This is a genomic window from Streptomyces ochraceiscleroticus (assembly GCF_000720485.1).
GTDB classification, from domain to species: domain Bacteria; phylum Actinomycetota; class Actinomycetes; order Streptomycetales; family Streptomycetaceae; genus Streptomyces; species Streptomyces ochraceiscleroticus.
Window position 1 is genome coordinate 227,841 of record NZ_JOAX01000013.1, and the last position, 55,088, is coordinate 282,928.

General features: G+C 69.3%; 56 protein-coding genes and 2 pseudogenes (1 of these 58 only partly in view). 33 read left to right on the forward strand and 25 right to left on the reverse strand.

What is annotated here, in order from left to right:
* Positions 1-90: 90 nt before the first annotated feature.
* From IG84_RS0118285 to IG84_RS0118295, 3 genes are all read left to right on the forward strand, one after another.
* The gene (locus IG84_RS0118285) at positions 91-1,002 is read left to right on the forward strand and encodes a LysR family transcriptional regulator (protein WP_031058155.1); all 912 of its coding nucleotides are present in this window, start codon (positions 91-93) and stop codon (positions 1,000-1,002) included.
* A 122-nt stretch (positions 1,003-1,124) separates the two neighbouring features.
* Positions 1,125-2,486 carry a histidinol dehydrogenase gene (gene hisD, locus IG84_RS0118290; protein ID WP_031058158.1) on the forward strand — a complete coding sequence of 454 codons (1,362 nt, stop codon included), beginning with the start codon at positions 1,125-1,127 and terminating at the stop codon, positions 2,484-2,486.
* A 64-nt stretch (positions 2,487-2,550) separates the two neighbouring features.
* A complete protein-coding gene (locus IG84_RS0118295) occupies positions 2,551-3,966 on the forward strand; it encodes an amino acid permease (protein WP_051861930.1) in 1,416 nt (471 codons plus the stop codon).
* Here IG84_RS0118295 and IG84_RS0118300 read toward each other — a convergent pair.
* Positions 3,959-4,957 carry a LacI family DNA-binding transcriptional regulator gene (locus tag IG84_RS0118300; RefSeq protein ID WP_031058162.1) on the reverse strand — a complete coding sequence of 333 codons (999 nt, stop codon included), beginning with the start codon at positions 4,955-4,957 and terminating at the stop codon, positions 3,959-3,961. The genes IG84_RS0118295 and IG84_RS0118300 overlap by 8 nt on opposite strands.
* Before the next feature lie 265 nt (positions 4,958-5,222).
* Between IG84_RS0118300 and IG84_RS0118305 the strand changes: the two genes are divergently transcribed.
* The 7 genes from IG84_RS0118305 (at position 5,223) to IG84_RS0118335 (ending at position 12,581) form a co-directional block, all read left to right on the forward strand.
* Positions 5,223-6,359, forward strand: a complete 1,137-nt coding sequence (locus IG84_RS0118305) for a cupin domain-containing protein (RefSeq protein WP_031058164.1) — start codon at positions 5,223-5,225, stop codon at positions 6,357-6,359.
* A gap of 68 nt (positions 6,360-6,427) precedes the next feature.
* Positions 6,428-7,105, forward strand: coding sequence for an alpha/beta fold hydrolase (locus IG84_RS0118310; protein ID WP_031058166.1), 678 nt, complete (start codon positions 6,428-6,430; stop codon positions 7,103-7,105).
* A 41-nt stretch (positions 7,106-7,146) separates the two neighbouring features.
* Positions 7,147-8,457 (forward strand): histidinol dehydrogenase, encoded by a 1,311-nt coding sequence (gene hisD / locus IG84_RS0118315; protein WP_031058168.1) that lies wholly within the window; start codon positions 7,147-7,149, stop codon positions 8,455-8,457.
* The gene (locus IG84_RS0118320) at positions 8,454-9,251 is read left to right on the forward strand and encodes an SDR family NAD(P)-dependent oxidoreductase (RefSeq protein WP_051861932.1); all 798 of its coding nucleotides are present in this window, start codon (positions 8,454-8,456) and stop codon (positions 9,249-9,251) included. Before hisD (IG84_RS0118315) ends, IG84_RS0118320 begins: the two co-directional genes overlap by 4 nt.
* The gene (locus IG84_RS0118325; RefSeq protein ID WP_051861934.1) at positions 9,248-10,018 is read left to right on the forward strand and encodes an HpcH/HpaI aldolase family protein; all 771 of its coding nucleotides are present in this window, start codon (positions 9,248-9,250) and stop codon (positions 10,016-10,018) included. Before IG84_RS0118320 ends, IG84_RS0118325 begins: the two co-directional genes overlap by 4 nt.
* A 124-nt stretch (positions 10,019-10,142) precedes the next feature.
* Complete coding sequence (locus tag IG84_RS0118330) at positions 10,143-11,489, forward strand: MFS transporter (RefSeq protein ID WP_031058179.1); 1,347 nt, start codon at positions 10,143-10,145, stop codon at positions 11,487-11,489.
* A 93-nt stretch (positions 11,490-11,582) separates the two neighbouring features.
* The gene (locus IG84_RS0118335; RefSeq protein ID WP_031058181.1) at positions 11,583-12,581 is read left to right on the forward strand and encodes a nuclear transport factor 2 family protein; all 999 of its coding nucleotides are present in this window, start codon (positions 11,583-11,585) and stop codon (positions 12,579-12,581) included.
* A gap of 177 nt (positions 12,582-12,758) precedes the next feature.
* Here the strand turns inward: IG84_RS0118335 and IG84_RS0118340 are convergent, their stop codons facing one another.
* From IG84_RS0118340 to IG84_RS0118360, 5 genes are all read right to left on the reverse strand, one after another.
* Entirely contained in the window at positions 12,759-13,202 is a 444-nt protein-coding gene (locus IG84_RS0118340; protein ID WP_031058184.1) for a PaaI family thioesterase, read from the reverse strand.
* A 47-nt stretch (positions 13,203-13,249) separates the two neighbouring features.
* On the reverse strand, positions 13,250-15,493 hold the full coding sequence (locus IG84_RS0118345; RefSeq protein ID WP_031058187.1) for a molybdopterin-dependent oxidoreductase: 2,244 nt from the start codon (positions 15,491-15,493) through the stop codon (positions 13,250-13,252).
* A gap of 95 nt (positions 15,494-15,588) precedes the next feature.
* On the reverse strand, positions 15,589-16,260 hold the full coding sequence (locus tag IG84_RS0118350) for an enoyl-CoA hydratase-related protein (protein ID WP_031058190.1): 672 nt from the start codon (positions 16,258-16,260) through the stop codon (positions 15,589-15,591).
* A gap of 45 nt (positions 16,261-16,305) precedes the next feature.
* A complete protein-coding gene (locus IG84_RS0118355) occupies positions 16,306-16,917 on the reverse strand; it encodes a TetR/AcrR family transcriptional regulator (RefSeq protein ID WP_245659396.1) in 612 nt (203 codons plus the stop codon).
* 104 nt (positions 16,918-17,021) lie between these two features.
* Complete coding sequence (locus tag IG84_RS0118360) at positions 17,022-17,714, reverse strand: ANTAR domain-containing protein (protein ID WP_051861935.1); 693 nt, start codon at positions 17,712-17,714, stop codon at positions 17,022-17,024.
* A gap of 493 nt (positions 17,715-18,207) precedes the next feature.
* Here IG84_RS0118360 and IG84_RS38045 point away from each other — a divergent pair, with 493 nt between their 5' ends.
* The gene (locus IG84_RS38045; protein ID WP_051861936.1) at positions 18,208-18,939 is read left to right on the forward strand and encodes a GAF and ANTAR domain-containing protein; all 732 of its coding nucleotides are present in this window, start codon (positions 18,208-18,210) and stop codon (positions 18,937-18,939) included.
* Between the two features lie 84 nt (positions 18,940-19,023).
* Here IG84_RS38045 and IG84_RS0118370 read toward each other — a convergent pair whose 3' ends face one another.
* The 5 genes and pseudogenes from IG84_RS0118370 to IG84_RS42275 form a co-directional block, all read right to left on the reverse strand.
* Positions 19,024-19,767, reverse strand: a complete 744-nt coding sequence (locus IG84_RS0118370) for a class I SAM-dependent methyltransferase (RefSeq protein WP_031058201.1) — start codon at positions 19,765-19,767, stop codon at positions 19,024-19,026.
* A 478-nt stretch (positions 19,768-20,245) separates the two neighbouring features.
* On the reverse strand, positions 20,246-20,635 hold the full coding sequence (locus IG84_RS0118380) for an STAS domain-containing protein (RefSeq protein WP_051861938.1): 390 nt from the start codon (positions 20,633-20,635) through the stop codon (positions 20,246-20,248).
* A gap of 171 nt (positions 20,636-20,806) precedes the next feature.
* A complete protein-coding gene (locus IG84_RS0118385) occupies positions 20,807-21,868 on the reverse strand; it encodes a fatty acid desaturase family protein (protein ID WP_031058209.1) in 1,062 nt (353 codons plus the stop codon).
* Positions 21,869-21,999: 131 nt separating this feature from the next.
* On the reverse strand, positions 22,000-23,142 hold the full coding sequence (locus tag IG84_RS0118390; protein WP_031058212.1) for a ferredoxin reductase: 1,143 nt from the start codon (positions 23,140-23,142) through the stop codon (positions 22,000-22,002).
* A 379-nt stretch (positions 23,143-23,521) separates the two neighbouring features.
* Positions 23,522-23,626, reverse strand: a pseudogene (locus IG84_RS42275) (DUF6355 family natural product biosynthesis protein); the annotation flags it as partial.
* A 900-nt stretch (positions 23,627-24,526) separates the two neighbouring features.
* On the opposite strand from IG84_RS42275, the gene IG84_RS0118400 reads away from it, so the two are divergent.
* The 3 genes from IG84_RS0118400 (at position 24,527) to IG84_RS0118410 (ending at position 26,623) form a co-directional block, all read left to right on the forward strand.
* A complete protein-coding gene (locus IG84_RS0118400) occupies positions 24,527-25,105 on the forward strand; it encodes an RNA polymerase sigma factor (RefSeq protein WP_031058215.1) in 579 nt (192 codons plus the stop codon).
* On the forward strand, positions 25,102-25,896 hold the full coding sequence (locus IG84_RS38950; protein ID WP_051861939.1) for a hypothetical protein: 795 nt from the start codon (positions 25,102-25,104) through the stop codon (positions 25,894-25,896). Before IG84_RS0118400 ends, IG84_RS38950 begins: the two co-directional genes overlap by 4 nt.
* Before the next feature lie 463 nt (positions 25,897-26,359).
* Positions 26,360-26,623 (forward strand): MerR family transcriptional regulator, encoded by a 264-nt coding sequence (locus IG84_RS0118410; protein ID WP_107053909.1) that lies wholly within the window; start codon positions 26,360-26,362, stop codon positions 26,621-26,623.
* A gap of 164 nt (positions 26,624-26,787) precedes the next feature.
* Here the strand turns inward: IG84_RS0118410 and IG84_RS38050 are convergent, their stop codons facing one another.
* On the reverse strand, positions 26,788-27,228 hold the full coding sequence (locus tag IG84_RS38050) for an FhaA domain-containing protein (protein ID WP_157848903.1): 441 nt from the start codon (positions 27,226-27,228) through the stop codon (positions 26,788-26,790).
* Between the two features lie 86 nt (positions 27,229-27,314).
* Positions 27,315-27,971 (reverse strand): hypothetical protein, encoded by a 657-nt coding sequence (locus tag IG84_RS0118420; RefSeq protein WP_031058224.1) that lies wholly within the window; start codon positions 27,969-27,971, stop codon positions 27,315-27,317.
* Between the two features lie 135 nt (positions 27,972-28,106).
* On the opposite strand from IG84_RS0118420, the gene IG84_RS0118425 reads away from it, so the two are divergent.
* The 3 genes from IG84_RS0118425 to IG84_RS0118435 all read left to right on the forward strand — a co-directional run bounded on the left by IG84_RS0118425 (position 28,107) and on the right by IG84_RS0118435 (position 29,761).
* Complete coding sequence (locus IG84_RS0118425; RefSeq protein ID WP_031058226.1) at positions 28,107-28,547, forward strand: Hsp20/alpha crystallin family protein; 441 nt, start codon at positions 28,107-28,109, stop codon at positions 28,545-28,547.
* A 271-nt stretch (positions 28,548-28,818) separates the two neighbouring features.
* Positions 28,819-29,238 carry a DUF2267 domain-containing protein gene (locus tag IG84_RS0118430; RefSeq protein ID WP_211266477.1) on the forward strand — a complete coding sequence of 140 codons (420 nt, stop codon included), beginning with the start codon at positions 28,819-28,821 and terminating at the stop codon, positions 29,236-29,238.
* An 88-nt stretch (positions 29,239-29,326) separates the two neighbouring features.
* Complete coding sequence (locus IG84_RS0118435) at positions 29,327-29,761, forward strand: DUF2267 domain-containing protein (RefSeq protein WP_031058228.1); 435 nt, start codon at positions 29,327-29,329, stop codon at positions 29,759-29,761.
* Positions 29,762-30,348: 587 nt separating this feature from the next.
* Here IG84_RS0118435 and IG84_RS0118440 read toward each other — a convergent pair.
* Both IG84_RS0118440 and IG84_RS0118445 read right to left on the reverse strand, forming a co-directional pair.
* On the reverse strand, positions 30,349-30,570 hold the full coding sequence (locus IG84_RS0118440) for a hypothetical protein (RefSeq protein WP_031058229.1): 222 nt from the start codon (positions 30,568-30,570) through the stop codon (positions 30,349-30,351).
* Positions 30,571-30,716: 146 nt separating this feature from the next.
* Positions 30,717-31,169, reverse strand: a complete 453-nt coding sequence (locus tag IG84_RS0118445) for a winged helix-turn-helix transcriptional regulator (protein ID WP_031058233.1) — start codon at positions 31,167-31,169, stop codon at positions 30,717-30,719.
* A 102-nt stretch (positions 31,170-31,271) separates the two neighbouring features.
* Here IG84_RS0118445 and IG84_RS0118450 point away from each other — a divergent pair, with 102 nt between their 5' ends.
* Positions 31,272-32,552 carry an MFS transporter gene (locus IG84_RS0118450; RefSeq protein WP_382467398.1) on the forward strand — a complete coding sequence of 427 codons (1,281 nt, stop codon included), beginning with the start codon at positions 31,272-31,274 and terminating at the stop codon, positions 32,550-32,552.
* A 116-nt stretch (positions 32,553-32,668) separates the two neighbouring features.
* Here the strand turns inward: IG84_RS0118450 and IG84_RS0118455 are convergent, their stop codons facing one another.
* Entirely contained in the window at positions 32,669-33,709 is a 1,041-nt protein-coding gene (locus tag IG84_RS0118455) for a vWA domain-containing protein (protein WP_031058239.1), read from the reverse strand.
* 393 nt (positions 33,710-34,102) lie between these two features.
* On the opposite strand from IG84_RS0118455, the gene IG84_RS0118460 reads away from it, so the two are divergent.
* Positions 34,103-34,429 carry a hypothetical protein gene (locus IG84_RS0118460; RefSeq protein ID WP_031058244.1) on the forward strand — a complete coding sequence of 109 codons (327 nt, stop codon included), beginning with the start codon at positions 34,103-34,105 and terminating at the stop codon, positions 34,427-34,429.
* Positions 34,430-35,304: 875 nt separating this feature from the next.
* On the opposite strand, the gene IG84_RS0118465 is transcribed toward IG84_RS0118460, so the two are convergent.
* Positions 35,305-35,691 carry a nuclear transport factor 2 family protein gene (locus tag IG84_RS0118465; RefSeq protein ID WP_031058245.1) on the reverse strand — a complete coding sequence of 129 codons (387 nt, stop codon included), beginning with the start codon at positions 35,689-35,691 and terminating at the stop codon, positions 35,305-35,307.
* Positions 35,692-35,788: 97 nt separating this feature from the next.
* On the opposite strand from IG84_RS0118465, the gene IG84_RS0118470 reads away from it, so the two are divergent.
* The 3 genes and pseudogenes from IG84_RS0118470 to IG84_RS39910 all read left to right on the forward strand — a co-directional run.
* Complete coding sequence (locus tag IG84_RS0118470; RefSeq protein ID WP_031058247.1) at positions 35,789-36,367, forward strand: TetR/AcrR family transcriptional regulator; 579 nt, start codon at positions 35,789-35,791, stop codon at positions 36,365-36,367.
* Positions 36,368-36,815: 448 nt separating this feature from the next.
* Positions 36,816-37,265 carry a putative immunity protein gene (locus tag IG84_RS42805; protein WP_342668446.1) on the forward strand — a complete coding sequence of 150 codons (450 nt, stop codon included), beginning with the start codon at positions 36,816-36,818 and terminating at the stop codon, positions 37,263-37,265.
* Positions 37,266-37,414: 149 nt separating this feature from the next.
* A pseudogene (locus IG84_RS39910) lies at positions 37,415-37,903 on the forward strand (IS5 family transposase); the annotation flags it as partial.
* Positions 37,904-37,917: 14 nt separating this feature from the next.
* On the opposite strand, the gene IG84_RS0118480 reads toward IG84_RS39910, so the two are convergent.
* The gene (locus IG84_RS0118480; RefSeq protein ID WP_063761813.1) at positions 37,918-38,604 is read right to left on the reverse strand and encodes an ANTAR domain-containing protein; all 687 of its coding nucleotides are present in this window, start codon (positions 38,602-38,604) and stop codon (positions 37,918-37,920) included.
* Positions 38,605-38,859: 255 nt separating this feature from the next.
* Between IG84_RS0118480 and IG84_RS0118485 the strand changes: the two genes are divergently transcribed.
* Entirely contained in the window at positions 38,860-39,216 is a 357-nt protein-coding gene (locus tag IG84_RS0118485; RefSeq protein ID WP_031058254.1) for a helix-turn-helix transcriptional regulator, read from the forward strand.
* Between the two features lie 162 nt (positions 39,217-39,378).
* Here IG84_RS0118485 and IG84_RS0118490 read toward each other — a convergent pair whose 3' ends face one another.
* A complete protein-coding gene (locus tag IG84_RS0118490) occupies positions 39,379-39,855 on the reverse strand; it encodes an SRPBCC domain-containing protein (RefSeq protein WP_245659398.1) in 477 nt (158 codons plus the stop codon).
* A gap of 236 nt (positions 39,856-40,091) precedes the next feature.
* On the opposite strand from IG84_RS0118490, the gene IG84_RS0118495 reads away from it, so the two are divergent.
* Positions 40,092-40,565: a hypothetical protein gene (locus IG84_RS0118495; protein WP_031058260.1), complete on the forward strand. Its 474-nt coding sequence runs from the start codon at positions 40,092-40,094 to the stop codon at positions 40,563-40,565.
* A 176-nt stretch (positions 40,566-40,741) separates the two neighbouring features.
* On the opposite strand, the gene IG84_RS0118500 is transcribed toward IG84_RS0118495, so the two are convergent.
* The 3 genes from IG84_RS0118500 to IG84_RS0118510 are packed head-to-tail and all read right to left on the reverse strand — an operon-like array spanning position 40,742 to position 44,191.
* Entirely contained in the window at positions 40,742-41,647 is a 906-nt protein-coding gene (locus tag IG84_RS0118500) for a polysaccharide deacetylase family protein (protein ID WP_031058262.1), read from the reverse strand.
* A gap of 22 nt (positions 41,648-41,669) precedes the next feature.
* On the reverse strand, positions 41,670-42,836 hold the full coding sequence (locus tag IG84_RS0118505) for a maleate cis-trans isomerase family protein (protein WP_031058264.1): 1,167 nt from the start codon (positions 42,834-42,836) through the stop codon (positions 41,670-41,672).
* Positions 42,837-42,862: 26 nt separating this feature from the next.
* Positions 42,863-44,191 carry an MFS transporter gene (locus IG84_RS0118510; RefSeq protein WP_031058267.1) on the reverse strand — a complete coding sequence of 443 codons (1,329 nt, stop codon included), beginning with the start codon at positions 44,189-44,191 and terminating at the stop codon, positions 42,863-42,865.
* A 161-nt stretch (positions 44,192-44,352) separates the two neighbouring features.
* On the opposite strand from IG84_RS0118510, the gene IG84_RS0118515 reads away from it, so the two are divergent.
* A complete protein-coding gene (locus IG84_RS0118515) occupies positions 44,353-45,021 on the forward strand; it encodes a GntR family transcriptional regulator (protein WP_031058271.1) in 669 nt (222 codons plus the stop codon).
* Positions 45,022-45,156: 135 nt separating this feature from the next.
* On the opposite strand, the gene IG84_RS0118520 is transcribed toward IG84_RS0118515, so the two are convergent.
* On the reverse strand, positions 45,157-46,608 hold the full coding sequence (locus IG84_RS0118520) for a lipase family protein (protein WP_031058273.1): 1,452 nt from the start codon (positions 46,606-46,608) through the stop codon (positions 45,157-45,159).
* Between the two features lie 275 nt (positions 46,609-46,883).
* The gene (locus tag IG84_RS0118525; RefSeq protein WP_031058276.1) at positions 46,884-47,729 is read right to left on the reverse strand and encodes an oxidoreductase; all 846 of its coding nucleotides are present in this window, start codon (positions 47,727-47,729) and stop codon (positions 46,884-46,886) included.
* A gap of 108 nt (positions 47,730-47,837) precedes the next feature.
* Here IG84_RS0118525 and IG84_RS0118530 point away from each other — a divergent pair, with 108 nt between their 5' ends.
* The 3 genes from IG84_RS0118530 to IG84_RS0118540 all read left to right on the forward strand — a co-directional run bounded on the left by IG84_RS0118530 (position 47,838) and on the right by IG84_RS0118540 (position 52,054).
* The gene (locus tag IG84_RS0118530) at positions 47,838-48,749 is read left to right on the forward strand and encodes a LysR family transcriptional regulator (RefSeq protein ID WP_031058280.1); all 912 of its coding nucleotides are present in this window, start codon (positions 47,838-47,840) and stop codon (positions 48,747-48,749) included.
* A 1,253-nt stretch (positions 48,750-50,002) separates the two neighbouring features.
* A complete protein-coding gene (locus IG84_RS0118535; RefSeq protein ID WP_031058283.1) occupies positions 50,003-50,206 on the forward strand; it encodes a cold-shock protein in 204 nt (67 codons plus the stop codon).
* Between the two features lie 360 nt (positions 50,207-50,566).
* Positions 50,567-52,054 carry a DEAD/DEAH box helicase gene (locus IG84_RS0118540; RefSeq protein ID WP_031058285.1) on the forward strand — a complete coding sequence of 496 codons (1,488 nt, stop codon included), beginning with the start codon at positions 50,567-50,569 and terminating at the stop codon, positions 52,052-52,054.
* Between the two features lie 342 nt (positions 52,055-52,396).
* Here IG84_RS0118540 and IG84_RS41195 read toward each other — a convergent pair whose 3' ends face one another.
* On the reverse strand, positions 52,397-52,807 hold the full coding sequence (locus IG84_RS41195) for a hypothetical protein (RefSeq protein WP_157848904.1): 411 nt from the start codon (positions 52,805-52,807) through the stop codon (positions 52,397-52,399).
* 404 nt (positions 52,808-53,211) lie between these two features.
* On the opposite strand from IG84_RS41195, the gene IG84_RS0118550 reads away from it, so the two are divergent.
* The 5 genes from IG84_RS0118550 to IG84_RS42810 form a co-directional block, all read left to right on the forward strand.
* The gene (locus tag IG84_RS0118550) at positions 53,212-53,484 is read left to right on the forward strand and encodes a hypothetical protein (RefSeq protein ID WP_051861947.1); all 273 of its coding nucleotides are present in this window, start codon (positions 53,212-53,214) and stop codon (positions 53,482-53,484) included.
* A gap of 5 nt (positions 53,485-53,489) precedes the next feature.
* The gene (locus IG84_RS0118555; RefSeq protein WP_245659400.1) at positions 53,490-53,666 is read left to right on the forward strand and encodes a hypothetical protein; all 177 of its coding nucleotides are present in this window, start codon (positions 53,490-53,492) and stop codon (positions 53,664-53,666) included.
* Positions 53,663-53,929, forward strand: a complete 267-nt coding sequence (locus IG84_RS0118560; protein WP_157848905.1) for a hypothetical protein — start codon at positions 53,663-53,665, stop codon at positions 53,927-53,929. Before IG84_RS0118555 ends, IG84_RS0118560 begins: the two co-directional genes overlap by 4 nt.
* Before the next feature lie 147 nt (positions 53,930-54,076).
* Positions 54,077-54,766 (forward strand): response regulator transcription factor, encoded by a 690-nt coding sequence (locus IG84_RS0118565; RefSeq protein ID WP_031058299.1) that lies wholly within the window; start codon positions 54,077-54,079, stop codon positions 54,764-54,766.
* 247 nt (positions 54,767-55,013) lie between these two features.
* Positions 55,014-55,088 carry the beginning of a hypothetical protein gene (locus IG84_RS42810; RefSeq protein ID WP_342668447.1) on the forward strand. 114 nt of this gene lie beyond the right edge of the window, so the window shows 75 of its 189 coding nt (coding positions 1-75); its start codon is at positions 55,014-55,016; its stop codon lies off the right edge, out of view.

Consider the following 55,088-nt stretch of genomic DNA (forward strand, 5'->3'; position numbering starts at 1 on the left):
GCCTCTGCGGCGTTGTCCTATAGTGCCGCGCATGCTCAGAACCCACCCCCACCGCACTGCCGTCCGCCCAGGTACCGGGCGGGTCACGCCATGACGTTGAATCAGCTCAAGGCATTCGTCGAGGCCGAGCGGCTCGGTTCGTTCACTGCCGCAGCTACCGCCATGGAGATCGCGCAGGCTTCCGTGTCGGAGTTGGTACGGCGGCTGGAAGAGGAACTGGACGCCGTACTGTTCGTCCGTGGCAGCCGCCGGCTCACCCTCACCGCGGCCGGGCGCGAACTGTTGCCGTATGCGCAGGAGACGTTGCGGGCGGCTGACGGCGGTGTGAAGGCGGTGCGGTCCCTCGGGTCACTGGGCGGCGGCACGGCAACGTTGGGTGTGCTGCGCAATGCCGACTACTACCTGCTCGCCAACCTCGCGCAGACCTTCCACGCCCGGTACCCCGCCGTGCGCGTACGCCTCGTGGGCCAGAACTCCGCCGAGACGGCCCACGCCGTCGCCGCCGGAAAGATCGAGGCCGGGCTGGTGGTACTGCCGATCGACGACGAGGGACTGGTGGTGCGGCCGCTCATGCGGGACGAGGTCTTCTACGTCACCGCGGACCCGGAACGCGCCGCGGCCCCCGTGACCATCGAAGCCTTCGCGGCGGCGCCGCTCGTGCTGTACGACGCCCACTACGGCTGGCAGGACCCGACCAGGCGGCAGATCGCCGAGCGCGCCCAGCTCGCCGGTGTGCGCGTGGAACCGCTGATGGAGCTGGAGTGGGTCGAGGCCGCGCTGAAGCTCACGGCCGCGGGGGTGGGCGACACGATCGCCAGCCGCGCGGTGATCGACAGCCCGAACTTTCCGGCAGGGCTGCACACGGCGCCCTTCGCCGAGCCGTTGTACGACACCATCGCCCTGGTCCGGCGCCAGGGCCATCCGCTGTCCCGGGCCACCCGGGAGCTCGCCCGTCTCGCCGAGGACACGATCCGCGAGCTGAACGCCGAAGTCCACGGCTGAGCCACAGGGCAACGAGACACAGGGCAACGCCACACAGGACAACAAGGCATAGGGCAACCCTGTGGGAGCTCCAGGAATCACTCACCTAGTCCTGTGGGTCGAGCGCGTCTACGGTCCCTGACATGCAGATCACGCAGCACGAAGCAGAAGCCCTCGCCCCGTTCCAGTGGCTCAAGAAGCCGGCCGTCGACGGTCCTCCCGCGCAGCGCGACCCCAAGGTCGTCGAGCGCGTCTCGGAGATGCTCTCCACCGTCGAGCGCAAGGGCCTCGACGCCGTCCGCGCGTACGCCGAAGAGCTCGACGGCTGGTCCGGCGACCTGGAGATCGGCGCCGAGGAGCTGAAGAAGTCCGGCGACGCCCTGCCGCCCGACGTCCGCACCGCCCTCGAAATGGGCTACGAGCGGACGCACCGCTTCGCCTCCGCCCAGCGCGAGCACCTCACCGACTTCGAGATCGAGCTCGCCCCCGGGGTGAAGGGCGGCCAGCGCTACGTCCCGGTCACCCGCGTCGGCGCCTACCTCCCGGCCGGCCGCTTCCCCCTGCTGGCCAGCGCTTTCATGACCGTCGGCGTCGCCAAGGCGGCAGGTGTGCCCACGGTCCTGGCGTGCACGCCGCCGTCCGGTGAGCACGGTGCCCACCCGGCCGTGCTGTACGGCGCGTACCTCTCACAGGCCGACCGGGTCTTCGCGGTCGGCGGCGTGCAGGCCCTGGGCGCGCTGGCCTTCGGGCTGTTGGGCGAGGCCCCCGTCGACATGCTCGTCGGCGCCGGCAACGCCTTCGTCACCGAGGCCAAGCGGCAGCTCTTCGGCCGCGTGGGCATCGACCTGCTGGCCGGTCCGTCCGAGGTGGCCGTCATCGCCGACGACACCGCCGACCCGGCCTGGGTCGCCGCGGACCTGCTCGGCCAGGCCGAGCACGGACCCAACTCCCCGGCCGCCCTGATCACCACCTCCGAGGAGCTGGGCCACAAGGTCATCGCCGAGGTCGACCGACAGCTCGAAACGCTCACGACCCGGGAGATCGCCGGTGCCGCCTGGCGCGACTACGGCTCCGTCATCGTCGTACGCAACGCCGATGAGGCCGTGGCGGTGGCGGACGTCATCGGCCCCGAGCACCTGGAGATCCAGACCGAGGACGACGACTTCTACCTCCAGAACCTGACCAACTACGGCTCGCTGTTCATCGGCCCCTGGAGCACCGTGGCGTACTCCGACAAGGGCATCGCCGGTACCAACCACGTACTGCCGACGGGCAAGACCTCCCGATACAACGCGGGGCTCTCGGTCTCCCGCTTCCTCAAGCCCCTGACCTACCAGCGCGCCGCAAAGGAGGGCACGGCCGCGCTGGCGCCCGCCGTCGAGCGGATCTCCGCCTTCGAGGGCCTGGCAGCGCACGGCGCCACCGCCACCCTGCGCATTGACAGGATCGGCCGGCGCTCGGAAGCTTTCGACTCCGTCCCTGCCGCCCTGCGCGACCAGCTCTGACCTCGCCGCCCCGCCTCCACGGCAGCCGCGGAGGCGGGGCCCGCACAACTCCCGAGGATCACCCATGCCACACGAGTCACCCGTTCCCCCATCGTCCGGCGGTCCTGGCAGAGGTCTCACCCAGGGGCTCAAAGGCCGCCAGATCACGATGATCTCCATCGGCGGAGTGATCGGAGCCGGACTGTTCGTCGGTTCGTCCACCGCCGTCGCCACCGCGGGCCCGGCCGTACTCATCTCGTTCCTGGCCGCCGCCGCCCTGGTGGTCCTGGTCATGCAGATGCTCGGCGAGATGGCCGTCGCCAACCCCGACACCGGCTCCTTCTCCACCTACGCCGACCGGGCCCTGGGACGCTGGGCCGGATTCTCCATCGGCTGGCTCTACTGGTGGTTCTACGTCCTCGTCATTCCGATCGAAGCCATCGCCGCGGGCGAGGTCCTCGGTGGGATGACCGGAATGCCGAGCTGGATCCCCACCTTCGCGGTCATCGCCGTCCTGGCGGGCACCAATCTGCTCGCCGTCCGCAATTACGGCGAGTTCGAGTACTGGTTTGCCCTCCTGAAGGTCATCGCGATCGTGGGCTTCCTCGTCCTCGGCGTCCTCGCGATACTCGGCCTGCTGCCCGGCTCCGGTACCAGCGGGGTGTCGAACCTCTGGAGCAACGGCGGCTTCGCGCCCAAAGGCGGGATCGCCGTCCTCGCCGCCCTGCTCACCGCGATGTTCAGCTTCCAGGGCAGCGAGATCGTCACCATCGCCGCCGCGGAGTCGGAGGACCCGAAGAAGAACATCAAGAAGGCCATCAGAGCCGTCGTCTGGCGCCTCGGCCTCTTCTACATCGGTTCGATCCTCATCGTGGTCAGCCTCGTGCCGTGGAACGCCGACGGTCTGGCCGCCGGCTCGTACCAGGCCGTCCTGGAGCGCATGAACATCCCGGGCGCGCGCCAGATCATGGACGTGGTCGTCGTCATCGCGGTCTGCAGCTGCCTGAACTCGGCCGTCTACACCGCCTCCCGGATGGCGTTCTCCCTGGCCCGGCGCGGGGACGCCCCGGCGGCCTTTGCCGTCGTCTCGCGCGGCGGCGTGCCCCGCAACGCGGTCGCCGCGTCCACCGTCGTCGGCATCGTCGCGGTGATCGCCAACTATCTCCTGCCGAAGATCTTCACGTATCTGCTGGCGTCCAGCGGAGCAATCGCCCTGATGATGTACCTGGTCATCGCGGTCACGCAGTACGCCACCCGGCGCCGGCAGCACGGGCCGACCGAGGTGCGGATGTGGCTGTTCCCCTACCTCACCGTGGCGACGATCGTCTTCATCGCGGCAGTGCTCATCCTCATGGCGGTCCTTCCCGGCCACCGCCTCGAACTGTGGCTCTCGTTCGGCCTCGCCGCGGTCCTGGTCACCGTGGGCTTCCGGCTGCAGCGCAAACAGGGGAGTGGGCGGGAGCGCGAGGAATGTGCGACTGCGCTTCCCGCGGTCAAGTAAGGCGTGCGTGCGTGGCCCGCGGGACGAATTCCGTCGGCAGGATGAGGCGTTCCCCGGCGGGGTCGGCCTCGCCGGTGATCCGGCGCACCAGCAGCCGCGCCGCCTGGCGGGCCAGTTCCCGCAGGTCATGGCGGACCGTGGTCAGCCGGAACACCTCCCAGTCCGCCATCGGAAGGTCGTCGAAGCCGATCACCGTCAGGTCGTCCGGTACCCGCAGCCCGGCCGTGATGGCCGCGTTCAGCACGCCGATGGCGACCACGTCATTGCCGCAGAACACCGCCGTGGGCGGCTCGTCGGCGGCCAGCAGCCGGGGGAGTGCCTCGTACCCCGTGTCGTACTCGAATGCACCGCGGACGACCCGGCTGTCCGGCAGGCCGATCCCCGCCTCGGCCAGCGCCAGCCGGAAGCCGAGCTCGCGGTCCCGGCCGGTGGTCGTATTGGGCGAGCCGAAGATGCCCGCGATGCGGCGGTGTCCCAGCTCGGCGAGGACGCCGGCCACCAGCCGGCCACCGCCTTCGTTGTCCACGACGGACGCGTAGTCGCCCGGCTGTCCGGTGTCGCGGTTGAGAAATACATACGGGACGCCGCGGCGGTCCAGTTGGGCCGGCAGCCGTGACTCGGTGGTCGCGGTGGCCAGGACCACCCCGTCCAGGGACTGGTCCAGGAGGTTCTCGCCCGCCACCGCCTCGTCGGACCGCTCCGTGATCAGCATCATCCGGTAGCCGAGGGCCTGGAGCTCGTCGTGCAGCGGGGCGACGACGTGCGGATAGAACGGGTTCGTGAGATCGGTGACGATCACGCCGATGCGGCGCGTCGAGCGGGTGGACAGGGTCCGCCCGGCCTCGCTGGGAACGTAGTTCAGCGCCTGCGCGGCGCGCCGCACCTTCTCCCGGGTGGCCGCCGACACCCGGTGGTCGTCACGGAGTGCGCGGGACACCGTGGCCTGCGATACGCCCGCCAGTCTCGCCACGTCGTGACTCGTGATCGTCATCGGTCGCCCTCATCCCCTCGCCCGGATTCGCCGCACTGGCCCGCACGATCGTGAGTATACGTATGTACTGGTTCGGGCGGGCGGCCCCGTAGTCGTCTCCTCGAAGCATACGTCTGCAATACATCCCGACCGACCTCTTGACAGTGCCGGAGTCGTGGCTGTCAGATCAATGCATACGTATTCCAAACGCGTATCCAGCGTGGCCCCCACGCTTCCCAATGCATCCCCCACGCATTCCCCACGCACTTCGAGCGAAGGAGCGACCATGTCCGATGTCGTCGTGTCCACCGCGGAACTGGATCGCCGAACGATCCGCCGCAGCGATTTCGTCTCCTGCAACCAGGCGTTCATTGACTGCCGTACGCCGGGCTCGGACCGGAAGGAGAACTACGCGATGATCGGCCCCGGCGTCTCGCAGTCCTCCGGTCAGCACGTCAACCTCCGCCTGCCGCACGGCTTCCAGATCGGTGCGGCGGCCATGCCGCACGGCATCACGAACAACCTCCACCTGCACTACACGGCCGAGGTGTTCGTCTGCACCGAGGGCGAGTACCTGCTGCGCTGGGGCGCCGACGGCACCGAGGGCGAACTGGCCCTCAAGGCGGGCGACATCGCGTCCGTCCCCACCTGGATCTTCCGCGGCTTCACCAACACCGGCCCGGACGACGGGTGGATGTTCACCGTGCTCGGCATGGACAACACCGGCGGCATCATCTGGGGCCCCTCGGTGCTGCGTGAGGCGGAGGGCCACGGCCTGTACCTCACGGCCGACAACAAGCTCATCGACACGGTCGCCGGCGACGAGATCCCCGAGGGCACCGAGCTGACCGAGCCGATGGCGCAGGAGTACATCGACCGGCTGCGCCGCTACACCCCCGAGCAGATGAAGCGGCGCATCGCCGCGGCGGACGAACTGGTCTGGTCCGACCGGCCCTTCCTCGACAGCACACTGCCGGGCGGCGGGGCGCGCCTGAGCTGCGTCATCGGGTACGGCATGACCGAGGACCCGCACCAGGAGCCCCGGATCTTCAACCCGCACGGACACAACGCCGCCTGGCTGCGCGCCGAGCCCGGCCAGGGCGTCTCGCTGCACCGCCAGCGCGAGACCCAGACGCTGATCGTCAAGGACGGGCTCTGGGAAGTCACACTGAACCGCACCGACCCGGTCACCGTCCGCCTGGGCCCGCGCGACATCCTCTCCGTCCCCCAGGACGCCTGGCGCACCCTGCGGAACGTGGGTGACGCCGAGGCCGACCTCCTGATCGTCAACGGTGGCGACGGCCGGGTACGCCTGGACTGGGACGAGGAGGTGGTCAAGGCCGCGGCCGACGCCGGGCTCGGGATCGACCACAACGGCTACCTCGCCCCGTACGCACTGCTGCCCCGCTCCGCGCGACGCTGATGTCCGCCGCGCTCCCTGACGGTGCGTCCGGTAGGCCCGGGCCCCTGCCGCTCGTCGTGGTCCCCGGCATGCTGTGCGACCACGGCCTCTGGACCGACGTGGCGTTCCCCGAACATCACGAGGTACACCACGTCGCACTGACGGAACCGGACATCGGCCGCCTGGCCGACGAGGTACTGTCCGCCGTCCCCGGCCCCTTCGTCCTGGTCGGGCTCAGCCTCGGGGCGATCGTCGGCTTCGAAGTACTGCGCCGGGCGCCCGAACGGGTCGCGGGATTCTGCGCGATGTCGACCAACGCGGGGGCCCCGCGACCGGAGCAGTACGCCGCCTGGCGCACCATGGACGCGCTGATCGCCGAGGGCCGGTTCGAGGAGGTCATCGAGCAGACCCTGCCGGGCATGTTCGATGTGACCCAGCCGCCCGGTGACTTCGCGGACCGCTACCGGAGCATGGCCCACCGGGTCGGCCCGGACGCCGCCCGCGCCCAGCTCGCCGCCCAGGCGACGCGCTCGGACGCACACGAAACACTGCGCTCCGCCCGCTGTCCCATGACCGTCCTGTACGGCATGCGGGACGCGCTGTGCCCGCCGGACTTCCACCGTGCGATCGCCGAAGCCGCGCCGGACGCCCGGCTGCGCGCGGTCCCCGGGGCCGGGCACCTGCTGCCGATCCAGCAGCCGGGATCCGTCTCCGCCGCGGTACGTGACCTGCTTGTGGCAGCGAAACGCACGCAGCCCGCCTTCTGAAAGTTCTCACCGCATCCCACACACTCCGAGGAGAGCCAGCCATGCCCCGCCATCTGAAGTCCCCCATACCCGCCGGTGAGGTGCGCGCGGCGCGCGCAGACGTCGCCGAGCGCGTCGCCGCCATCCTCGACGACATCCGCGAACGGGGTGACGCCGCGGTCCGCCAGTACTCCGAGAAGTTCGACAACTGGAGCCCGGAGTCCTTCCGGCTCGGTCCGGACGAGATCCGGAAGATCGTCTCCGGGGTGCCGGACACGGTGCTGGAGGACATCCGCTTCGTACAGCAGCAGGTGCGCACCTTCGCCCAGGCGCAGCGCGACTCGATGCAGGACATCGAGATCGAAACACTGCCCGGCGTGCACCTCGGCCACAAGCACGTGCCGGTCGCCGGCGCGGGGGCGTACGTACCCGGTGGCCGCTACCCGCTGACCGCGTCCGCGCACATGACGATCGTGACCGCGAAGGTCGCGGGCGTGCCCCGGGTCGCCGCCTGCACCCCGCCGATCCGCGGTGAGATCCCCGCGGCCACGGTCGCCGCCATGCATCTGGCCGGAGCCGACGAGATCTACCTGCTCGGCGGTGTCCAGGCGGTCGCGGCCCTGGCGATCGGCACCGAAACCATCGGCCGGGTGCCGCTGATCGCCGGTCCGGGCAACGCGTACGTCGCCGAGGCCAAGCGGCAGTTGTTCGGCGAGGTCGGCATCGACCTGTTCGCCGGGCCCACCGAGATCCTGGTCGTCGCCGACGAGCAGGCCGACCCGTTCGTGGTCGCCGTGGACCTGCTCTCGCAGGCCGAGCACGGCCCGGACTCGCCCGCCGTCCTCGTCACCACTTCCGAGGAGCTGGGCCGCGAGGTCGAGCGGCACATCGACCGGCTGCTGCCGGGCATGCCGACCAAGGACTTCGCCGAGCCGGCCTGGCGGGACCACGGCGAGATCGTCGTCGCCGACTCCCTCGACGAGGCATTCGAGATCGCCGACTCCTACGCCAGTGAACACGTCGAGATCCTCACCGAGAACCCGCGCCAGGCCCTGGACCGGATGCGCGACTACGGCGCGCTCTTCCTCGGCGAGGGCACCTGCGTCTCGTACGGCGACAAGGTCATCGGCACCAACCACGTCCTGCCCACCCGCGGCGCAGCCCGCTACACCGGCGGCCTGTGGGTGGGGAAGTACCTCAAGACGGTGACGTACCAGGAGGTCACGGACCCCGCCTCCTCGGCGCGGCTCGGCGAGGTGTGCGGACGTGCCGCACGCGTCGAACTCTTCGAGGGGCACGCCCGCTCCGGCGACGTACGGGCGGCCAAGTACGGCGACGCCACGCTGCCGTGGAACACCGGGGGAGAAGCATGACGACCGATGCGACAGGCAGTGTGACGGGCGGCGCTGCACCACTGGAAGGACGTACCGCACTCGTCACCGGCGGCGGCAGCGGGCTCGGGGCCGCCATCACGCGTGCGCTGCTGTCCGACGGCGCACGAGTGGTCATCACCGGCCGCAACGAACGCGCCCTCAAGGAGACCGCAACGCGACTCGGCCCCGACGTCACCCACCGGGTCTGCGACGTGTCCGACCCCTCCGACGTGGCGGCGCTCGCCGAAAGCCTCGCCGACGAGGAGATCTCGATCCTCGTCAACAATGCCGGGATCGCCGGGCCGGTGGCCCCACTGACCGACATCTCGGCGGACGACTGGGACGAGGTCTTCGGCATCAACGTCCGCGGTGTGTTCCTGATGTGCCGTGCCTTCCTGCCCGCCATGACCGCGCGGGGCGCCGGCGACGTCATCAACATCGCCTCGGTGTCGGGGAAGCGGCCACTGCTGCGGCGCACCCCCTACTGCGCGTCGAAAATGGCGGTCATCGGCCTCACCGCCACACTGGCAGGTGAAGTGGGCCCGCTGGGCGTCACGGTCAACTCCCTGTCGCCCGGCCCGGTTTCGGGCCCGCGGATGGAGCGCAACTTCCGCCTGGAGGCGGAGCGGACCGGCAGCAGTTACCAGGAGGCGGAAGCGGCCTTCGTGTCACGCTCGGCCCTCGGCCGGATGGTCACCGAGGACGAGGTGGGCGCGGCCGTGACGGCGATGCTGCGGATGCCGGGCCTGTGCGGGGCCGACATCGACCTGTCCGCGGGGATGGTGGCGCGATGAGGGCGCGTCGCTCCCTCAAACGGCGGCTGGCAGCGGGCGAACGCCTCTACGGCGCGCTGCTCCGCCTCCCGTCGGAGACACTGGTCGAGATGGCGGGCGTCGCCGGCCTCGACTACGTAGTCATCGACTGCGAACATGGCCCGGCCGATATGACGGTGCTTCAGCACCACCTCACCGCGGCCGCTGCGCAGGGCCTCGACGTACTCGTCCGCGTCGGAACCGCCGAGCCCGCGCTTGCCCTGCGTTGCCTCGATCTGGGCGCCGCCGGCATCATCCATCCGCACATCGACAGTGCCGCGGACGCCCGGCGGGCGGTGGCGGCGGACCGCTATCCGCCGCTGGGGGAGCGGGGTTTCGCCACGTACAGCAGGGCGGGCCGTTTCGGTGCGGTGACGGCCGTCGAGCACCTCGCCGCCGCGGAGGAGACCCTGGTCGTGGCGATGATCGAGACGGCGCGGGCCTGTGCCGCGGCCCCGGAGATCGTCGCAACCGAAGGCGTGGACGCGATCCTGGTTGGCCCGGCCGACCTGGCCGTGGACTGCGGATTCCCCGGGAAGGATGCCATCGACAAGCTCATCGCCGCGACGCACGGGGTTGCTCACGACGCCGGCCGCGCGGTCATGTCCATCGTCCCCGACACGGCCGGCGCCAGGGCCGCCGAGCAGGCGGGCGCCCAGTTGGTGCTCTACAACATGGCGCAGGTCCTGATGGACGCCTTCCACACCCTCACGGCGCCTCTTGCCGAGCCCGCGAAGCCCGACAACTGATCCACGTCCCACCTATTGACGCCCCCCACCGCCCTCTCTAGGGTCCCGCACAGCCCCCAGTTCATACGTATGCACATTGCGTACGTACCTCCTGACTCCCTCCCACCGCGCGAACGGAGAAGCCATGTCCGCTGTAGCGCCACCCACAGCCGCCGGCGACAGAAACGCCACCGACCCCGAGAACCGGAAGGCAATACGCCGGGCCATCGGCGCGGGAAGTATCGGCAACTTCGTTGAACAGTTCGACTACGGGCTCTACGGCTACCTGGCCCCGGTCCTCGCCCCCGCCTTCTTCCCCGGCAGCGACCCGGCGGTCGCGGTGCTGAGCACCTACGCACTCATCGCGATCGCCTGTCTGTTCCGCCCCCTGGGCGGCACCCTGGTCGGCCGCTGGGGAGACCGGGTGGGCCGCAAGAAGGCGCTGCTGTGGACCATCGTGGTCATGGGCGTGACCACCGCCATGATCGGCGCACTGCCGACGTACCAGCAGATCGGCGTCCTCGCACCGCTCCTCCTCCTGGTGATACGCATCGTCCAGGGCATGGTCTCCGGCGGCGAGTACGTCGGAGCGGTGGCCTTCATCGTGGAATGGGCCGAGCCCAAGCGACGGGCCTACTACGCCTCGTACGCGTCGAACAGCTGCTTCTTCGGAATCCTCGCGGGAGCCGGCACCGCCGCGCTGACCAGCGCGGTGTTCGAGGGGCCGGCCCTGAACTCCTACGGCTGGCGGATCCCCTTCCTCCTCGCGCTGCCGCTGAGCGCGGTCGGGGTCTGGCTGCGCAAGCGCATCGCGGAGACGCCCGAGTTCATCCGGGCCACGGAGGACGGCACCCAGGTCGTCAAGGCACCGATCCGCGAGGCGCTCCGCTCCCAGCTTCGGCCGATGCTCGTCTTCTGCGGCGTCTCGGTGATGCTGGCGATCCTCTCCTACAGTTGGGTCACCTTCTACCCGGAGTACCTGACGGGGACGCTGGGCCTGCCCCGCTGGATGGCGCTGACATCCAACGCGATCTCGGTCGCGGTCCTCATCCCGCTGCTGCCCCTCGCGGGCACCCTCTCGGACCGGATCGGCCGCAAGCCGATGCTGATCATGGGCGCCATCGCCTGCATCGTCCTGGTCCCACTGGCCTTCTACGTCGGTGAACAGGCCACGTTCGGCGCCGCGGTCGCCAGCCAACTCATCTACATCATCCCGGAGTTCTTCCTGACCGGGATCGTCACGGTCTGCGCCGCGGAGCTCTTCGCCACCCGCACGCGGTTCAGCGCCAGCGCCATCGCGTACAACAGCTCGTTCTCCGTCTTCATGGGCATCACACCGTTCGTCGCCGCCCTGCTGGTCACCAGCTTCGGCACGATCTACGCGGTGTGGGTCTACCTCGCCGCGGCGGCGGTACTGGCCCTGGTCGTGGTCAGCGCCTTCATGACGGAGACGTACCGCAGCCACCTGGGCGAGGACAAGTTCGCCCGCTGACCGCCATCCCTCACCTCATGCACCCGCATGAACTCTCAAGCCCACTCAGGCCCACCCAAGCCCACACCACTCAAGCACGAAAAGGAACATCCCATGCCGTTGGACCCCGTCGCGTACCTCCCCTACCAGGACCCGGACGACTTCATCCGTGAGGTCACCGACCGCATCTGGGTCGACCGGGACGTCTCGTACATCGTCGACAACTACGAGCCGGACTCGATCGTCCACGCGAGCCTCGGCACCGTCGTGGGCCGCGACGGTGTGATCGAAGGCAGCACGATGCGGATGGGCAGCACACCGCAGCACATCGGCCAGGCCGAGGACGTGGTGTGGGAGGCGCGTGGCAACGACGCCTTCCTCAGCTCGCACCTGGTCTTCTCCGCCGACGAACACCTCGTGGACGGCAAGAACATCCGCATCCGCAAGCGCACGGTCGCCAACTGCCTCTACCGCAGGGGTCGAATGGTCGAGGAGTGGGTCGTCCGCGACGAGCTCGCCGACTGCCTGCAGCGCGGCGCGGACCCGGACGAGGCGGCCCGCGCCCTGCGCTTCCAGGGGTACACCGGCTCGATGCTCGAGGCACCGCCGAAGGACGTACTCCTGGAAGGCGTCAGCGGCCCGCGTCCGGACGACCACCGGCCCGAGTGCGAGATGGTCCTCGAATTCATCGACGAGGTGTGGACCCAGCGCCGGCTGCAGAAGGTCAACGACTTCATGGTGCGGGACCTCTTCCTGCACACGATCGGCGACCGGACCGTCATCCGCCCCGACCGCTACCAGGCCGATCTGCTGTCGACCGTCGCACCGTTCCCCGACGCACGGTTCGAAGTGCGGGACATCCAGACCAACTACGCCGAGCGTTACGCGGGGCTGCGAGTGGCAGTGCTGTGGACCATGCACGGCACCTACCGCGGCACCCCCGCGTTCGGCCCCCTGACGGACCAGCCGGTCACCATGCTCGGCGTCTCCCAGTTCCTGATCCAGAACGGCCGCATCGTCCGCGAGTTCCGCGTCTACGACGAGATCGCACTGCGGGCCCAGATCAACAGCACCCGCGGCGACGGCCCCGCCGTCGAAGCCAACATCTACTGACCTGGCCGCCTTTTTCGATGTGGCGGGGTTCCCGACCCCCGGGAACCCCGCCACATCGTCAGATTCCCCTCACCTCACCTCCCCTCCCACCTCTCCTTCTGCTGGTGACGCGCCCTGGCAGGAGATCGCCGAAGCCATGGAAAGCCAGGAGTGAGCGGAAGCAGTGGCCGTGGCGCGTTAAAAGATCATGCAGGTGGTGGTGGCGTGGGCGATCAGTTTGCCCTGGTCGTCCAGCACCTTGCCCTCGGCGGTGGCGGTGCGGCGGCCGGCGTGGATGACGGTGCCCTCGGCGGTGAGTGTCTGGCCGTCGGTGCGGGCGGCGCGGATGTAGTTGACCTTGAGTTCAAGGGTGGTGTAGCCGGCGCCGGCGGGGAGGGTGGTGTGGACGGCGCAGCCCATGGCGGAGTCGAGGAGGGTGGCGGCGATGCCGCCGTGGACGGTGCCGAGGGGGTTGGCGAAGTCGGGGCGGGTATCGAGGGAGATGACGATGCGGCCGTGGTCGACCTCGTCGAAGCGCATGCCGAGCAGGCGGCCGATGGAGGGGATGTCGGTGGGGCGTTCGGTCTGCACCCAGCGCATCAGTTCCAGGCCGGTCATGGCGGTGGGGTCGGTGGTGGTCACGGTCGTTCTCCTTGCGTGGTGGCCCTGCCGCGAGGGGCGGGTGTTCGTCAGGCGGGGAGGGGCTCGATGCGGGCGGGGACGTGTTTGTGCCAGGGGGTACCGGCGATGGGGTCGCGCCAGGTGAGGTCGGTGAGGGTGTTCAGGGCGACGCCGGTGCGTTCGGTGCCGCCGTCCTCGGTGGGCAGGTCGAGGCCGAAGCCGTTGGGCAGGGCCGCGTGCCCGGGCTGCAGGCGGTCGTCGATCTCGACGACCGCCTGGGCGGTGCCACGTGTCGTGGTGATCCGGGCGAGGGCGCCATCGGACAGCCCGAGCTGTTCGGCGTCGTACGGGCTGACGCGCAGGGCGCCCTGTTGGTCGCGCTTCCGCCAGGTGTTGTCGCGGAAGATGGTGTTCGCGGTGAAGGCCCGGCGCTGGCCGGCGGCCAGGACGATCGGGAAGTCGTCGGTGGTGTGGACGGCGGGAGTGGTGTCCAGGTCGGCGAGGAGGCCGAGGAGTTCGGGAATGGGCAGCGGGATGCGGTGGCCGGGGTGGGGGACGTAGTTCCAGGCGTCGGTGTACTCGTCCTCGGTGAACGTGATGCCGGACCGGCCCTCCAGCATCGCGTCGAACAGGGCGTCGGCGCTTGGGTGTCCGGCCCGGCGCATGGCGGTGGGGTACTCCTTGGCGATGCGCTGCGCGAGCGCCCACAGCACGGCGGCGGAACGGGCCCCGTCGGCAAGCGTGGTGCCGAGGGTCTCGTACAACAGGTACGGGGCCATGGCGAAGGTGCCCTTGTCGAGGGCTGCCAGGGCGGCGAACGCGAGCTTGTAGGGGGTGCGGCCCAGGCGGGCAGCGGCGTGCAGCAGTGTCAGCCTGCTGCGGGGGACGGCGTTCAGTTCGCGGATGAGGCGAGCGTAGATCTCGGGCTCGGGCAGGGTGCCGGGCAGCGGGTCGAGGACCGGGGCGCGCAGGTGGAAGGTGTTGTGGGGGAACTCGAAGGTGAAGAAGGTCGCTTCCCACTTCTCGAACTGGGAGGCGGCGGGAAGCACGTAGTCGGCCTGGCGGCCGGTCTCGGTCAGGGCGATGTCGATGACGACGACCAGGTCGAGCGCGGCGAGTGCCTTTGCGAAGGCGGCGGAGTCGGCCAGGGAGTGCGCCGGATTGGCCGACTCGATGATCATCGCCCGGAACCGGTCGGGGTGGTCGGTGAGGATCTCCTCGGCGATGACATTGCAGGGCACCAGGCCGCCGGGCATCCGCGCGCCGGTGACGGGGGTGCGGCGCGGGCTTGTCGAATAGCGGGCCAGCGGGGCGATCCACGAGTGCGGCTGCATGGCACCGGGTTTGGCGAAATTCCCCGTCAGGAGCCAGGTCAGCTTGTTGAGGTAGGAGACCAGCGTGCTGTTGGGGCCCTGCTGCACGCCCAGGTCCTCGTACGTCGCGACGCCGGCAGCGGTGCCGATACGGCGTGCCGCCTGGCGCAGCAGGCCCTCGTCCACACCGCAGGTCTGCGCGCAGCGGGCGATATCCACCGCCCTGAGCTGCTCGATCACCGTCTCGGCGCCGGTGGTGCGCGCGGCGAGGAAGGCGTGGTCGAGCAGGTCTTCCTGGACCAGTACGCCGAGGAGGCCGGCCAGGCACCAGGCGTCGGTGCCGGGCTTCACCTGGAGGTGGATGTCGGCGAGGTCGGCGGTCTCCGTGCGCACCGGATCGATGACGATCATGGTGCGAGATGGGTCCTTGGCGATGTCCTTGAGCACGGTGCGGGCCCGCGGGACGCCGTGGGACTGCCAGGGGTTCTTGCCGAGGAAGAGGGAGACTTCGGCGCGGGCGAAGTCTCCGGTGGTGTGTCCGCCGGTGAGGTGGGCGTCGACGAAACCCTCGCCGGTCTTCTCCTGAGCGAGGGGGTTGGAGCGGTAGCGGGCGCCGAGAGCGCGCAGCAGGGCGCCGCTGTAGGCGCCGCCGAGGTGGTTGCCCTGTCCGCCGCCCCCGTAGAAGAAGATCGATTCGCCGCCGTGGGTGTCGCGTACCGTCTTCAGCCGGGCGGCGATCTCGCGGAGAGCGGTGTCCCAGTCGATGGGGGTGAAGCTGCCGTCCGCCTCCCGGCGCAGTGGTGTCGTCAGCCGGGCTCCGCCATTTTGGTAGTGGTCCAGGCGCAGGGCTTTGTTGCAGGTGTAGCCGGCGGTGGCGACGTGCTCCTTGTCGCCGCGGATCTTGGTGAAGCGGCGGCCGTCGGTCTGGATCTGGATGCCGCAGTTGTTCTCGCACAGGATGCACGCGCTCTTGTGCCAGGTGGCGGTGTCGGCGGTCATCGGCCCTGTCTCCTCATGCGGTGGGCGGCTGGCGTATCCCGCGCCCCGCGGGGGAAGTGCCGGGGCGCGGGGTGGTGCGGTCGGTGAGGTGCTGGTCAGCCGAGCGGGTTGGCGGTGTCGCGCAGGGTGGCCAGGGCCGGGGCGTACATCCGGGCCTTGATCGTGCCGAGGGTGTCGCCGGCCTTGCTCACCTGCGCCTGGGCGATCTCGATGGCGGTGGAGCGCACGGCGTCCTCGCTGACCGCCCGGTCGACGATGCCGGCGGCCGCGGCGTCGGACCCGCCGTAGCGGCGGGCGGTGAGCATGGCCTCATGCGCGGTCTGCGGCGCCAGCCGGGACTGGATGAGCGCGGCCATACCAGGAGTGAAGGGGATGTTGATGTCCGCTTCGGGCAGGCACCAGTAGCCGCGATCAGCACGCATCACGCGGAAGTCGTGCGCGAGGGAGAACATCGCACCGGCGGCGAAGGTGTGCCCCTGCAGCGCGGCCACCGTGATGACCGGCAGCGACAGCATCCGCGCGAACAGCTCATGAACGGAGACGACGTAGTCCTGGTGCTGGTCGGCGTGGGCGAACAGCCAGTCCAGGTCGAGCCCGTTGGAGTAGAACTTGCCGGTGGCGGCGGTGACCAGGGCGCGGGGGCCCGCTGCCTTCTCCACCTCGTCGAGCGCGGCGCCGACGGCAGTGAGCCAGTCGGGGTGGAAGCGGTTCTCACCGTCTCCGAGGTCGAGAACGAAGACGTTGTCCTGACGGTCGAGCGAGGGCATGGCGACTCCTTCGAGCTGAGCTGACTGGGTCGAGTGGCTGCGGGGTTACGGCCGGGGCCGGGGTACGGCACCGGGGCGGTCACGCAGGGCGTACAGGAGCAGGTCGTGGATCTCGGCGGCGGCCGCCTCGATCGGTGCGGTGCTCTGCTCGGCCCGGCACATGATCACCGCGCCTTCGACCGCGGCGATGATGAAGGCGCCGAGCCGGCGGCTGCGTTCCTCGGTCAGGCCGTGCCGCAGGAAGAGGGCTGCGAGGGCTTCCTGCCAGCGGGCGAAGACGGCGGCGGCGGAGCGGGCGAGCTGGGGTGCGTCGTCGTTGGTCTCCACGGCCACCGCCACGATCGGGCAGCCGGCCCGGAAGCCGCTCTCCACGAGCCGGTCGCGCCACAGCACGAAGAACGCGTCGACGGCCTCCACCGGATCGTCCGCCTGCATGGCGGCATCGATCAGTCCCGCGATGAAGTCCCCTGCCAGTGCCACCGCCTCGTCGATGAGCTGCGTCCGCCCACCGGGGAAGTGGTGATACACCGAGCCCCGAGGAGCTCCGCTGTGCGCGAGGACCCCGTCGATGCTGGTCGCGCTCGCACCGTACTCACGCAGCAGAGCGGCAGCACTGAGGATCATCCGGTCACGGCTGTCACTCTTGCGCGGACTCACCCGCCACCACCACCTTCGACGACGACGCGGCCCGCCACCAGACGGGCTACCTGTCGGTAACTTAAGGTGTATGGCATAGAACATGCAAGAGAGGATCCGAAAGGTCAGTAGTCGGGGAGGTCCAGGTCCTCGTGGACGACGGCGTGGGCGAGGTCGGTGAGATCGATGCCACGGCTGTGGGCATGGGCGCGCAGCCGGTCGAGCGCGTGGTCGGCGGAGAGGTCGTGGCGCTGGATGATCATGCCGACTGCCTGGTGGACGACTGCCTGGGACGGTGCAAAGTGGGGGACGAGGAGCTCGGAATCGTCCTCGGGTGCGGCGGCACAGGCGGCCTGGAGGAGGAGTTGGGCGGCGTCCAGGTGGATGCGGGCGGTGTGCTGGTCGGTTGGTGACAGCGGGCCGGACCGGTCGCGGTAAAGGGACAGGACGATGCCCGCCCGGTCCGCGAAGCGGGGGTGGGACACAGCGGGCAGGGCGAAGGCCGCATGGATCCCCTGGGCCTGGGCTTCGTCGGCGAAGAGGGGCCAGAGCCGAGTGGCGCCGAGATCGGTCAGGTCATCGGCGAGTACGGAGGCCCGCTGCTGCAGCGCCTGCACGCACGGCCCCTCGCCCAGGTTGATCTCCAGGGTCTCTCCTGCGTCGGCCAGCGGGCCGTCGCAGCACAGCGATATCCGGCGGGCCAGGGCGGCATCCGCAGCCAGCGTCAGCCCTACCGAGCACGGAGCCTGCAGCGCCGCCCGGCATGCGACGGCGATGGAGCCCGACCCGTCGTGGTGGCGAGCAAGGTAGTAGGCCAATCGCGCGGCCTCCGGCCGCGGGGACCTCACGCGAGGCTCAGCACACAGTTGGTGGGGCCGCCAGCGGCCCAGAGTGTGTCCACCGGTACGGATCCGATCTCCGGCACTCACCGCCGATACTGCCCGGTCGGAAGCCAATGTCAGGGTAATCAAGCGGAGAAACAGCGCCATGCGCGGGCAGTTGTGCCCAGCCTACTCCCCGCCCCCCCGAGGCCATGGCCGTGTGGCGGCGCCGGCTCAAGGTCTCCCGGACCGTCGGACGCGTCGTGGCGAGGCGAACGCGGGCGTTCGGTGAGGCTGAAAGAGCCGCGCTCGGGGCGTAGTCTGGCCACAGGGCACCGCTGGTATTTCCGGGTGGTCTCCACCCAGCCCCCGTGCATGACGCTTCCGGTCCGGTCGCTGACATCGACGACCGGAGGCTGCTGTGCCCATTCCGCCCCTACCCGCGGCAGGCCCGCCCGCACCCGATGGGCCTCCGTCCCCGTCCCGTGAGATGCGGGTGACCGCCGCACTGATCGACGTTGCCGACACCCTCGTCGCCGACTTCGACCCCGCCGACTTCCTGTACCGCGTCGCCGAACACTGCATGGACCTCTTGGACATCGGCGACGCCGGAGTGATGCTGGCCGCCCCCGGCGGCCCGCTGCGCCTGGTCGCCACCACCTCCGAACAGGTACGCCTGGTGGAACTCTTCGAAATCGACGCCCGCGAGGGCCCCTGCCTCACCGCTTACCGCGAGGGCGCCGCCGTCGACCACGTGGACCTGACCGCCCCCTCTCGCTGGCCGGGCTTCAGCGTCCGCGCGCACCGCGCCGGCTACCACTCCGTGCATGCCAGCCCGATCCGGCTGCGAGCGGAGACCATAGGCGTACTGAACCTCTTCCGCCGCGCCACCGGCCCCCTGCCCGAGGCCGACAAGCACCTCGCCCGAGCGCTGGCCGATGCCACCGCCATCTCCCTGCTTCAGCAGACCGCCCTGGAGCATCACCGCACATTGAGCACACAGCTCCAAGGAGCCCTGAACACCCGCACCGTCATCGAACAGGCCAAGGGCTACCTCGCTTCCCACCACGGCATCGATCCCGCCGCCGCCTTCAAGCACTTGCGCGCCCACGCCCGCCACCACCAGGTCCGCCTCGCCGACCTGGCCCGCGACGTCATCGACGGCATCGTCACCCTTCCCCTCCCGCCCAGCGACGACAGCACCCGGCGCGATGCACCCTGAACCGATCAGGCTGGTTGCGCTGGTGTCGTTGGGCGAGAGGCCGCGAGGCCGGGAGAGACCGGAAGTGCTGGCAGGACGCTCTCTTCAGGCGCGGCAGCGCAGCATTTCCAGCGGCGGATGCGCGAGGAGGTCCGCCCAGAAGTCCTCGCCGAACTCACGCATACCGGCTTCGGACACCTGCAGCGGAACCCACTCCGCCGCACCGAACCCGGCCACTCGCAGGCACTCCTCGTAGACCTCGCGGCGGGGGACCGTGCTGACGATGCTGATCGGCTGCGGGTCGAGGAGAGCCGTGACCCGCGACCGCGGCCCCGTCTCGGCTTCCTCGCCGGTCGGCTCGCAGCGGAACCCGTACTGGTCCAGGGACGCACAGTCGAACCGGTAGTCAGGATTCTGCGCGAGCACGAAGAACTCGCCCCCCGGCACCAGGCTCCGGTGGATGTTGCAGCACATCCGCTCCATCGCAGCAATGTCCTCGGCGTAGTTGAGACACTGCACTCCCACCGCGATGTCGAAACGCCGGTGGAGAGGCCGCAGCTCGGCCACGTCACCGACCTCGTAGCGCACGCCCAGCGGATCACGTTGCTCGATCTTCCGCGCGGCGGCGATCATCTCGACGGAGATGTCGACACCGAGGACGTCCGTGGCGCCGCGCCGTTTGAACTCCCTGCTGTAGAAACCGGTGCCGCACGCCAGGTCGAGAACCGACTTGCCGCTCACGTTCCCGACCATGCCCAGGAAGCTCGGCACCTCCCCGTAACGCGTCAGCGGCAGGGACTTGAACCCCTCGAACGCCTCGCCGATCCCGTCGTACTGCTGCACGCTCACGTGCGGCTCCCTCCTGCGCTTCGCCATGTACGTGGCCACACCGGCACTCCGAAAGCAGAGGCCCTCCGGATTCAGAGGCCCGCCGGGTCCCGGTCGTGGCAGAAAGTCTCCACCGCCCCGTCCGGACGTCGTACTGGCAGATGACACAGAGAAGTTGGCAGGGTGACCCTCGTATCATCCAACACGGAGGCGCAGCGCGTGGAGTGCGCCGACACGGGACCGCTGGGCGGGAGGCGTACGCCTCGCGACGGCCGGTGATCCACCCTTGATGGAGCGCCGCACGTACCGGGTCAGCCGGCGCTGCCGCCCGACTCGTGGATCTCCTTCGATACCTCGGTCAGGGCGGGCGGCTGATCACGACCTCACAGACGAACACCGCGGCGGCCGCGGGTACTTGGAGGATCAGTGACCTGACCGTCAACCACATCGACACCGCCGCGTTCCAGGCGGCCACCGACCGTCACCCGTGCGCGCAAGGCTAGGCCGCGTCAGCACGTACCGGCTCAGGCGCGGCGGCGGTGGGAACGATGGTGAGGAGCCTGCCCATACCGCTGTCCGCGAGGGCGGATTCGACGGCGGGGGACGGCGCGACGACGAACAAGTGGCCGTGATGGAATCGGGCCCGGCGATCGGCCGCGATCAGCACTCCCAGCGGCTGCGCCGCGCAGTGCGTGACACCGGACAGATCGACGTAGACAGCCGCGCCGGGTTCGTCCAGCCGCTCCATGAGCCGTTCGCGCAGCTCCGGAGCGGTGGAAAAGTCCAGTACCCCGCTGACGAAGACGGTTGCGGGGAGCCGCATCGGCAGCGGTAGCCGCAGCGGCGGCGGCGGAGCGTTGCGGTCGGAGGGCAGGTATTCGATGGTCATCGTGGACCCTGTTCCAGGCGCAGTGTGCGTGCGCCCGGTGTTGTGGTTCTTCGAGAACGAGGCCGGCACGGGCGCCGGCTTTCGGGATGCCCTCTACCGCTACTGTACTCTCCTGCCCTCCTCCGCCGTCGGAGCAGCGCCCGCCCGCACCACCGCCTCATGGCACCGGAGTTACCGGCCCGGCAGGGCGTAGCGCAGGATGCGCCGCCAGGTGGCGGCGTACTGCTTGCCCAGGGAGCCCGTGACGTAGGGCAGGTCGTACTTCTCGCAGAGCTTGCGAACGGTGGGGGCGATCCGCGCGTACCGGTTGCTGGGCAGGTCAGGGAAGAGGTGGTGTTCGATCTGGTGGCTGAGGTTGCCGCTGAGGATGTGGAAGAGCGTGCTGCCCTCGATGTTGGCCGAGCCCTGGATCTGGCGCAGGTACCACTGGGCGCGGGATTCGTCGTCGAGCTGTTCCTCGGTGAAGGTCTGGACGCCGTCGGGGAAGTGGCCGCAGAAGATGATGGTGTGCGCCCATATGTTGCGGGTGGTGTTGGCGGCGAGGTTGCCCAGCAGGCAGGGCAGCGCGGACGGCCCGGCCAGCAGCGGGAACAGTAGATAGTCCTTGGCGAGCTGGCGTCCGGCCTTGCCGACCAGCCCCGCCACGTCGCGCAGGAGGGCACGCGGTGTCTTGCGGCCGGCGGGTACGGCGTCCGCCTCCAGGTCGTACAGGGCGATGCCCCATTCGAAGACCGGGGCGAGCGCCAGGTTGTAGAACGGCTGGACCAGGTGGACGGGATGCCAGCGCTGATCGGCGCTCATCCGGAAGATCGTGTAGCCGAGGTCGCGGTCCCGGCCGACGACGTTGGTCCAGGTGTGGTGCAGGTGGTTGTGGGTGTGCTTCCATGCCGCGGCGGTGGTGAGGAAGTCCCACTCCCAGGTGGTCGAGTGGATCGCCGGATCGCGCATCCAGTCCCACTGGCCGTGCAGCACGTTGTGGCCGATCTCCATGTTCTCCAGGATCTTGGCGGTGGCGAGCATCGCCGTGCCCGCTACCCAGGCGGGCGGGAACAGCGAGACCGCGAGGGCCACCCGGCCACCCGTTTCCAGGCCGCGCTGGGCGGCGATCACCGTACGGATGTAACGGGCGTCGTCGGCGCCGCGCTCGTCGAGGACCTCGGCGCGGATGCGGTCGAGCTCCGCGCCGAGGGCTTCGACGTCGGCGGGGTCGAGATTCGGTACGGTCACGGTCATGTCGGTCTCCGGGGACTCGATGGACGGATCGACGGACGGATCGACGGAAGGATCGGTGTACGGAACGGAGGGACGGATCGGTGCGTATGGAAAAGAACGGCCACGGGGCGCGCCCGGGTCCGGGAGGCCATCTAGACGTCGAGGGCGATGCTTCCCGCGGCGGCCGAAACGCAGGTCTGGATCAACTGTCCGGGGTCCTCGTGGAGTTGTCCGCTGCGGAGATCGCGTACGCGTCCTCTCGCCAGCGGGACGAGGCAGCCGAAGCAGATGCCGCGGCGGCATCCGTACGGCATGACCGCACCGGCGGCCTCGCCGATCTCCAGCAGGGGACGCGTCGGGTCGGCGTCGGTCTCGATGCCCGACCGCAGGAACCGGACGCGGCCACCGGCCCCGTCGGCCGCTGCCCGTGAAGCGTCGTCTTGAAAGACGAGATCGAGCGTGAAGCGCTCGACGTGCAGCCGGTCCGGTATACCCGCCCGCGCCCAGTGGTCCTCCAGGGCGTCGAGCAGGGCGGCCGGGCCGCAGGCCCAGGTCTCGCGCTCGCGCCAGTCCGGGCACAGGCGCGTCAGGTGTTCGGGAGTGAGCCGGCCGGCCGGTGCGGCGCCGTACCGTGTGTGGTGTTCATGGAACCGAAACCACGCCAACTCGCTTTGTGCGGCGTTGAGTTCGGTGCGGAAGATGGCATCGGCGGGGCCGGGCGCGCTGTGCACGAGCAGCACGTCGGGGTGTGCAGCCGTCGCGCTCCGCGCCATGAGCGTACGAAGGATGCCCATGACCGGGGTGATTCCACTGCCGGCAGTCACCATCAGCATCCGCCGCGGCAACGGGTCCGGCAGGGTGAAGGCGCCCTGAGCGGGCCCCAGCCGCAGCAGCGTGCCCCGGCGGATCCGATGCGCCAGATGCGGTGAGACCGTACCGCCGTCCGCGGCCTTGACCGTGATCGCCACCGGCCCGCCGGGCCGCCCCGGTGGCGAGGTCAGGGAGTACGTACGCCAGTGCTGTACGCCGTCGATCTCCACTCCGACGGGGAGATACTGGCCGGCCCGGTGTCCGTGCCAGCCCCTGCCGGGCGTGATGACCAGGCTGGTCGCGTCCGCCGTCTCCTGCCGGATCTCCGTCACGCGCCCCGCCGGGCGGCGCGCACAGAGCAGCGGATCGACCAGAGCGAGGTAGTCGTCCGGGGTCCGTGGGCTGGTCAGCCAGCCGCAGGCCGCCAGGAGGCGATGGGCGGCTCGATCGGCCAACCGGTGAGCAGTGACCGGGAGTTCGGGCATTGGCCGCCCCTCTCGTCGCGTCCCAACATCAGTGCTGTGCGGCTGCTCTGCTTCTCTTCTCTTCGCGTCGTCCCGGGCCCGGATGCGCCGACCCTAACCGCGACCGCGCACCCGAGGGGAAGGCGAGCAGCCGCTTTCCCGCCATCCGCGGCAGGGCCGGGAGCACCGCGCTTCCCGGGCGGACGGGGAGGCATGGGGCACGCAGTGCCGTGATCTGAGCAGAAGCCACTGCCCAACAGTGGCGGCAGGGGACGAGAACGGCCGGATGGTGGTGCAACGCTTCAGAACGGTGACCGCCCCGCCGCACCACCACGCCACTCCCGCCTCACAACGGTCTCCGGCCGGCCGCCGGTGGGTGTCTGACCCGCGGGGGCTCGCCTCAGCAGGTGCGTCCGGCGTAATGGGCGCCCTGGATCTTGCCGGCGGAGCCGAGCCAGGTCTCGCCGGGGCCGACGCACCGCTCGTAGTCGGCCGCCCAGGCGACATGCCGTGCCGTTCACCCGCAGCATCGTTTTCCCTCTGCGCCAATCGGATGGTCCTGTCCGGTTCCCGAGCGCAGCCCGGCCCTGAGTGGCGTTTCACGAGCTGAGCGCGACAGCACAGTGACGGAATGAGGCCGGGCAGCCAATCCCCGTATGGCGTAGGGGAAATGCGTCGAGCGGATCGGTTGTGGGCCCTGCACGGAGAGGAAAGTGGAAGCAGGACGCACCGTCCGCGATGAGCTCCCCTCCACGGCCGGTGCAGTCCCGATCATGGGCACCGGCGTCGGCGGGTCGGTGCCCATGGCCACGCGCAGTACTGAAGTGGGTCGGGCAACCGGATGCTCGACGGACGGCCGCGGCCGTGCCGCGCCTCGGTCAGGTCCCAGGGGAGGGGCAGTTCGCGTCATGACCGAGTAGGCCACGTGTGCGGTTTCTCGTGCACGTGCCGAAGCGGCGCGTCGCCGGATGCGGGCCGGCCCGAAGAGTGGATCAGCGACGCGCGATCAGATGCGTGCGCCCGTTGCATCTGTGACGCATGAGGCTCCTGTGGCTCCAAGGAGCGTTACAGATAACGGATGTGCAAGTTCCGAAAGATTTTGCAGATGCGCGTGAACATTCGGCTGCCCTTTCCGATTGGCTGATGAGCGAGGGCTACAACGGCCTTGGGTGCCAACGGGGGTGGGCACTCTCCAGCGTCTTGGAGGGACACCAAACGTGGATCTTGAAATGGCCGCCCACGTGATGACGTGGGCAGTCACGGCAAGGGTGATCGCAGCCGATGCGTGCACGGCAGGAAGGCGCCTGCTGGGAGCCAGTGTGCGCATCGGAGCCGCCCACATCGCCGCCCAGCAGCACGACCGCGCCCGCAGCGTGGACCAGCGGCATCCGGGGGAGGGCTCCAAGTGACCGACCGGCCCGACCCCTGGGGCGACTCCGCCGCCAACGGCGATCGCTTCTCCGCCGTGCTCCCGCTGGACTTCACGGCATTCTTTCTGCTGCACCACAAGGCATTCCTCCGCTTCGCCCACCTGCAGCTCGACAGCCGCACGGCGGCCGAGGCCGTCGTCGAGGAGGCATTCGCCGAACTCGCCGACACCTGGAATGAGGTGCTGCGCCAGCCCAGTGTGGAGGCGTACGCGATGGCCACCCTCAAGGAGGTCATCGACCGGCGTCTGGCCGCCAAAGGGCGCGAAGTGCCCTTCGTGGCCACCGCGGCCTTCGCCGCGATCCGCGACGCCTCCCGAGTCCGTCTGAACGCACTCGAATCGAATCTGGGCCTGTACACGGCGATTGCCCGACTGCCCGAACGCCACTACGACGTCATCGTGCTGCGCTTCGTACTCGGCTACCCGCCCAAGGAGGTCGCCCACATCATGGGCATCTCGCCCGCCACCGTCCGTTCGCACATCCACGGAGCGCGCCGCCGCCTCGCCCGCTACCTGGGATTCGACTGGGAACCGACCGAGGAGGAAAAGGTATGAGCCGGAAGAACAACCTGCCGGCCATCGACCGGGCCCTCGCCCAGGCCGAGGTCTTGACCGGAGAATACGACGACTACGACGCGCAGGCCGCGCTGAACCGCATCGCCCACCGCGTGGTCTGGCGCAAGGCCGCCGCCCTGGAACACCGCGCCCGCCGGGCCCGGCACTCCCACGCCCGCCCGGAGGACCGCGAGGTGCCCAGCACCGCGATGGCTGCTCTGCACGCCCGCGCCGCCGCCCACCTCGGCTCGCTCTCCTCCCGCGTGGTCCGTGACCCGGCGGCCATCGCCGCGATGGCCCTGCTCGTCGACGACCCGGCCCGCATCGAGCCGGCCGGTGCCCTCGCCTTCGCCTGCCTGCTCTACCTCGCCGACCGTCACGAGGCCGCCCAGTTCTGGTGGCAGTTCGCCGCCGGAGCCGACTCCGCCACCGCCGCCCGCTGCCTGTACCTGCACCACCTGCAGCTCGCCGAGCCCGAATCCGCCCTGTACTGGCATCACCAGGCCCAGGCCCTGTACGACAAAGAGACCGACCCGATGCTCACCGAACGCCCCGCCCTCCTCACCCCCGCCCCGGACGTACTGATCTCCGCCGGGCAGCTCGACGTCGTCGTCGAGGTCAAGCGCTGCACCCGACAGCACCGCGCCTACGAGGCCAGATGGTGGGTCTTCACCACCTCCCTCACCGACGCGGTGCTCCGCCTGGAGACCGACTCCGACGAGGACTTCGGCGCCATCCCCAAGCCCGACCCGGACCTGGCCGCCGAACTCGAGGACGCCACCACACCGTAGGAACCCGCTGCTGGGACAGATTTTCAGTGCCAATCACCGGCAGAAATGGGCGTCACCCCGATGCAGTAAATCTGTCATGGCGGGTGTAGACATGGGCGGTCGACGGGGTTACTGTTTTGCCTGTAGCCACGAGATCGAGTGAGCGCGGCAGAGGATGAACTGGCGCGCACGCAGGTCCGAAGATGGACGGCACGGCAGTGGAGTGAGGGAGCCGGAGGGTAGGAAGGGTTCCGTCGCTGGTTGCCGGGCCGGTGGCCCGTCAGGGGCCGCGAAGCAGTACGGCATGACCGCATGTTCCAGTACGCAGCAGTAGTCCGGAATGAAGGAGGCAGACGCCATCAGGATCGCCCGGGCGAGGAAGTGTCACCGCCTGGGTACCGCAAGACCCCGGATTGGAAGGTGGTCCCCGGTCACGCATCCGCGATCCCCGCGCCTCCGGCCTCCCAGGCGGCGGGCCGCCGAAATGCTCGGCACCACGCCCGCCTTCCTGCGGGCGATAGGGGAAGCACGGCTGATCACCCCGCTCCGCTCCGAGGGCGGACACCGCCGCTACTCCCGTTACCAGTTGCGCATCGCTGCCCGCGCCCGCGAACTGGTCGACCAGGGCACTTCCGTCGAGGCCGCCTGCCGCATCGTCGTCCTCGAAGACCAGCTCGAAGAAGCCCAGCGCATGAACGAGGAGCTGCGCGCCGCCGCCTCCCAGCCCCAGCACTCCACTGACGCCTGACTCCAAGGTGTCGGCAGCAGCTTGCCCCGGGAACTGAGCGACTTCTTTCAGGCACGGCACTGAGCCCGATGTGGTGTTCCCAGGCCGGACGGTGGGGGGAGTGGCACTGCCTGAGCTGCGGTGACCGCTCCGCTCCGGCGAAGCTCTCGGAAGCCCTGACCGGCTCACCGCCCCTTGCGCGGGGGCACAGTCACCTGGGGCAGGGCCATGGTCGGGGCGTCCATGTGCGTCGGCGGATGGCAGGGGACCAGGCGGCTGTGCACCCGGTAGCGGGTGCGCCCACCGTCCGGATGTGCTGCCACGCCCACCGTCACCGGGCCGGCGAAGCTGTCGGACCGCTCGGCCGCGTACCGTCGGATCTCCGCGGCCAGCTCGGGGCCGAGCCGCTCCCGGTGGCCGGCCAGTCGCCGGTGACTGTCCGCGGGCAGCTCGATCGAGAAACAGTTGGGTACCACGGTGCGCCCACGCCCCATGATCAGGGCATTGTCGTCGCACTCCCGGCGCAGCCGGACCACCACGTCCATCGGCTTCTTTCCGGGCTTGCGCACCGAGGCCCACACGGCACTCGTCCAGCGGTCCATAGCCCGTTCGAATCGTCCGATCATGTTCATCACTGGCGCCTGTCCGCCCGCGCGTCGCCCATGCTCACCCGTCCGGGTGAGGCGCCGAAGTGCGGAGGGGAGCAGGCTCCTCAGAGGGCCGGGCGACGCTGATCGCTACTGGCCTGACGCAGGCCGTCGGTGTGGCGGGTGAGGGCATCCACGCGAGCCGCAAGATCGGGGTGGCCGGCGGTGAGGTGGTCGCGGACGCGAGTCAGCGGGCCGAGGAGCGCGGCGACGTCGTGGTGGCCGAGGGCCTGGACGAGGGGTGTGCGGACTTCGGCGGGCAGGTCGGTCAGGGCGGTGATCTGGCCGGCGAGCTGGCGCAGGTCGGCGGCGTTGCCGCGGGCCCAGGTGGTGACGGTGCGATCGGCGGCGCGCTGATCGCGAGTGGCCTGAATCCGTTCTTCGCCGGTGGTGCCCGGTGCTCCGGGGCGCAGGCGCAGGTAGCGGCGTTCGGCGGACTGCCGATTGGCGACTCCGAGGGGCTGGGCGAGGTCGGCCCAGCTTGCACCGGCCTCGCGGGCGGTTTCGATCAGCCCCGTCTCCCAGCCGGCCAGTTGATCCCGCAGCCGGCGCAGCAGCAACAGCGCGGCCAGCGCCTGCTCAGCACTCGCCTGGGGGGCGGCCTGCTGGCCCGGCTGCGGGATCTGCGCGGTACGCACGGCCTCCTCGATCACCTCCAGCGCTGCTTCGGCGGCGGGGAAGGAGGCGGGCGGGGACACCTGTTCCTGGCCGTCTGCGCTCATGAGTCACCTCCGCTCAGGGTCGTCGCCCTCCAGGCGACATGCTCGCTTGTCATCGTCTGGATGACATGCTACAAGAGAACCAGGTAGCAGCGCATGGGCATGTACAGCCCGAGCGAAAACGGAGGTGTTTTCCCAATGCTGATGCGCACCGATCCCTTCCGTGAGCTGGACCGGCTCACCCAGCAGCTCCTCGGCAGCAACCCGTCCGGCACCTGGTCCCGGCCCTCGGCGATGCCGATGGACGCCTACCGCGAAGGCGACGAGTACGTGATCGCCCTCGACCTGCCCGGCGTCGACCCCGAGGCCATCGACATCGACGTCGAGCGGAACATGCTGACCGTGAAGGCCGAGCGCCGGCCCGTCACCAAGAGCGACAGGGTCCAGGTCGAACTCTCCGAGCGGCCCCTGGGTGTCTTCTCCCGCCAGGTGATGCTCGCCGACTCCCTGGACACCGAGCACATCAACGCCGACTACGACGCGGGCGTCCTCACCGTGCGCATCCCGATCGCCGAGCGCGCCAAGCCGCGCAAGATCTCCGTCGGCGCAGGCTCGGGACGCAAGGAGATCAGCGGCTGAGGCCAGTCCTCGACGCTGCAGCGGAGGACGGGGCTCTGGCGCTCCCGCACGCCCCGTCCTCCGCCACCTGCAACAAGCGGTCTCCAGTAGGCGGTCTTTCGTGGAAGGGAAAGAGGAAGGAGGCGTGCAGCCAAGAAGGCAGCACCTCACCCTCGCGGTGGCGGAGGGCGGGCTGATCTCTCCCCTTCGACCCCTGACCCTCCCCGCCGCCCCACGACCCACGCACGTACGACGTACGGACCGATGAACGGAAGAGGGGATCGCGGTGGTCATGCAGCGAGAAGCATTCCTGAACCAGGTACAAGAACGCGGTGAGTACCCGACCCGTACGGAGGCCGAACGGGCGGCGCGCATCGTCCTGGCGCTGCTGGGTGCTCACCTGGTGGGCGAGGTGCGGGCCGAGCTGGCCGCCCGGCTCCCGGAGACCTTCGCCCTGATCCTGCTGAACCCGCTGCAGGCCGCCGAACCCCTCTCCCCGGAGCGGTTCGTACGTGCCACTGCAGCGTGGATCGAAGGGGCCACCGAGCAGACCGCGACCTGGGACATCGGCGCTGTACTCAGCGTCGCCGCGGATGCGGCCGGCGAGGAGCTCACCCAGCGCATCCTGCTCCAGCTCCCCCCGGGATACGACCTGCTCTTCGGCCGCCCCCAGGACACCACCGCCCCCGAACACAGCCCACCGAACCGGTGAGCCGGCCCGTCCAGCACCGGCGTCCCGACCGTCACCGGCCGACCGCCACCAGAACAATCCCCTTATCGAGAAAGGCACTTATCCACCGATGCAGCCCCCCTCGCAGCAGGTCGTGAGCACGCCGGCACTGTCCTACACGCAGATGCTGGAGCGCGTCCGCTACGACGGCGCCTACCCCACCCGCGAACGAGCCGAAGAGGTCACCTCGGCCGTACTGGCCGCCCTCGGCCGGCGGGTCACCGGCGAGGAGCGCGTCGAACTCGCCGCCCGCCTGCCCCACCAGGCCGCGCAGATCTTCACCGCGCAGATACCCGAAACCGACTCGCTGACCGGCTGGCATTTCATCAAGGACCTCGCTGCCCGCACAGGCGGCACCCTGGCCACCACGCGCTGGGACGCCGGCTCCGTCCTCGGCGTCGTCGCCCACCTGGCCGGATCCGACCTGCTCGACCGCATCCTCGCCCAACTCCCCTCCGGCTACGCCATCCTCTTCGGCCGCGCGGAATTGGTTCAGGCCGCCTGACGGAAGCTCCGATCCCACCGAGCCGGGTACGGCCGCTGAAGCGCCTCGTCGAGAATGCCTGTCGTATCCATGGCGAGGACGGCAGGCGAGGCGCCACGGGGGCGACGGCTTCGCGCTCAAGTCCTCCCGGCCCCCGGCCCGGAGGAGTCCGGCACCCTCATGGTGCGCGCCGAGATCCCCGAACAGTCTCTTCGCCCCCGGCGGCGGGCCGGGGGCGAAGAGTGTGTATCCGCCGGCTGCGCCCGGACCGGTTCAGCTCACGGGTTTGTGGTCCTGGAGGGTCCTTGGACACCTCAGCCGCAGCTCATCGAGTCTGCGCGGAAGCCCGCTGAACCGGCTTGCGTTGAGCCACTCCCGTGCCCGGGACGGACGCCTGCGCATCCTCGAGCGGGCAGGTCTCGCTCTCCTCGAAGTCCGGAGCCCGGAAGGGGTTCGTCGTCGGAGGCAGCGAAGCTGAGGTGGCGTAGCGGGGCGCCCCTTCCGGAGCGGAGAACAGCGAGGTCAGGTCGATGAGAGGTCTCCCATTCGTGACAAGGACATGGCAGGTCTAGCGTGCTGTGACCGGGTCAGCGGTCGGGTCAGCGGTCTTACAGCTTGCTCATCTTGGCGTACGGGCTCATGATCCGTTCTTGCGCCGAAGCGAAATCCACGAGCACCGCGATCCCGTCCTCGATGCCGATCACGCGGCCGAGGCCGTACACATCGTGTGTGACCCGGTCGCCCACGACGAACTGCTTGAGAGGCAGTGTCGCCGGGGCCTTGAAGGGGCTGGTAGGCAAATGCCGTTTACGTGCGGCTGGCTTTGTCATTACTACCAGTATGCACCTGACCCGCTGAGTGAACAGCCTCAGGGCCTTCCGTTCCTCGTCCGGGTGCGTGCGGCTGCGACCTCGCAGGAGGATTCCGCTTCACCGTCCTGCAGGTCCGAACGCGCCAAACGCGGTCATGCCTCGGATCACTGAGGGGAGACCTTGTGGACGGTGGTGTCGTCGGGGTCCAGCCGGCGCCCGTCCGCGGACAGTACTTCCAGCGCGCGGAGGCGATGCCCCTCTCGGCGGTCGACCAACTCCGAGTGGGGTTCGTCGGGGGCGAAGAAGTGCTGTTCGCCCCACTGCCGCAGTGCCACGATGACGGGGAAGAGCGCCTTGCCCTTCGGAGTCAGTACGTACTCGCGGTAGGCGCTGCCGTCCGAGGCGGGGACGGATTCGAGGACGCCGCCGGCGACCAGGGTGCGCAGCCGCGCGGTGAGGATGTTCTTGGCCACGCCGAGGCTGCGCTGGAACTCCCCGAAGCGCCGGCTTCCGTCGAAGGCGTCCCGCACGATCAGCAGGGACCACCAGTCGCCGATCGCGTCCACCGACCGGGCGACGGGGCATTCGCTGTCGTCGAAGCGAGTCCTGGTCACCATGGCGTCCTCCACCCTCACAACGGTTGCAACATGCTACCAAAAGGGCTACTGTCGCCGTCATTCTTGGTGGCAAGTTGAAACCAGATGGGTGGGGGAGTGCCGATGCCCGGCAACGGCGAGGCCGTGACACGACGGAACCGGACACGATCGACCGAGGCCCGAAGCGGGGAAGGTCCCGCGTCCGTCCTCCCCCGTGGCGTCGTCATACTGTTCGCCGTCGCCTGCGGGGCCGCGGTGGCCAACGTCTACTTCTCCCAGCCGCTCCTGGTGACCATGGGCCACGACCTCGCCATGAGCCCGGCACTTGTCGGCAGCGTGGTCACCCTCACGCATGTCGGATACGGGCTGGGACTCTTCTTCCTCGTGCCGCTGGGCGACGTGGCCGACCGCAGGCGGCTCATCGTGGCCCAACTGCTGCTCCTGGTAGGGGCGCTGGCCGTCGTGGCCGCCGCCCACACAGCGGCGATGCTGCTCGCGGGCATGGCCGCGACGGGCCTTCTCGCCGTCGTCACACAGACGCTGGTGGCCTTCGCGGCATCACTGGCCCCTCCCGCCGGACGCGGCCGGGTCGTCGGCCTGGTCACCAGCGGCGTGGTCACCGGAATCCTGCTCGCCCGCACCGCATCCGGCCTCATCGCCGATCTCGGGGGCTGGCGCTCCGTCTACCTCGCCTCGGCGTCGCTCACCGCGCTGCTCGCGCTGATCCTGTACCGAGTGCTGCCGCGCCACAGTGACGCTCCGCCGACAACACTGCGTTATAGACAGCTCCTGCGCTCCACGATCACCCTGTTCGCACGGGAACAACTGCTGCGGCTCCGGGCCCTGTTCGGCCTGCTGATCTTCGCCGCCTTCAGCACCTTGTGGAGCAGCGTCGCGCTGCCGCTCAGCGAGGCCCCGTACTTCCTGCCCCACAGCGCGATCGGGGCGCTGGGGTTGGTCGGTGTCGCCGGCGCCCTGGCCGCGACCGCGGCGGGCCGCCTGAACGACCGCGGACTCTCCCGGCGGACCACCGGCATCGCCCTGGCGCTGCTCGCCGCCTCGTGGCTGCCCCTGGCCTTCACCCGCAGCTCGCTCTGGGCCCTGGTCGTCGGGGTGATTCTGCTCGACCTCGCCGTGCAGGCGGTCCATGTCACCAACCAGACCCTGATCTACACACTGCACCCGGACGCGGGCAGCCGGCTGATCGGCGGAAACATGGTCTTCTACTCGATCGGCAGCGCCACCGGCGCCATCGCCGCGACCGCCCTCTACACGGTGGCCGGCTGGGGCGCCGTGTGCGTACTGGGCGCCGCATTCAGCTGCCTCGGGCTCGCGCTGTGGGCGTTCACTCGACACGGTACGGCGGACCCCGCCGCCAGGGTGGCCCCTCGCAGCGAAGCCTGATCGTTGCCTGAGCCTTCTCATCGAACGTTGCGTGAAGGCCACGCCACTGGCGTAGGAGGCGTGTTGGACTCGAAGGGCGCCCCGCCGGTCGGACCGGCGGGGCCGGCTGCGAGGCGTCAGATCATCAGCAGGAGCCGCGTGTGCGGTACGAGCTTGCGGTTCACGCTGGTGCTCTGCACGAAGATCGTGAAGTCGTCATTGTGGTCCGGCTTGACGCGGACTTCCGCATCCGGCAGGCCGAGCAGGGCTCGGGCCTGCGGCCCCGTGTACACCCGGTCAGTCTTCTTCTCCAGTACCGCGATCTGCTTCCGTGCCTGGACCTTCTCCGACTTACTGAGCTGGTAGAACGCACACCCGGTGCGGTAAGTGTGTCCGCATTCGACGACCCAGTCCCGTATCGCCGCTGCACGGGCCACCGGAATCAGCTGGTACTCCGACGGATTCACCGGAGCGAGGCCGGCTGCCTTGATGGTGTCCCTGTTGACCGCCTCGGCACCCGTGGAGAACACCGCCCGCGATCCCCGGATGCCCTGGGCCCGGCCCACCATGAAGTTCTCGGTGGCCTGCTGGATGACCTGCCCGGCCTCCTCCAGACCCTGGGTGCTCGTGGCGTCCCAGATGGCAATGTTGTCCTTCGGGAAACCGCACTGCATCGCTTCGCGCTTGCCCATCTGGTCCGGCACGAGGACGGCCAGCGTCCAGTTGTCCTCCTGCGTCTGGCTCATCGTGGCCACGGCCTGCACCAGCTCCCGCGGATTGTTGGCAGGAGCATCCGGGCAGCGGTGACTTGCGTTCTCCTGTCCGTCGGTCAGCACGAACGTCAGGAAGCTGTGGTCGCCGTACAGTTGAGCGGTCTGCGCCAGCTCCCGCTGCGACTTCAGCGTGGCCGCCAGCAGAGCCGTCATCCCACCGACCCGGTACAGCTGCTTCAGGGACGGCATCCGCAGCACGTCCTTGTCGTAGATGACGCACTCCACCTTGTCCGCGAAGACGTACACCGTGACACGGGTCTCCTGGTCGAGCTCCTTCGACCGGCGGGCCAGATAGGCAATCTGCTGGTCAGCGACCTCGACGACCTTGCGGCTCAGGTGTGACATGGACGAACTGGCGTCCAAGACAAGAGCAACGTGGTTGATGTAGTTCTGGGTTCCGGACATGAGTGTTCCCCCTCTTCCCACTGGATGCTCCTAGCCTCTCACCCACCACTGACAATCGATCTTGAACGAGAGGCTGGCGGCCGGGCCTCCCTCCAGGGACGCACCCGACCCTGGGCCGCGACGGTGCCGTACGTGGTGGGGTGGGAGGGGGAAGCTCTTCAGCAGAGACCGTGTCACCGGGGACATCGGGGAACATCACGGAACACCCGGTGTCCCAGCCCCAGTCGCACAGCGCCCGCGCAGCCTCGACCGAACCGCCGTGGCCGCGCTGACAACTGATCGCCCCATCAGCGGCGGCCAGCGAATACCCCAGCTCGGCCGGCCCCCCCAGAAGGAGCTGGAGCTGCCCTAAATCCGGTTGGCTGGAGTCGCCCGATCGGCCAAGCTGGGCCCATGCTTCGCAGAATCATGTTCGTACAGCTCAAAACGGGCTACGACACCGACCGCGGACCCTCGTGGATCGGGTGGGTGGACTTCTCCAAGTCCTGGAAGACGGCCTACTTCCACGGGCGGACCCTGCGGCGTGGCACGGGGCTCGGCTTGCCCGACGCCAACTTCTACGACGTCGCAACCAACGAGGATTTCTGGATCTCTGGACCGAAACGCGACCGGAGCGATACCCGGTACGGCCCGGAAGGACCGACCGTAGAGGACGACGCCGCGGACGCCTACCGCGCGTTTCTCCAGGGCGCGCCACTTCCTGGCCGGGAGGACGGCTGAGGCCCGTCCGTGGGCAGGGAAGGTGCGCCCCCGTGCCGTGGATATTGATGAAGTGGTCGCCGCCGCCTTCGTAGGTTTTGCAGTCCGGCGCACACCGTCCCCTCTCCGAACTGCCTGTTCGCGCCTCCCTGTTGGGTCGAGAGAGTGAATGGTCAGCCCGTCTGTCAGGCTCGGCCTGCTGAAGATGCATCTCGGCGGGGCCGGGAGGCCCAAGTCGACCGCGCGCAGGGGAGCCCGCATGCAACATCGGTAGAACCGTTGGTGGCCCGCTGGACGACCGTCCCGCAGGGACCGGTTACATGGTGGCTCCTGCGGTGGACCTTTCTCCGCTCTGGCGAGATACAGGTCTCGATCAATCACCGGACAGGCGAAGGCATCAGTCCTTGATCCTCGGCTCATACCCGTGACGCACAGGGGTCTGGCCTCCGGTGTGCAGGCACCGTGAACGAAGTACGGCCGCAGTGGGGTGAGCTGTTGTTCTCCTCGGTGGAGGGCGTGTGCGTGGAAGCCGTCGAGGTGTCTGACACGGTCGTCCGGGGCGACGCCCGGACGACCGCCAGCCGAGCGGCCTGCCCGGGAGACGGTTGCTGGTCGGGCCGAATACATGGCTCCTACCTGCGGTTCCCTCGTGATCGCCAGCGGTCGGCAAGTTCGTCGTGGTGTCGCTCACGCGCCCGAGACCGTGCCCTGGTGACGTGATCGGTCCTGGATATGGAACAGACACTCACCTTGAGTTTTAACCTCAGATGGCTCGTCCCGTCTCCGCGGTATCCGCCGCCGATTCCGCCCGGCTCAGGGCGGACGCCAAGAGAGCCGAGGCATGGTCGCGCTGGAGCGAGGAGCCGATCGAAGGTCAAAACCCAAGCCGGGAGCGGTCAGACGAAGAAGGCGTTCATCCCGGGCACGTCGGAGAGATAGGTCTCGATACTCGCGATCTTTCCGTCGCGGAGCCGGCAGACCGTGGCCAGGTATTCGTCCAGCACAGCGTCCTCCCGGTGCGCGGTGTTGTGCAGGGAGAGCGCCATGTTCTCCCTGCTGACCAGGAGATGCAGCAGCTCGAAGTCGAGGCCGTATGAGGCGATCCGCTGAGCGCGCTCCACCACTGCGTCGGCGCCGTCGGCTGTGCCGGAGATGGTGTTGTCGCCGGGCAGGGTCCAGGTGACGTCGTCGTGCAGCAGGGCCCGGATGCCGTCCCAGTCGCCCGAGACAAGGGCCTGGTGGAAGGTGCGCCCGAGGGCGAGGGAGGCTTCGTTGGCGGACATGACATTCCCTTCGCAGTGCTAAAGCAGTGATCTCTGCTTTAGCGTGACCGTAAGCCCCTGCCCGCTAAAGCGCAACTCTTTGCTTTAGGGTGGAGGGGTGAACGCTGACGCATCGCCGAAGCGGCCCGGCGGCCGCAGTAGCCACGTCCGTGCCGCCGTACACAGCGCCGTGGTCGCCCTGGTGGGCGAGCGCGGCGCCGACCAGGTGACCCTCCCCGCAGTGGCCAAGCGCGCGGGGGTCAACTCCAGCACCCTCTACCGGCGTTGGGGTACGCTCGCCGCGCTCCTGGCCGACGTCGCCAAGCACCGCGGCGACGTCGGCGCGCCCCCGCTCGTCGGCGACCTGCGCACCGACCTGGAGAACCAGGCGCTCTGGACACTGACGGAGCTCTCCCGGCCCGGTGGCATCGCGTTCTTCCGCGCCGAGGTCGCGCCCGACGTCGACGAGCGGCACGACGGATTGCGTGAATGCCTGCGCAGGGTCAGCGAGCGCTTCCGCCCCGTCCTCGACGCGGCGCGGGAGCGCGGCGACGCGCCCCCGTCCCTGGAGCAGGTTCTGGATCGGATCGTTGCGCCGCTCTACTTCCGGGTGGTCTTCTCGATCCCCGGTACGGATGAGGCGTACGTCCGCGACCTTGTAGCGGAGCTGCTCGGGAAGCTCCCACTCGAGTCTTGAACTTCGCTCGGCTCCTCGCTCCAGCGGAACCCGCCCGGAGCCGCACACACCTCGGGCCCCGGAGGAAGAGGTTACGGAACACCTGCAGGACAGCCCGATGGCCCCATGCCGTTTCAGAACCTCTCGTCATCTGCCTGATCCGGGCGGAACCGGCGGCGGATACCGCGGAGACGGGGCCAGCAAGCCGACCTGAGGTTAAAACTCAAGCTCAGGCCGGTGGTGGTACCGAGCGCGGTACCACCACCGGCGCCCGCCGTGGGACCGGCGGTACTAGCAGGAGCCGGAACCGATCCGTCGGACAGCCAGGGCCTGTCCGACGGATCATGGACGGAGCCAAGCTCGACGCTCTCCCGGACCAACGAGCTATGCCTGCCCGCGAGCGTGCCCCACTCCTGAACGTGCGACGATCGCCTTCGTGACGAGCATGAACGGTGACTTCGAACTGTCCATGGAGGAATTGCGAGTCGTAGCGCGCTACGTCGCCGAGACAGCGCAGGAAGTTCTCCCGGTGTTCGAGGACGCCAACCCCGGTGACACCCGACCGCGGGCGGCCATCGATGCGGCATGGGAGTTCATCAACGGTGCGCCCAGGACCAAGCTTCAGCGCGTCACGTCGCTGGACGCTCACCGAGCGGCGAAGGAGACTGCCACCGAAACTGCACGTCTCGCTGCGCAAGCCGCCGGCGATGCCGCATCTGCCGCTTACCTGCACCCGATCGCGAAGGCTCACCAGGTGGGTCACATCCTGCGTGCCGCTGCGAATTGCGGCACGCATCGCCGAAATCGACGCAGGCGAGGATCCCAGGGCCGGGAACAAGGCGATCCAAGAGGTCCGCGAACGAGCCACACCGGTCCTGATCGATATCCTCCAGCGGTACCCTCTCGCGCCCACCGGTAAGAGCCGCGCTGCACAGCTCATGACTGCTCTGGACACCTCCCTCCGTGGGTCCCCGCGAGCGGGGCCTGAACGCACAGGTGGCTAGGTTTTGGCCGTGGCGGATCTTGTGGCTGCTGGGAACTCTCGTCGTTGGCATGATCATGGGCGGGGAGGAGGGACTCGGGCGCTCCCGGGGCGGCCTGACCTACAAGATCCACCTGGCCGCTGAGGGCGGACGCCGCCCGCTGTCCCTACTCATCACGCCGGGTCAGTGGGGCGACGCGCCGCAACTCAGCCCGGCCATGGAACGCATCCGTGTCCACCGCCACGGCGGCGGTCATCCTTCGCACCCCGCCAGATCACGTCGGCGGCGACAAGGCGTATTCCTCCGGCCGAAACCGTCGCTACCTGCGACGACGCCAGATCAAGCACACCATCCCCGAGCCCAGAAGCCAGCGCGCTCACCGCAAGAGCCGCGGCAGCCGCGGCGGCAGACCCACCGGCTTCGACATGACGGTGTACGAGCGCAGGAACGAAGTGGAGCGGACCATCAACGCCTTGAAAACTTCCGGGCCGTGGCCACGAGGTCCGACAAACGTGCCTACGTCTTCCACGGCACCGTCATCGTCGCTTCGATCCGACTCCGGCTCCGCCCGTGATCCGTCGGACAGCCCTAGGAATCGGGCTGTGTGCTGAGCGGTTCCGGCGTGGTGTTCTCCAGGTCCGGTGGCTCAGGCTGCGGGGGCGGGGCTGTCGGTGTCGTCGGTGCTGTCTTGGCCTTGGCGACGGCGGCCGTGAGCTGTTCCTGCACGGCGGGGGGCAACGTAGTGCCGTGAACCGAGTTCACCAGTTCCCCGGCCAGGCGGTACAGCTTGGTGTTGGTGTTCTGTGAGGCCGTGACCAGCACATCCCAGGCCGCCTCGGGGCTCAGACTGAAGGAGGCCATCAGCATGCCGCGGGCCAGGTCGATGGTCGGCCGGGTCTGCATGGCCCGTCGCAATTGGGCGACCAGGACATGCGGGTCCTGGTCGGTGTCCTTGGACGGGGCCGGGTCGTGGGCGGCAGAGGATGTCATGTGCTTGTCGTCCGGGTTCGGGGGCGTGAACAGGTTCTTGGTGCTGGTCAGGTCGAGCAGTCGCTCGACCATGGGGCTGCTGGAGCGGAGGGTGACGGTCTTGCCCTGTTCCAGAGCTCGCTGGCGCAGGATGAGCAGGAGGTTGAGGCCGGAACAGTCACAGAACTCGACCCCATGCAGGTCCAGGTCGACACCACTGGCTGAGAGGCTGAGGGCTTGGTGCAGGTAGGACCGGAGCCACTGGCCGGCGTCCAGGTCGAGCTCTCCCCGGATCGCTGCGGTCACCCGATCGCCGTCCGGCAGGACATCGATTGATGCCAGGAACGGCGGGACCGCCGCCGACGGAGGGCACACTCGCCCGTGCCCGGACCCCTGTCCGGTGGGGGACTGCTCAGAGTACGCAGGCTCTGGCATGGCCTCTCCCTCGTCTGTGCCTACGACCGCTTTAAGGCTGCCGCCCTCGCCAACACACGTCAACTAATACCTGAAAAAGAGTACGTGGTTTTGAAAGCGTGCATGTCCAGTCGCTAAAGTAGAGGGATGGATGGAGTGCCCGAGCCCTACACCGGATGGACGTTCATCACCAACCATGCGCGAGTGCTGACAGCCATTGCCGACAACCACAGCGCCCGCATCCGTGACATCGCGGCGTACTGCCGCCTCACCGAACGCGCCGTCCAGAAGATCATCGCCGACCTGGAGCAGGACGGTTACCTCTCCCACACCCGGGAGGGACGCACCAACCTGTACCGCATCGATCCCAGCAAGGTGCTGCGCCACCCGGCCGAATCGGGCCTGACGGTGGCCTCCCTGCTCTCCCTGCTCGTCCAGGACGAAGCCAACCGCACCACGCCCGAGTCCTCCGACAACAGCAGCCGGTCCCACGCCAGGGCTTGACCGCCGCACAATCGTGCCTGCGGCCCCCCTGGAAGGGGCACCGCCCTTCTCCGGGTGGTGGGCAAGTGATACGTGGCAGCTCTCGCTTGCGGTGCGGATGCCCGCCGAGCCGATACGTGCCCAGCCCGTCGACCTTCGTCCTGCCGGCCGGGTGGGATGGCATCACCCACTGGAGACAAGCTCGGCCAGGTGGTGCAGCGAGTTGGTGAGGTGCTCCGGGCCGAAGGGTGGGAACCGGAGGTACTCCCGGATGGACTGCGGCACCGCCGACCAGTCGTAGGTGAGCGTGACCTCGGTTTCGGACGGACCGAGCGGCGCAAGGTCGTAACGCCAGAGCCAGCCGCCGAACTCCAGGTGACCGTCCTCCTTCTCCTGTCCCGTCAGCCAGCCGATGGCGCGCGGTGGGTCGAGCACCTGGACCTTGTTGGCCACCTGGTAGTCACCGTGGGGATGGTCGGGGTGATACATGTTCATCCGGAAGACCTGCCCCACCTCGGTCAGCGGCGCCCGGTCGACGGATTCCTGAACCCAGCCGGTGCCATCGATCGCAGCATGGATCGTTGGATCCGCCAGCACCGCGAACACCCTCGCGGCGGGCACGGCGACAGTCAGGGTGGCGCTCACATTCTCCTGGTCCACGGTGTGCACGCTCCTTGCTACCTCATCTCGGGCCTCCCGCGGGTGCGGAAGGGGGACACCCAGCATGCAGACGACGGGGACAGCCGCACGTGACTTGCGGTCTCTTTTTGCGGGGTTGGCGGGCGGCTCGGAGTGCCTTGACGCAGGCCCCGCTCGCTGGGAGCCTGTCGCCATCATGAGGAGCCGTTGGCTCGGCCTGGATGATGCGGGCTGTGCCCATGGTCCAGGAGGAGCACATGAGCGATGTGCGAGTCTCGGCCGCCGGCGATTTCCCGCCCGCAACCTTCATCGAGGCCCTCACCACCTTCGGCCCGGAACGGGCAAAGATCTGGGGCAACAGCAGCGCCGGACAGTTGGTGGTCCACGACCAGGGCGAGGGCTGGGCCGACGTCACCGAGGGGACCGACGCGGGGGGAATCTGGCAGCGCTACCGGTATGCCTGGTCGCCCAGTGAGGTGCGCTTGGATGTGGTGGACAGCAATGCCTTCGGCAAGGGCAGTTACTGGCTGTACCGGCTGACCGCCGAGGCAGGTGATCAGCGAACGCGGATCGACCTGCACATTCATCGCGTTCCCACGACGACCAAGGGCAAGCTCTTCGATCCGCTGCTGCGCCTCATCGGCGGCGTGTATTTCGGCCGGGACCTGCGCCGCTCCGTCCGGCGGATCGGGCGCCTCTTTGCGGAGAAAGGCGTGCACGGCTCGTCATGACCGGCCACCGGCCCGCCCGCGCTCGCCACACGCCGTGGTGCCAGACCCGTCCGCGCCCGGGCAGAACTGCGGACAGGCAAAAGGGGACCTGACGACCGGGGGGAGAGGAGCGTTCCGGGACGGTCGACGGCTTCCCGCCCGCCATCCCGGAAACGTGTGCCTCCCGGAAGCGCGTGTCACCGCATGTCGGCCGGGCGCTCGCTGCCCTCGAAGGGGAAGCGGCGGCGGAAGTCGTCGGCCGCGTCCTCAAGGGTGCAGAAACTGACGCCCTCGTGTCGGGAGACGTACTCGACGAAGCGTTCCAGCATCAGCAGGACCTGGGGGCGGCCGCTGACGTCGGGGTGGAGGGTGACGGGTATGACGGCGTAGTCCAACTCCCGGTGCACCCAGTCGAACTGGTCTCTCCAGTCCTGCTCCAGGGTGCGCGGGCTGACGTAGCCGTGGCTGTTGTGGGAGTGCTTGTTGAACATCATGGGCGGCAGGTCGTCGACGTACCAGTTGCCGCAGAACTCGACGAGATCCACCTCATGACCGTGGACGAGCGGCTTCATCCAGTCCTTGGCGTCCGCGGAGTAGTCGATCTTCGTCCAGCTGTCGCCGACGCGGGCGTAGAAGGGGGTGAAGTCCCGGTAGTTCTGGGAGTGGTCGTAGGAGAAGCCGTACTTGTGGAGCAGGGCCGCGGTGTGGGCGGACATCTCCCACCACGGCGCGACGTAGCCGCGCGGCTTGCGGCCGGTCCAGGACTCGATGAGCTCGACGCTCTTGGCGAGGACGTCCTCCTCCTGCTCCGGCGTCATCGCGATGGGATTCTCGTGCGAGTAGCCGTGCGCGCCGACCTCGTGGCCCGCCGCGACGATCATCTCGGTCTGCCGGGGGAAGGTCTCGATGGAGTGCCCCGGAATGAACCAGGAGGTGCGGATGCCGTAGCGCTCGAAGAGCTTGAGCAGGCGCGGGGTGCCGATCTCGCCGGCGAAGACGCCGCGCTGGATGTCGTTCGGCGAGTCCTCGCCCCCGTAGGAGCCGAGCCAGCCGGCGACGGCATCCACGTCCACGCCGAGTGCGATCTTGATGTCCTTGGTCATGAGCCGTCTTTCGTTCGGTGGGTCAGTGGGCGTCGAGGGCGGTCCGCATCCGGGCGACGGCGTCGGCCACGGCCGCGGTGTCGCGGTCGGTCCAGTCGCGTTCGGCCATGCTGTGTACGGAGATCCAGCCGGCCATGGCGCCGTCGCGCTCCACGGGCGCCAGTAGCTGGGCGTTGACCCCGTAGACGTCGATGAGCGCCTGCGGCGGCTGCGGGTCGGCGCGGAAGTGGGGCTGGACCAGCGGGGCGCGGTGGCGCTCCAGCCACTCCACGGTGTTGAGGCGGCGCTGGTCGAGGGAGGCGTCGCGGCGGATGGACCGTACGCCTTCGCCCAGCGCCTCGCCCGCGGTGAGGTCCACGTGCAGTCCGTGCGCGGGCAGGTCCACCCGGAAGGTGGTGCGGTCGGCGCCGGTGGCCGCGAGCAGCTCGGTGAGGGCTTCCTGGAAGCGGGCGCGCAGGCTGCCGGAGCACAGCAGGTCACCGTGGCCGGGAAGCGCCGGGTGGGCGCCCGCCAGGCCGAGTGCCTTCCACAGAGTGGCGGCGACCGAGTCGAACACCGGTACGCCCAGGGCTCCTTCGAGGGCGGCGGCGGGCCGGGCGCCGTACACATTGGTGCAGACGACGGCGACGGCGTGCACGTCCGCGTGTACGTCCCGGGCCGCGGCCTCGATCTGCCGGGCGACCTCGGGCTCCGGGACGCGGGCGAATGCCTCGTTCTCGCCGATGCCGAGCGGTTCGGCGAGCTCGCAGGCGATGCCCTCCTTGGCGTACGTCTGCACGATCCGCACGGCGACGTCCGCCGTGTACGGCAGGGCGAGCCCGAGGCGGGTCACGCCGTACGCGGCACAGGCGTCGAGGAGCGCGAGCGTGGAGGTGGTGGCGGGGACGCCGGTCTCCGCGGTGATCGCCTCGCACAGCGCGCGGTCGCGGTCGACGCCGAGCCAGGAGCCGGAGGTGCCGTTCCAGGCGATGACGTCGACGCGCGCGTCGGCGAGCTGCCGGGCCGCGGCGAGCATGGGCGCGGGATCGAACTGGGCATCCGAGCCCGAGTCGAGCGCGATCCGGGTGACGGGGACGCGCGCGAAGTGCGCGGTGGCCGCGCCGCTGTCGTGCAGCAGGTCGTAAGTGACCGGCTCCAGGCAGGTGTTGGAGGACGGGGTGAGCATCCCGATGCGTACTGCTGCGCTCATCGGACGGTCAGTCTCCGGACGGTCGGTCATCGGACGGCCAGCCTCCTGCTGTAGTCGAGAACGAGGGACGAGGCGGTGAAGAGGAGCCCGGCGCCGACGAAGTAGAGGAGCGCCCAGGTGTAGGAGCCGGTGCCACCGACAATGAAGCCGACGACGATGGGGGTGACGATGCCCGCGATGTTCCCGGCGAGGTTCATCGCACCGCCCATGACGCCTGCGTTGGCGCGCCCGCCGAGGATGGACGGCAGCGACCAGAAGAGACCGGCCCAGCGGAGGAAGAACAGCACGCCGGACAGCAGGAGTACGGCGGTCAGGGCGTCGGGGACGAGAACCACACCGAGCAGTCCTGCGACGACCGCGGCTCCGGCGATCCCCATGAGCGTACGCATGACCTTGTTGGCGCCCGCGCCCCTGGACCGCCAGTGGTCGGCGATCCAGCCGCCGATGAGTTCGCCGACGAAGCCCGAGCCGAAGATGGCCAGGGTCGACCAGCCGATGGTCTTGATGTCGAAGCCCTTGGACTCCGAAAGGTAGAGCGGGCCCCAGGTGAGCAGGCCGTAGAAGACACCGTTGAAGCCCATCCAGCCCAGGCACATCGCCCAGAAGGAGCGGTACTTGAGGTAGGGGCGCAGCCCGGTGCGCTCGTCGGTGCCGGGCGCCTCGGCGTCCTCCTCGGCGTGTGCGCGCTCGATGTACGCGGCCTCCGCCTCGTTGACGCCGGGGTGGGCGCGCGGGGTGTTGCGGACGTACCAGTGGGCGAGGAGGCCCACGACCACGGTGGCGACGCCCGCGATGACGAAACTGATCCGCCAACTGCCGGTCCAGGCGATGAGGGCGGAGATGATGATGCCGCCGAGGGCCGCGCCGAGCGGTGCGCCACCGTCCAGCAGCACGGCGCCGCGGCCGCGCTCCTTGGCGGGCAGCCACTGGGCGTTGAGCTTGCCGCCCGCCGGCATCACCGGGGCCTCGACGGCGCCGAGCAGCAGCCGGTAGCCGAGCAGCGAACCGGCCCCGGTGGCGGCGGCGGTGGCGGCCTGGGCGATGCCCCAGCCGACGCAGGCGCCGGAGGCCATGACGCGCGGGCCGAACCGGTCGATGAGCCAGCCGCCGGGGATCTGCATCAGGGCGTACGTCCAGAAGAACGCGCTCAGCACGAAACCGGTGGTCTCCTTGCTCAGCCCCAGGTCCTCGGTGATGAGGGGCAGGGCCACCGAGACCGAACCACGGTCGATGTAGTTGAGTGCGACGACTCCGAGGAGGAGCAGGAACATCTTCCAGCGGACCCGGGTGGGCCGGCCTTCGCCGGTGTCTCTGCCGGAGGAAACGGCGGCCTGTCCGGCCGCGGGTGAACTCATGATGGACCCTCGATTCGGCATGGCGGGGTGCAGCAGTTCAGGTAGATTCGCCATGCGCACGACCTCGGCGTTCCGCGCTATGGCATACCAAATAATGGGGATGCCTCAGGGGGCCGTCAAGGGTTTGGTATACCGTAATCGGGTCTTCGTGGAGGGGACACATGAGCCGGAACACACCTCAGCCCGCCGCCTCTCTCACCGGGACGGCGTGGCTGCGCGACCAGGTCTGCGAGGACCTGCGCGACCGCATCATCACCGGACGCCTGGCACCGGGCGACCGGCTCGTCGAACGCGATCTGGCCGAGGAATTCGGTGTCTCCCGGGTGCCCGTGCGCGAGGCCATCCGCATCCTGCTCGGCGAGGGCTTCCTCACCGCCGCCTCGCCGCGCCGCATCGTCGTCAAGAGCCACGACCGCAAGGACGTGGAGAACCTGTTCGACCTGCGCGAGGCGCTGGAGGTACTGGCCGTCCGGCGAGCCGCCGAGCGCGCCGACGCCACCGGACTCGCCGCACTGGCCCGCCTGCTGGAGAACGCCCGCCGCGCCACGCTCTCCGGCAAACCGGAACGCATCTCCCGCGCCAACGCCGCTTTCCACCATCAGATCATGGAGCTCGCCGACAACGAGCTCCTCGCCACCACCGTGGAACCCCTCGAGGGCCGGCTGCGCTGGCTCTTCCAGCAGATCGACGAGCCGGGCACGCTGTGGGAGGAACACCGACGGCTCCACGAGGCCATCGCGGCACACGACGCGGAAGCCGCGGCCGCCGCCTCACTGAGCCATGTGCGGCACTACCGGCATGTGGCGATGCGGATGCTGTTCGGGGGCTAGGACGTGTCCGGGCCGCACCTCCACCCAGGCCAGGGCCGAGAGTTGCTCGGCGTCCAGGCCCGGGCCCGTGTCCGGCTTCCCGGTCAGTCGCCGACCCCGCGATCGCGAGGACCAGGCGCCGGCTTCGGCTGCCGCTTACCTCACATCGCCGAACTCGCTCAGTACGCCGGGCGGGGCCAGGCGCGAGATGTAGTGGGTCGGCATATGGTCATCGAAGGAGTAGGTGAAGGGCAGCGTACGGGTCAGGTTGAGCCGCACGGCCAAGAACGCCACCGGCGCCACCAGGGTCAGACCGGCGAGGTTCTGCACCGAGTGCGATCGCTCCGCGCCCATCCGTTCCTTCCACCCCTGCTCCTGCGGCCCCAACGGATTCAGTGCCCAGGTCGGAGCCGAGCTGATCAGCCTGCGGGCCCGCTGTGGCAGGCCGCTCATCAGGTCGTTGACCGCCGTGGCCGTCTGCCGGGGCAGTGCCGCCGCCAGCTCGCGGAGCTGTCCGGATGCCGCCGGGGCCTGGGGGCCGACCGCCAACGGCGCCGTCCCAGTGCCCCACGGTGTTCCGGCCGGGGCCGTCGGCGGGGCCTGCAGTTGCGTCAGCAGCCGGCCCAGCCGCTCGGCCATGTCGCTCGGCAGCGAGGCCAGATCCTCCAGGGCCTGTCCGACCCGGCAGAAGGCGAGATCCAGCGGACGCAGGGCCCGTTCGTATCGGAACTCGCGGCCGAAGGGCGCGTACTCCCCGACCGGCCGGGGCGGGAGATGCGGCACGACATCGCGGAAGTAGACGTACCGCAACAGCCGGTCGCGCAGGAAGTGCCGGCCCCGGACATCCACCGTGCGCTCGCAGGCCCGGGCGAAGCCCTGGTCGCCGAGCAGCGGTTGCCCGAAGGTGTAGACCGCCTCCAGCTTGTCGGCGATTTCCTCGTATTCCGGTTCGTTGACCAGAACGACGGCCATCAGCGCCGCCATGGCACCGCCCAGGCTGTGCCCGGTGATGTACAGGCGCTCCAGAGGATTGCCGCGGTCCTCACCGTCCTCGGGGAGGATGGACTGCCCTTCCACGGCCCTGCTCAGGGCGCTGATGACCGCATGCCGGGTCGCCCGCATATTGCGGTAGAAGCCGGCGTGGACCATGTGTTCGGCTCCGCCGATCTCCATGGAGAGCTTTTCCGGTGCGACATCGGCATCGGTCAGGACACTGATCATGTCCTCCGGCTGGGTGCCCCGGTAGCACAGGATCGCCACCCGGCGGTCCTCGCTCTGCACCAGATACGCCGCAGAGGCGATGAACATCGCGTCCACCCGCTGGGCGAACGCCCTGCAGCGGTTCTGCTCCAGCCCCATCCGCTCCATGATCATGGCGACGGTCGCGGCGTCCGCCTGCAGCCCGTACCCGGCATACGAGTACGCGGCGCAGGTGGCCATCACATGCGGAATGATGCCGAGAGTGTCAGGGTGCTCCTTGGCCGTGGCCAGATGCTCCGCCAGGCCGGGATAGACGGGAAAGCTCCCCCGCGCCTGCACCGCCGCGCGGCCGGGCTTGAGCGGACGGAGCTGGTCGTACGAGGGCGCCTTGGCCTTGTCCTGATACATGGTCCCCCCACACCGGATCGGGGCCACGGCCGCAGTGTTGCGACTGGACTGCGAGCACACCACCGCCCCGACCCGGCGTCAACCGCGGCAGCGGCAGCGCCGACGGCCGGTGTGTTGTCTCAAGGGAAGTGCGTTGTGGTGTGCGTGCAGAAGGTTGTGTCCGGTGGGTGGGGCTGAGAACAGTGAGTTCTGACCTCTGGGGTGATGGGATGACGGGACCGCCCGCCGGCTCAGCCGTCGGCGTACTGCGGTGCCTCCCGCGCCGCCCTGGCCCGTCACTGAGCGTCGAAGTCCGTCCCCCGGGAGACCTTCTCCCACACTGCGAGTTCGGCCCGTACCGAGTCCAGATGCCCGACGAGGGAGTCCACCGCGTCGCCGCCGAGGGCGAGTCGCAGCGGGGTGTTCTCGGCGTCCAGGGCCAGCCGGATCGCCGCAGCGGCCTTCGCCGGGTCGCCGGGCTGCGTACCGTCGCCGCCCTGCACCAGCTTCCGAGTGGTGCCGACCTTCTCCGCGTACGCCGGGTGCTCCTGGGAGAAGTAGGCCGCGCCCGTGCCGAACAGGTTGGTGCGGAACGCGCCGGGCTCCACGATGAGTACCTTGATACCGAACGGCGCCACCTCGTCGGCCAGTCCCTCCGACAACTGCTCCAGCGCCGCCTTCGTCGCGCTGTACGCGGAGAACCCGGCGAAGGACATCTGCCCGCCGAAGCTGCTGATGTTCACGATCGATCCGCTGCCCCGCTCCCGCATCTGCGGCAGCAAAGCCCTGGCCAGCCGCGCCGGGCCGAATACGTGCAGCTCGAACAGGTCACGCAGCTCCTGGTCGGTGGTCTCCTCGAACGCCCCGACCTGCGTACGCCCGGCGTTGTTCACCAGCACGTCCACCCGGCCGTAGCGGGCCTGGACATCAGCGGCCACCGCGTCGATCCGCCCGCCGTCGGTGACGTCCAGGCCGATCGCCTCCACCCGGTCGGGATGCGCGGCGACCAGGTCGGCCAGCGCCTCGGTGCGTCGGGCCGTGCCGATCACCGTGTCACCGGCGGCGACCGCGGCCTCGGCGATGGCCCGCCCGAAACCGCTGCTCGCGCCGGTGATCAGCCAGACCTTGCCGTTCTCGGTCATCTCTTCGTCTCCCTCGTCAACTGCCGTGCGGGACCTGCCCGCCGATGGCTCCCATCCTTCGCCGGGATCGGGGATCACGTCCAAGACCTGTTGTGATAGCTATGAGTTATGGATGTCCATGGACGCGACCTGCGCTACTTCGCCGCAGTCGCCGAGGAGTTGAACTTCACGCGGGCCGCCGAGCGGCTGTTCATCTCCCAGCCCGCGCTCAGCAAGCAGATACGGATGCTGGAGAAGCAGCTCGGCGCGGATCTGTTCCACCGGGACCGGCGGGCGGTGCGGTTGACCGCTGTGGGGGAAGCCCTGCTGCCGCACGCTCACGGGATGCTGGCCGCATGGGAGGCCGCCGAGGCGGCGGTGGCGGAGGCGAGCGCCGCCGAGCAGCACACCCTGGTGATCGGCATGTCCACCAGCCCCGGCCGGGGGTTGCTGCCCGCCTTGCGAACCCGGCTGGTCTCCCGGCATCCGCACGCGCGGCCCGTCCTGCGGCAGGTCAACTGGGCCGACCCCAGTGCCGGGTTGGCGGACGGATCCAGCGATGTCGCCTTCGTCTGGCTGCCGCTGCCGGACGGCGACCGCTACCGGTACGCGGTAGTGGCCCAGGAGCCGCGCCTTGTGGCACTGCCGCAGGGGCACCGCCTGGCGCGGGCCGCAGCCGACAGCGAGGGGGCGGTGGACTTCACCGATCTCCTCGACGAGCCGTTCCTCGCTCTCCCCTCCGAGGCCGGTCCGCTGCGGGACTACTGGCTGGCCCTGGACGCCCGGGACGGTCGCGCGCCGCGGATAGGCGGGGTGGTGGGCAGCGCCGAGGAGACCCACGAGGCGGTCGCCAACGGCCAGGGCGTGGCACTGCTGGCCACCGGCAACGCCTCGCTGGTCGTCCGGGACGAGGTGATCGCGGTGCCGGTCCGCGGCATCTCCCCGTCCCGTCTGGCGGTAGCCGCCCGCCGGGACGACGAGCGGCCTTTGGTGGCGGCCTACCTGGCCGCGGCGGCGAAGCTGGGAGCCGGTACCTCCTGAACGGAGTCGTCCCGCGACAGGTCGCGCGGCCGTTCCGCCGCCTGTGTTCAAGTCGGGTATGTGTTCGCGTGGCGGTGTGGGGCCGGAGTCGCTGACGGCCACGTCCAGTGTGTTGGGCCCGGCGGACAGTTGAAGTATGGGCCGCCGCCGTGGCGCAGGGCCTTGGTGACGAGTCCGGACACCAGCAGGACCTGTATCGGTCGCGCGGCTGGGTAAGGCCCCGTCCGTTCCCTCTGCTCGAACCCGGACACCTCTCCGCTGCTGGTGCAGATTTCCCACACCGACCACTGGCAGAAATGCGCGTCATGCGGGTGCAGTAAATCTGTCGTGGCGGGTGTAGACATGGGCGGTCGACGGGGTTACTGTTTTGCCTGTAGCCACGAGATCGAGTGAGCGCGGCAGAGGATGAACTGCCGCGCACGCAGGTCCGAAGATCGACGGCACGGCAGTGGAGTGAGGGAGCCGGAAGGCAGGAAGGGTTCCGTCGCTGGCTGCCGGGCCGGTGGCCCGTCAGGGGCCGCGAAGCAGTACGGCATGACCGCATGTGCCAGCAGTACGCAGCAGTAGTCCGGAATGAAGGAGGCAGACGCCATCAGGATCGCCTGGGCGAGGAAGTGTCACCGCCTGGGTACCGCAAGACCCCGGATTGGAAGGTGGTCCCCGGTCACGCATCCGCGATCCCCGCGCCTCCGGCCTCCCAGGCGGGTCCAAAAGTCGACGCCTGACGCTTCCTGCCGCACAACGCCTGTGTGAGGACCGGCATTCTGCCGGCACGACTTCACCGCCATGCGCTGCCACGCCCGCCACTACTGCCTCTTGCGCACCCTGTGCGACGGACCGGGGCCAAAGCGTCACCCTGTCGGTAGGGGCCACGAGGAGGCGTGCTCACGCGCGCGAAGGTGCCCCAGGGGCGGGGCCCCGGCTGATGGACAGCGCCTCGACAGCAGCGCCGCCGGGGAATTTCGACAGCCGCCCGGATATAAATATCTCGTTTCGCCGTTGCAGAAATATGGGTAATGCGTGGTGAGAAGTCTTGGCTCGGCGGATCCGAAGCGGTAAAGTCTCGCGCTCTCCGGAGTGGCCGTGCTACGGTTACGTCAGTTGCAGTTGTGGTTCCCCAAAACTTCGAGTGCTTCTCCCAGGATCCCTGGGGGAGCCTTGTGTATTTCGGTATTTCCGGAAGGGCGATCATTGCGGCAGCTCCGGTTCCTGCACAGTGCGGGTCCCGGGTACCGCCCCGAAGGAGATGTATTTTGGCTACTGGCACCGTGAAGTGGTTCAACGCGGAAAAGGGCTTCGGCTTCATCGAGCAGGAGGGTGGCGGCGCTGACGTGTTCGCCCACTACTCGAACATCAACGCCACCGGCTTCCGCGAGCTGCTCGAAGGCCAGAAGGTGAGCTTCGACGTCACCCAGGGCCAGAAGGGCCCGCAGGCGGAGAACATCGTTCCCGCCTGACGCTGACGCGTACAACGAGCTGGGGCACGCACCTGCGTGCGGGCCCCGGCTCGTTGCGTTATTCACGCTCGCCCGCAGTGACGGACTTCCGCCTGCGGTAGCGAGCGAGCGGTAGCATCGTCTGCCGCATCATCGAGTCGTCGGCCGGGCATAAGCCCGTCCCTTCCACGGCTCTCTCGCACCCGTTTATCGGCCACGTTCTCCACGGACGGTGGCCCGGTGCCTCTTCAGGACGACTCGGCGGCCATTTTCGGCCCCGTTTGTTTCGTCTTTTCTTCGGCTCGATCTTGCGAATCCGTACGTGGTTCAGTAGAGCTGCGGCGAATTCCTCGATACGTGTCGCATCGAGGAAGGTTCTGTATGAACCGCACTGCCCGCACCACTGCCGACTCCTCCCTCTCGCACAGCGGCGCCGTCGGCTCCGGCCGAGACGCCCGCCGCCCGCAGGGGACCGCCCGCCGGGGCGGACCTTCGCGTTCGGCCAACGCCGGGCGCCCCGGTCAGGGACGCGCCGCGGGTGCTCCGAAGGAGTTCGCACTGCCGGTCACCCGCACCGCGCCGTTGCCGGCTGTCGAGACGTTCGCCGGCCTCGACATGCCCGAGCGCCTGAAGACCGTGCTCCGCGCCCAGGGCATGAGCGCCCCGTTCCCGATCCAGGCCGCGACGCTGCCCAACGCGCTGGCCGGCCGGGACGTGCTGGGCCGCGGCCGTACGGGCTCAGGCAAGACCCTCGCCTTCGGTCTCGCCCTGCTGGCCCGCACCGCAGGGCAGCGCGCTGAGCCGCGGAGCCCGCTGGCGCTTGTCCTCGTCCCCACCCGCGAGTTGGCTCAGCAGGTAACTGCCGCGCTCACCCCCTACGCCCGCGGGCTGCGACTGCGGCTCACCACTGTGGTCGGCGGCATGTCGATCAGCCGTCAGGCACGTGACCTGCAGGGCGGTAGCGAGGTGGTGGTCGCGACGCCGGGCCGGCTCAAGGACCTCGTCGAACGCGGCGACTGCCGACTGGGCCAGGTGGCCATCACGGTCCTGGACGAAGCCGACCAGATGGCCGACATGGGCTTCATGCCCCAGGTGACCCACCTGCTCGACCAGGTCCGCCCGCAGGGGCAGCGTCTGTTGTTCTCCGCCACCCTGGACCGCAACGTCGACCTCCTGGTCCGCCGCTATCTGACCGATCCGGTGGTCCACTCCGTCGACCCCTCCGCAGGCGCGGTCACCTCCATGGAGCACCATCTGCTGCATGTACAGGGGGCTGACAAGCACGCGACGACCACTCAGATCGCCGCCCGTGACGGACGGGTGATCATGTTCTTGGACACCAAGCACGCAGTGGACCGGCTGACCAGGGACCTTCTCGCGGTCGGGGTGCGCGCCTCGGCCCTGCACGGCGGGAAGTCGCAGTCCCAACGCACGCGCACCCTGGCCGGTTTCAAGTCCGGCCACACGAACGTGCTGGTGGCCACCAACGTCGCGGCCCGCGGCATCCACGTCGACAACCTCGACCTCGTCGTCAACGTCGACCCGCCGAGTGACAGCAAGGACTACCTGCACCGCGGTGGCCGTACCGCACGCGCCGGCGAGTCCGGCACCGTCGTCACCCTCGTTCTCCCCGGCCAGCGCCGCGGCATGAACCGCCTGATGTCGGACGCGGCCATCACCGCACAGGAAACCCGGGTCTACCCCGGCGAAGCCGACCTGAGCCGCATTACCGGAGCCCAGGCACCCTCGGGCATCGCCCTGACCGCCGCGGACACCGAGCCCCCCAAGCGCACCGGCACCACACAACAGGCACGACGGGGCCGCCCTGCCCGACAGCGTCGCCGCTCCTCCTTCAACACGGCCGCATAGGCATTCGCCCTTCTCTTCGCGGCCGATGCGGGAGTGGGTCGGGCGGTGGGGAGCGGCATCGTCGGAGTTGTGGTGCCTGTCCAGCTCCGGCGAAGCTCTCGGAAGTCTTCACCGGCTCAGCCCCGTTGCGCGGGTACAACCACCCGGGGCAGGGCCATGGTGGGGGTGTCGGTATGCGTCGGTGGGTGACACCAGTAACCTGCACCTGATCAATCCCACCCACTCCTACGAAGCACACGAGACGGCCGACCCAGTCCACCGTGTCCACAGCGATGCTTGGTCGGAGTGAGCGGCCCGTGGTCCGGGGGCCTCGCCAGTCTGGAGGGGTCAACAGGCTGGATGTCAGGTGGACGGCTGCTCGCAGTGGACGAACTCCCATCGTCTCCAGCGTTTGCGGGCCGCGTCCGCGCTGATTGCGAACGATTCGCCGAGCGCCGTCCAGGGGATGCGGGCAGCGTGCTCCTCCAGGACGGCGGCGCGCGCCATGTCCGCCGTGCGCTGTTCGAGACCTGCGGCCGCCAGGGCGAAGGTGCCGGGCCACGCGTCCGCCTGTAACACCGTGTGCAGCAGCGTCTCGCGCAGCGCCTGCAGATGCTCCGGCGCTGAACTGGGCGAGACGGGCTTCGCCCGGGCACTGACCGCAACACTGGCCCGGGAGCTGCCGGGCGCGGCACCCCGGCCGGGGCCGGCGTACCGTCCTCGGCGGTTGCCGGGCTGGTGAGTGCCCGCGGGCGCGGGCGGTCGACCTGGCACGGTGCGTCGAAGGGCTGCGCAGCACACCGTTCGCTCCGCGGGGGGGGGGCCGGTCCGGAGCGATGCCACCGATCCTCGGCATGGGCAGGATGACGTCATGCCCCGGGGGATCGAGCGGATCATCGGACTCCTCCACGGAGCGGAACTGCACACGATTCCCGGCGATCAGCATGACGTCAGCGCCGACGCTGGGTTCCGCAGCGTCCTTCTCGACAGTCCTGGCACGGTACGCCCCGGCGCCACAGGCCGACACACTTCGTCGGCCCGGTCGGCGCCCGCTGCAGCAGCGGGTGCAGCGAGTGCTGCAACCCCGGGACGCACGATGAGGTCTGCAGGTACTCGCAACAGGCGACTGGACCGTCCTGCTGCCGAGTGCCCCCACCAGACGGAGGAGACCCCACATCATGACCATGACCAGCGACCTCCTGACCGCTGCCAGGGCCGAAGCGCTCTTCAGCAGCAGCGTGACAGTCGGGTCCCATCTGACGAAGGGGGAGCTCGCGGCAACCGTTGCGCAGGCGATCCGCCGTCGCGGTGGGACCCGGGGATGTGCCGTTGTGCTCGCCGGCGCCTACGGCGAGCTCCCGGAGACCGCCGTGCCCCGCATGCGCTGGGCGTTGCAGCAGGTCCGTGCGGCCTACCCGCGGGCCGGTACGGCATCGTTGGAGAAGTGGTGAGTGCCGTGGCCACGGAACAGTGCACCGAACATCGCTGGCTGCCCGCCGGCGATCCGCGGTCGTTGCCGCTGTTGGACTCCGAAGCGGCGGGCCGCAACGCGGCAGGCGAGGACGTGCAGGTCGTGTACCGCGCACGTGGCGACCGATTCATGATCGTTCCCCGGCCGAAAGCGGCGGCATGACTGAGCGTGAGACGTTTCCCACGGGTAGCGAACACGAATACCGGGCGGTGTTGCTGACCTATGAACTCCTCGTTGACGCGAGGGAGACGCTGGCCCGGCATGGCGTCCCCGTACCGCAACCGGCGGAACTGAAAGCCGCAGCAGCCCGCATCGACACCCTGGACGACGCCCTGAGCGCGATCCGCGAGCTCGGCCGAGTGGTGACGGCGGTCATCGCGGGGCAGGTACAGCCGTCGGCGGATCCGTCCGAAGTCGGCGCGTGACACTGCGGAGGAGGACTCACACCACGAAACATCGCGAACGACTGGGCACTGACCATTCTTGGGGGAGATGTGAGCCGCCCATTGTCGGAACTGACCCGTACCTCTTCATCCGTCCCACGCCACACCGACACGGCAGACACAGGCGCCATCGTCCTGCTGAGCGAACCGGTACCGCGCGCGCGGTGGCGGGTCCTCGTCGTGGAGAGCGATTCCCAGGACGCGGATGCCCTGGTCCGAAGGCTCCAGCGGCACGGCTACGAAGTTACCGGCGTCGGTACGGGCAGGGAGGCTTTGCAGGAGTACGACGATGCCGACCTGGTCCTGCTCGGCCTTGAACTGCCCGATCTGGACGGGCTGGTGATCTGCCGTCACATTCGGTCGTCCGACGATGTGCCGGTGATCGCCCTCACGTCGCGGGACACCGAGCTGGACTGTGTACTGGGCCTTCAGGCCGGCGCGGACGACTATCTGGTCAAACCCTACGGTTTCCGAGAGCTGCTGGCCCGGATGGAGGCCGTCATGCGCCGGGCGCGTCCCGAGCCGCCGCCGGCCAAGGTCGTCTGCCACGGCCCCATGCGCATCGATGCCGACGCGCGGCAGGTCACGCTGGACGGTACGGACGTCGAGCTGACGCGCAAGGAATTCGACCTCCTGTACTTCCTCGCCCGCCACCCGGACACCGTCATCTCGCGGAAGCGGCTCATGCACACGCTGTGGGGGGACTCCTGGTCCCGTCGCACCGTGGACACGCATGTGAGCAGCCTGCGCAACAAGTTGGGCGGGAGCGGCTGGATCATCACGGTACGGGGTGTGGGCTTCCGGCTGGGCAGCGACTGACGGAGCGTCCACAAACGCATTCCATGGGGGGCCAAACAATGCGGGATGTACAGCGCACCCGGAGCGAAACTGGGTAACGCGTGGGGGAGTGGTGCCGGCGCGCCGCCACCGACGCGGGTTTCGCACCCCCGGCCCTGACCCTTCGCCCTGTTCACCGGGCCGGAAGGCCAAGCATGTTGGGCGGCGGCCGAGGCGGGTGCGGGAAATCATCGACGGCGGCGCGGTCCTGGTGCGCCCTGACAACCACGTGGCCTGGCGCAGCTTCGACGCGGCCGGCTCCCGGACGGATGCACTGGCACTGGCCGTGCAGGACGTGCGGGGC

Coding starts and splice junctions, on each gene's coding strand:
- IG84_RS0118300 (WP_031058162.1), bottom strand. CDS start 4,957: ATGACGATCACGAGTCACGACGTGGCGAGACTGGCGGGCGTATCGCAG.
- IG84_RS0118320 (WP_051861932.1), top strand. CDS start 8,454: ATGACGACCGATGCGACAGGCAGTGTGACGGGCGGCGCTGCACCACTG.
- IG84_RS0118525 (WP_031058276.1), bottom strand. CDS start 47,729: ATGACCGAGAACGGCAAGGTCTGGCTGATCACCGGCGCGAGCAGCGGT.
- IG84_RS0118520 (WP_031058273.1), bottom strand. CDS start 46,608: ATGTATCAGGACAAGGCCAAGGCGCCCTCGTACGACCAGCTCCGTCCG.
- IG84_RS0118345 (WP_031058187.1), bottom strand. CDS start 15,493: ATGACCGCCGACACCGCCACCTGGCACAAGAGCGCGTGCATCCTGTGC.
- IG84_RS0118495 (WP_031058260.1), top strand. CDS start 40,092: ATGAGCGATGTGCGAGTCTCGGCCGCCGGCGATTTCCCGCCCGCAACC.
- IG84_RS0118380 (WP_051861938.1), bottom strand. CDS start 20,635: ATGACCATCGAATACCTGCCCTCCGACCGCAACGCTCCGCCGCCGCCG.
- IG84_RS42805 (WP_342668446.1), top strand. CDS start 36,816: ATGGAGGAATTGCGAGTCGTAGCGCGCTACGTCGCCGAGACAGCGCAG.
- IG84_RS0118410 (WP_107053909.1), top strand. CDS start 26,360: ATGCTCGGCACCACGCCCGCCTTCCTGCGGGCGATAGGGGAAGCACGG.
- IG84_RS0118505 (WP_031058264.1), bottom strand. CDS start 42,836: ATGAGCGCAGCAGTACGCATCGGGATGCTCACCCCGTCCTCCAACACC.
- IG84_RS0118530 (WP_031058280.1), top strand. CDS start 47,838: ATGGATGTCCATGGACGCGACCTGCGCTACTTCGCCGCAGTCGCCGAG.
- IG84_RS0118510 (WP_031058267.1), bottom strand. CDS start 44,191: ATGAGTTCACCCGCGGCCGGACAGGCCGCCGTTTCCTCCGGCAGAGAC.
- hisD (WP_031058158.1), top strand. CDS start 1,125: ATGCAGATCACGCAGCACGAAGCAGAAGCCCTCGCCCCGTTCCAGTGG.
- IG84_RS0118295 (WP_051861930.1), top strand. CDS start 2,551: ATGCCACACGAGTCACCCGTTCCCCCATCGTCCGGCGGTCCTGGCAGA.
- IG84_RS0118540 (WP_031058285.1), top strand. CDS start 50,567: ATGAACCGCACTGCCCGCACCACTGCCGACTCCTCCCTCTCGCACAGC.
- IG84_RS0118465 (WP_031058245.1), bottom strand. CDS start 35,691: ATGTCCGCCAACGAAGCCTCCCTCGCCCTCGGGCGCACCTTCCACCAG.
- IG84_RS0118305 (WP_031058164.1), top strand. CDS start 5,223: ATGTCCGATGTCGTCGTGTCCACCGCGGAACTGGATCGCCGAACGATC.
- IG84_RS0118390 (WP_031058212.1), bottom strand. CDS start 23,142: ATGCCCGAACTCCCGGTCACTGCTCACCGGTTGGCCGATCGAGCCGCC.
- IG84_RS0118335 (WP_031058181.1), top strand. CDS start 11,583: ATGCCGTTGGACCCCGTCGCGTACCTCCCCTACCAGGACCCGGACGAC.
- IG84_RS0118560 (WP_157848905.1), top strand. CDS start 53,663: ATGACTGAGCGTGAGACGTTTCCCACGGGTAGCGAACACGAATACCGG.
- hisD (WP_031058168.1), top strand. CDS start 7,147: ATGCCCCGCCATCTGAAGTCCCCCATACCCGCCGGTGAGGTGCGCGCG.
- IG84_RS0118500 (WP_031058262.1), bottom strand. CDS start 41,647: ATGACCAAGGACATCAAGATCGCACTCGGCGTGGACGTGGATGCCGTC.
- IG84_RS0118460 (WP_031058244.1), top strand. CDS start 34,103: ATGCTTCGCAGAATCATGTTCGTACAGCTCAAAACGGGCTACGACACC.
- IG84_RS38050 (WP_157848903.1), bottom strand. CDS start 27,228: ATGATCGGACGATTCGAACGGGCTATGGACCGCTGGACGAGTGCCGTG.
- IG84_RS0118310 (WP_031058166.1), top strand. CDS start 6,428: ATGCTGTGCGACCACGGCCTCTGGACCGACGTGGCGTTCCCCGAACAT.
- IG84_RS0118435 (WP_031058228.1), top strand. CDS start 29,327: ATGCAGCCCCCCTCGCAGCAGGTCGTGAGCACGCCGGCACTGTCCTAC.
- IG84_RS0118515 (WP_031058271.1), top strand. CDS start 44,353: ATGAGCCGGAACACACCTCAGCCCGCCGCCTCTCTCACCGGGACGGCG.
- IG84_RS0118455 (WP_031058239.1), bottom strand. CDS start 33,709: ATGTCCGGAACCCAGAACTACATCAACCACGTTGCTCTTGTCTTGGAC.
- IG84_RS0118350 (WP_031058190.1), bottom strand. CDS start 16,260: ATGCCCTCGCTCGACCGTCAGGACAACGTCTTCGTTCTCGACCTCGGA.
- IG84_RS0118430 (WP_211266477.1), top strand. CDS start 28,819: ATGCAGCGAGAAGCATTCCTGAACCAGGTACAAGAACGCGGTGAGTAC.
- IG84_RS0118440 (WP_031058229.1), bottom strand. CDS start 30,570: ATGACAAAGCCAGCCGCACGTAAACGGCATTTGCCTACCAGCCCCTTC.
- IG84_RS0118485 (WP_031058254.1), top strand. CDS start 38,860: ATGGATGGAGTGCCCGAGCCCTACACCGGATGGACGTTCATCACCAAC.
- IG84_RS0118385 (WP_031058209.1), bottom strand. CDS start 21,868: ATGACCGTGACCGTACCGAATCTCGACCCCGCCGACGTCGAAGCCCTC.
- IG84_RS0118285 (WP_031058155.1), top strand. CDS start 91: ATGACGTTGAATCAGCTCAAGGCATTCGTCGAGGCCGAGCGGCTCGGT.
- IG84_RS0118550 (WP_051861947.1), top strand. CDS start 53,212: ATGACCATGACCAGCGACCTCCTGACCGCTGCCAGGGCCGAAGCGCTC.
- IG84_RS0118330 (WP_031058179.1), top strand. CDS start 10,143: ATGTCCGCTGTAGCGCCACCCACAGCCGCCGGCGACAGAAACGCCACC.
- IG84_RS0118325 (WP_051861934.1), top strand. CDS start 9,248: ATGAGGGCGCGTCGCTCCCTCAAACGGCGGCTGGCAGCGGGCGAACGC.
- IG84_RS0118450 (WP_382467398.1), top strand. CDS start 31,272: ATGCCCGGCAACGGCGAGGCCGTGACACGACGGAACCGGACACGATCG.
- IG84_RS38950 (WP_051861939.1), top strand. CDS start 25,102: ATGAGCCGGAAGAACAACCTGCCGGCCATCGACCGGGCCCTCGCCCAG.
- IG84_RS38045 (WP_051861936.1), top strand. CDS start 18,208: ATGCGGGTGACCGCCGCACTGATCGACGTTGCCGACACCCTCGTCGCC.
- IG84_RS0118425 (WP_031058226.1), top strand. CDS start 28,107: ATGCTGATGCGCACCGATCCCTTCCGTGAGCTGGACCGGCTCACCCAG.
- IG84_RS0118445 (WP_031058233.1), bottom strand. CDS start 31,169: ATGGTGACCAGGACTCGCTTCGACGACAGCGAATGCCCCGTCGCCCGG.
- IG84_RS0118420 (WP_031058224.1), bottom strand. CDS start 27,971: ATGAGCGCAGACGGCCAGGAACAGGTGTCCCCGCCCGCCTCCTTCCCC.